Below are 56,876 nucleotides of genomic sequence, written 5' to 3'. Positions count from 1 at the left end.
GCGTTCTGTACTCAGTCACGGGCTCGATCACCCCAGCCGCTACCAAACTGCACGGGCCGGTCTGGCCGCCTCAACGGCGGCCACACTCTACCGCGCCAGTCAGATATGAAGATACAAGCCCGGCACCGCCACCGCGGTGGGTGCCGGCAAGGGGCTCCGGCATCCGCCCGCCCTTTGGCCCCAGGCGACGCACCACTTTCTGGCACACTGCGCCGCTTTCCAGGCCCACCATGACCACCGCTTCCCACGCCCAAGGCAATCTGCGCAGCATCGTCTCGATGCTGCTGGCGGTGATGTTCTTCGCCTTCATGGACGCGGTGCTCAAGACCCTGTCACCGCACTACCCGCCTTTGCAGATCGCCTGCCTGCGCGGGCTGACCGCACTGCCGCTGGTGCTCGCCTATGTGCACTGGCGCGGCGCCTGGCACAAGTTGCGCCGCCTGCGCTGGTCACTGCACATCCTGCGCGGCGTGCTGGGCATCACCATGCTGGCGCTGTTCACCCGCGGCGTGGGCGAACTGCCGCTGTCGGCCGCCTACACGCTGTTTTTCATCGCGCCCCTGCTGATCACGGCCCTGTCGGTGCCGGTACTCGGGGAACGCGTGCCGCGAGCGCACTGGTGGGCCATCGCGGCCGGCTTTGTCGGCGTGGTGGTGGCGCTGCGTCCCAGCGGTGCCGACCTGCAGGCCGGATTCGCCTCGCCAGGCGGCCTGGCCATCCTGGGCGCTGCGCTGTGTTACGCCGTGACCGCTGTCGCCGGTCGGCTGCTCAGCCGCAGCGACAGCCTGGAATCGCTGATCCTGACCATGATGGTGTTCATCGGTGTCGGCGCCGGCCTGCTGGCCGCCCCGCAGTGGGTGCCGGTATCGGCCAGCCACACCTGGCTGTTGCTGGCGCTGGCCGTGACCGGCTTTCTGGGCCAACTGGCCATCAACGACGCCTTCCGCCATGGTCAGGCCAGTGCCGTGGCGCCGTTCGAATACACCGCCCTGGCCTGGGGCGTGGGCCTGGACTGGCTGCTCTGGCAGACCCTGCCCGATGCCTCCACCTGGTACGGTGCCGCCATCATCGTCGGCAGTGGCCTCTACATCGTGCGGCGCGAAAAGCGCATCAGCGAAGCGCACGCCACCGCCGAACACCCCTGAGGCGGCAGCGGTCCCCCTGCTTCAGCGCACCATGCGCAGCGCCTCGTCGACGTAGCGGTAGACCTCGTCGCGAATCTGCGCATGGCGCGTGCGCTCCTGCGTGCGGTACTGGCCCAGGCGCACGATCACCAGCGCCTCGGAAGGCACCACGATCACGTACTGCCCCAGGTGGCCCTGCAGAAAATAGAACGGTGGCGCGTGGTCCGGGTCCATCCAGAGGCCGTGGCCGTAGAAGCGTGCCAGACCATTGGGCTGGGTGATGCGCTGGACAAACGCGGCCGGCAACAGCGCCTGGCCGTTCCATTGCCCATCTTGCAGCAGCAGTTGCCCGATGCGGGCCATGTCGCGGGCACGGCTGTGCACGCAGCAGTAGGCCATTTCCATGCCGCCCTGCTCGCGCGGACGGTCCAGGCTCCAGCTGGCGTCGGCCAAGCCCAGCGGCTGCCACAGGCGCTGGCTCAGGTAGAGGGACAGGCTCTGCCCCGGATCGCGCTCGCGCAGGGCGCGCTGCAGCGCCACGGCCAGCACCTGGGTGGAGGCGCTGCTGTACTCGAAAGCGGTGCCGGGCGCGCGCTCGAAACCCTGACGCAGCACCACGCCCGCAGCGTCACCACCAAAGTACAGCTCGGTGGTGGGGTTCAGCGGCAGGTAGTAGTTTTCCGTCCATTCGTGCCCGGAGGTCATGGCCGAAAACTGCGCCAGCGTGGCCTGCGCCCCGAGCGGGTGGCCGGCGTATTCGGGCAGCCAGCGCGCGGCAGGCGCGTCGAAGTCCGGCAGGATGCCGTCGGCCACCGCCGCGCCGGCCAGCAGCGTGGTCAGCGTCTTGACCATCGAAAACCCGTTGGTGCGGCTTTCGGCGCTGTAGGGCGCGAAATAGGTTTCGTGGATCAGTTCGCCCCGGTGCGCCACCAGGAAGGCGGCGCTGCGGTGTTCGCTCAGGTACGCGCGCAGGGATTCGGACAGCGGGCGCTGCACGGCCGCCACGGGCCAGGGCTGGGGCGTGCCGCCCGCGATCACGGCCTGCGGGAAATTGCGCGCGTCGTCGATGTGGGCGGTGTTGTGCCCGTCCAGATAGGTGTGGCGCAGCGCGGTCCAGAAATAGCCGTGCCCCATCAGCTGGATAGCCGCAGCCGCCAGCACCAGCAAGCCCAGAATCGCCAGAAAAGCCCGGCGCAGCCAGCGTGCCATGTATGTCTCCTCGTTGTAAGTATGTTGGTCGTCCTGCTCTTTATGCTGCTCGCTCGCCGTACGCAATCCGACGCGCGTTGCCTCCATCACCAGGGCACCGCGGAACCGGCTCTGCCGGGCCGCAGGTGCCGTCCCCCTCCCAGCGGCGAAGCCGCGCCAGAGAGGGGGAAGCCGCATCAGCGGCGCAGGGGGTGCACCCTCCACCTTCGCAGGGGGTGCCTACTTCATCACGCCGGTGTCGGCCAGGATCGCGTCCAGCGGCACGTCGTGCGGTTCGGGCACCAGATCGGGCACGTAGCCGAAGTCGTAGGCCAGACCCACCGTGAACGGCTTGGGCTGCAGGCTGGCCAGCGTGCGGTCGTAGAAGCCGCCGCCGTAGCCCAGCCGGTAGCCCCCCGGGCCGAAACCCACGCAGGGCACGAAGATCAGCGTGGGCACCACGATTTCGGTGTCCTTGGGCTTGGGAATGCCGTACGCGTCTTCTTCCATGGGACAGCCGGGGTACCAGCTGTAGAAGGTGAGGGTCTTGTCCACCTTGTTGACCACCGGCAGACCGATGCGCCGCTGCCGGGCGGCGCTCTGGGCGTCTTCCTCCAGCCCCGCCTCCTGCCAGCGGAACAGCGCCGGCAGCGGATCGAATTCGCCCTTGATCGGCCAGTAGGCGCCGATCACGGTGTCCGGCCGGTGGATCAGCCAGACGCGCATCACACGCTGCAGCAGGTCGTTGCGCCAGGCGCGGTCGGCCAGGCCCTGGCGCTTGGCGATCAGGGCCTTGCGCCAGGCGGCCTTGGGGTTGTCCCGGTCGTGGGCAGGGGAACCTTCTGCGTCTTTGTTGTCCATAATCCTGTGATGATTCTGGTGAGCTTGAAGCGGGGCCTTGTGCCCATTATGGCTGCGCTGCTGCTGCCCCTGGCACCGGCCAGCCATGCCCTGGCCCAGGCCCCCGGCGACGCGGCGCTGCTGCAAATGCGCGACGCCTTCCGGCGCGGCGACACCGGCACGCTGTCGGCCACCCTGCCCCGCCTGCGCGGCCACCTGCTGGAGCCGCTGGCCGTGTACTGGGAGATGCGCGCCCGGCTCGACAAGGCCAGCCCCGAAGACATCCGCGCGGCGCTGGCGCGGCAGGCCGGCAGCTACTGGGAAGACCGTCTGCGCAACGACTGGCTGCTGCAACTGGGCAAGAGCCGCGACTGGGCCCGTTTTGCCGCCGAGGCGCCGCAATTCCGCATGAACGACGACCGGCAGGTGCGTTGTTACACGCTGATGCTCGACGCCGCCGCGCAGCGCCTGCCCGCCGAAACCGCCGCCCGCGAGGTGGGCAAGCTCTGGCTGGCCCAGCCCGACGCCGACGACGGCTGCGCCACCGCCGCCGAAGCGCTGCTGCGCAGCGGCCACCTGGGCCAGGACACCGCCTGGCAACGGGCGCGTCTGGCACTGGAAGCCGGCAAACCCCGTGCCGCCGTGCAGGCCATCGCCCTGATCGACCCCGACCGCGCCCAGCAGCTCGACGCCATCGCCCAGAACCCAGCCCGCTACCTGGACGACAAATTCACCGCCCTCCGGCCGCGCACCAAGGAACTGGTCACGCTGGCCCTGGTGCGGCTGGCCAGCACCGATCTCGACGCCGCCATTGCCGAGATGAACCACACGCGCTGGCGCGCCCAGCTCACCCAGGAAGAGCGCAGCTGGGTCTGGGGCGTGATCGGCAAACGCGCAGCCCAGCGCCTGCAGGACAACGCGCTCGACCATTTCGCCAAAGGCCAGGCGGCCTACATGGCGCCCGACCACCTGGCCTGGCGCGCCCGCGCCGGCCTGCGCGCCGGCCAGTGGAGCGTGGTGCGCGAGGCCATCGCGGCCATGCCTGCCGAGCAGCAGCAGGAGCCGGCCTGGGTCTACTGGCGCGCGCGCAGCCTGCAAACCCTGCCTGAGCTGGACCCGATCGCCGCCAAGGCCCAGGCGCTCGCGCTGTACGAATCGCTGGCCTCGCCGCGCAGCTTCTACGGCCAACTCGCGCTGGAGGCCCTGGGCCGCCGCGTGACCGCACCCGCCCCACCACCGCCGCTGACCGCCACCGAAGCCGCCACCGCCGCGCGCGACCCCAGCCTGCAGCGCGCCCAGGCCGCGCTGGCTCTGGGTCTGCGCAGCGAAGGCGTGCGCGAATGGAACTACGCCGTGGCGCTGCACACCCCGGGTGGCCTCGAAGACCGCGAACTGCTGGCCGCCGCCGCCCTGGCCTGCAGCCAGGAAATCTGGGACCGCTGCATCAACACCAGCGAACGCACGCGCGACGTGTTCGACGTCTCGCAGCGTTTTCCCACCCCACACCGCGACCTGGTGGTGCGGCGCGCGCGCGAGATCGGGCTCGACCCGGCCTACGTGTACGGCCTGATCCGCCAGGAAAGCCGTTTCGTCACCGAAGCGCGCTCCGGCGTCGGCGCCTCCGGGCTGATGCAGGTGATGCCGGCCACCGCGCGCTGGACCGCACGCAAGATCGGCCTGACCGACTTCCAGCCCGGCCAGATCAGCGAGCGCGACACCAACATCCTCATTGGCACCGCCTATCTGAAGTTCGCGCTCGACGACTTCGAAGGCTCGCTGCCAATGGCTGCGGCGGCCTACAACGCCGGTCCGAACCGGCCACGTGCCTGGCGCAACGGGCCGACGCTGCCGGCCGAGATCTGGGTCGAAAACATCCCGTTCGCGGAAACCCGCGACTACGTGCAGAAAGTGCTGTCCAACACCACGCTCTACGCCGCCGCGCTCAGCGGGCAGCCGCAGTCGTTGCAGGCGCGGCTGGGCACGGTGGGCCCGCGCCAGGCCACGGCAGCGGCGATCAACGGCGACCTGCCCTGAGAGCGCCCGCCATGCCCGGCTCCACAGCGCCCATCCTGGTTTTAGGCGGCACCGGTTTCGTCGGCCGCCATGTGTGCGAGCGCCTGGTCCGCGCCGGCCACCGTGTCACCGTGCCCACCCGCCGGGCCGCCAACGCCCGGGCCATCCAGCACCTGCCCGGCCTGAGCGTTTGCGAAGCGAACGTGCACGACGCCGCCGCGCTGCGCCGCCTGCTGCCCGGGCATGGCGCCGTCGTCAACCTCGTGGCCATCCTGCAAGGCACGGAAGCTGCCTTTGAACGCGCCCATGTGGCGCTGCCGCACACCCTGGCCCAGGCCTGCATGGCCTGCGGCGTCGACCGCGTGGTGCATGTCAGCGCCCTCGGCGCCGACCCCGAAGGCCCTTCCCGCTACCAGCGCAGCAAAGGCCGGGGCGAAGCCGTGCTGCAGGCGGCCGGCCTGCGCCTGACCGTGCTGCGGCCGAGCGTGATCTTCGGCGACGGCGACCGCTTCCTCCACCTGTTTGCCCGGCTCCAGGCGGTGCTGCCCGTGCTGCCGCTGGCCGGCGCCGGCGCGCGCTTCCAGCCGGTCTGGGTCGAAGACGTGGCCGAGGCCATCGTGCGCTGCCTGCCACCCGATGCCCGCGCGCGCGCCAGCCAGGGCCAGATCCTCGAATGCGCCGGCCCCGAGGTGCTGACACTGGCCGATCTGGTGCGCCTGGCCGGTCGCCACGGCAGCCACCAGCGGCCGGTGTGGCCCCTGCCCGCCGCGCTGGGCCGCCTGCAGGCGCTGGCCATGGAATGCCTGCCCGGCGAGCCCTTGATGAGCCGCGACAACCTGGCGTCCATGCAGGTCGACAACGTGGCCTCCGGCCAGTGGCCCGGCCTCGACAGCCTGGGCATCCGGGCCGCATCGGTACACGCCATCGCACCCACCTACCTGAACCCCGCACGCGACCACGGACTGGCCCTGCGCGCCCGCGGGCCGCGTTGAGCGCATCATTGAAAGCCGCAACCGACTTGTTCGGCCTTCAAGAGGTATGCTTCCGCGTGACGGAGGCCCATTCTTTGAGATTGGCTACCACACCAGGAGCAAAAGACCAAACCATGAAATTAACCAACTCAGTTCGCAACAAAATTCATCCGTGGTTCATGGATTCTTCAGAGATCCAGAAGAATTCCAAAAATCTTCCATCAGAAATAAGGCACCACACGAACGAAATAATTGAAAATGGATTCACGGTCATCAAAAAATCCATTCCAAAAGAAAAATGCACTCAAGCCATTAACTCATTCAAAAGATTCTCACAGAGCCATAAACAGAAATTTGAAAAGCATATCGATGCAGATGGTCACTACCCACGCATTATAAATTTGCACACAATATTACCTGAGCTTTTTTCACTATTCTCCGATAACAGTATTGCGTATCAAACGCAGCTTGCGCTCTTTGGCGCGACGCCCTGTCTCTACACGTCCCTTTTTTACGAGAGAGGATCGGCGCAACCCGCACATAGAGACAGTCCTTATTTTTCAACACGTCCCGAGCATTTTTATCTGGGCGTCTGGGTTGCACTGGAGGATGCAACAAAAGCGAACGGCGCACTTCAAGTATTTGCAGGCGGTCACAAGCTACCTGAACTCAACAGAGAAGAGATCGCCAAAGAAATAGTGGGCTCACTGAACGAAATCCCACCCATATCCAACGAACTCTTCGAATCCTACCGCAGCAAAGTCGAGCAACAATGCTTGTCAGCAGGCTTGACCCTACAAACGCTAGATGTGGAAGCAGGAGATACAGTGATATGGCACCCGCAACTCCCTCATGGAGGAGGTGCGATTGAGGACATCACCAGAACACGCTTCAGTCTTGTAATGCACACCACGCCGGTAGGTGTTCCGGTCTACCACCAAGACAAGTTCTTCAACCCGAAGGCGCCCGCTCCGATGGATGCACCCTGGGAATATGAACAAATCGAGGGCTTCTACCGCGTGCAGCACACAACCTTCAACATTGGTCATCAAGAGGCATTTGAAGTCAGCGATTTTTCAGCGCGCCCTCAGGAAGACTATTCATCATAAAAACGTAATCAATGGGCAGAAAATCCCGCACCCGGCAGGCGTCAGAATCCGGCCCTGTCCTGACCCACGGAGCCCCCATGTCCCTGCAACTCTTCATCGGCAACAAGAACTACTCGTCCTGGTCCATGCGCCCCTGGGTCCTGCTGACCCAGGCCGGCATTCCGTTCGAGGAAGTGATGGTGCGCTTCGACGCGTTCGATGCCGACTCGACCTTCAAGCAGACCGTCGGCGCCATCAACCCGGTGGGCAAGGTGCCGGTGCTGATCGACGACGGCTTCGCCGTCTGGGACACGCTGGCGATCGCGGAATACCTGGCCGAGCGCTTCCCCGAGAAGCGGCTCTGGCCGGCCGATGCCCGCGCGCGGGCCCGCGCGCGCAGCGTCTGCGCCGAGATGCACAGCGGCTTCGGCGCGCTGCGCAACCACTGCGCCATGAACATCGAGGCTTCGTTGCCCGAGGTGGGCCGCATCGTCTGGCGCGACCAGGCTGGCGTGCGCGCCGACGTGGCCCGCCTCGAAGCCATGTGGACCGAACTGCTGGCCGAACACGGCGGCCCGCTGCTGTTCGGCGATTTCAGCATCGCCGACGCCTACTTTGCCCCGGTCTGCTCGCGACTGCGCACCTACGCCCTGCCCGTCAGCCCGACCGTGGCCGCCTACGTCGACCGCGTGCTGGCGCTGCCGGGCGTGCAAGCCTGGGTGCAACAGGCACTGACCGAGCACGACTTCGTGGCGATGGACGAGCCTTACCGCGCCAGCCGCTGACCGCACCACGCCGGCCGCCACCGCGGCTGGCCTACACTGCCCGCATGGACATCTATCTCGTGGGCGGCGCGGTGCGCGACGCCCTGCTTGCCCGCCAGGCCCAGCGGCCTGCAGGCAGCCATTTCGACCGCGACTGGGTGGTCGTCGGGGCCACGCCCGAGGCCATGACCGCACAGGGTTTCCTGCCCGTGGGCAAGGACTTCCCGGTCTTTCTGCACCCGCAGACGCGCGAGGAATACGCGCTGGCGCGCACCGAACGCAAGACCGCCCCGGGCTACCACGGCTTCCACTTTCACACCGACCCCGGCGTCACGCTGGAAGAGGACCTGGCCCGGCGCGACCTGACGATCAACGCCATGGCGGTGGCCCAGGCCGATGCCGACGACCCTGCTGGCGCGCCCCTGATCGACCCCCACGGTGGCCAGGCCGATCTGCGGGCGGGCGTGCTGCGCCACGTGACCGGCGCCTTCGCCGAAGACCCGGTGCGCATCCTGCGGCTGGCGCGGTTTGCCGCGCGTTTCCCGACCTTCACCGTGGCGCCGGAAACCCTGGCGCTGATGCAGGACATGGTGGCCGCGGGCGAGGTCGACCACCTGGTGCCCGAGCGGGTCTGGCAGGAACTCGCGCGCGGCCTGATGGAGCCGCGCCCTTCACGCATGTTCGAGGTGCTGCGCGACTGTGGCGCGCTGGCCCGGCTGCTGCCCGAGGTGCAGCGCCTGTGGGGCGTGCCGCAGCGTGCCGACTACCACCCGGAGGTGGACACCGGCGTGCACCTGATGATGGTGCTGGACATGGCGGCGCGCCTGGGCGCGAGCCTGCCGGTGCGTTTTGCCTGCCTGTGCCACGACCTGGGCAAGGGCACCACACCGGCCGACGTGCTGCCGCGCCACATCGGGCACGAGGTGCGCAGCGCCCGCCTGCTGCAGGCGGTGTGCGAGCGCTGGCGCGTACCGCGCGAGTGCCGCGAGCTGGCCGACGTGGTGGCGCGCGAACACGGCAACATCCACCGCAGCACCGACCTCAACGCGGCGGCCCTGCTGCGATTGCTGGAGCGCTGCGACGCGCTGCGCCGCCCCGAGCGGTTTGCCGACGTGCTGCTGGCCTGCGAATGCGATGCCCGTGGCCGCCTGGGTTTCGACGACAGCGCCTACCCGCAGCGCGACCGCCTGCAGGCGGTGCTGGCGGCCGCGCTGTCGGTGGAAACAGCCCCGATCGCACGCGCGGTGCAGCAGCAGTCCCCCGCGCCCCGCAACCCGGGCGAGACCATTGCGGCGGCGATTGCCACCGCGCGTACCCGGGCCATCGACACGATGCGGTCTGCCGCGGCCTAAGCCAGCGCGCGCGCGGCGCCCAGCAGCGCCGGCGACTGCGGTGACGTGATCACCCAGACCGGAATGTCCGCCAGGTAGGCGCGGTAGCGGCCCTTGCGCTCGAAACGCGCGCGGAACGGCGAGCGGTCGAACCAGTCGCCCAGGCGCGGCACGATGCCGCCCCCCACGTACACGCCGCCCCGGGCGCCCAGCGTCAACGCCAGGTTGCCGGCCACCGAGCCCAGCAGCGCGCAGAACAGGGTGAGCGCTTCCTGCGCCTGCGGCAGCCCGCTGGCCAGCGCCGCCGCCGTCACCTCCGCCGACGTGGCCGGGGCGGCGACGCCATCGGCCGCGCACAGGATCTGGCAGGCTTCGAGCAGACCCGGCCCGCTGAGCAGCCGCTCGGCCGAGGCGCGGCCATGGCGTTGGGCCAGGGCGTCCATGACCAGGCGCTCGCGCGGCGACGCCGCTGGCAGGGTGACGTGCCCGCCTTCGCCCTGGATCGGCACCCAGCCGCCCCGCCCGTCGGGCAGCAGCCCCGACACGCCCAGCCCGGTGCCCGCGCCGAGCAGGGCCACGGCAGCGGCCGGATCGCCCGGGCCACCGCCCACCTGGCGCAGTTCGCCGGCAGGAATTGCCGGCAGCGACAGCGCCAGGGCGGTGAAGTCGTTGAGCAGGCGCAGCACGTCCAGCCCCAGCCCGGCCTTCAGCTCGGCCTGCGAAAAGCCCCAGTGGTGGTTGGTCATGCGCACCTGGTCACCGGTGATCGGGCTGGCAATGGCCAGCGCCGCCGCCCGGGGCGCGGCCAGCCCGGCCTGGGCCAGGTAGGCCCGGATGGCGCCCATCAGCGACGGGTGCTCGGCGCAGGCCAGCACCCGCACCGCAGACACCGGCTCACCCGGCGCGGCCTGCCAGCCGAAACGGGCGTTGGTGCCGCCGATGTCGGCCAGCAGGCGGGGAAAGGGGGCGGAAGGGCTGGCAGCGGGCATGTGGCGTCCTGGGGGCGGCGCCACCGGTCCCCCCGGTGTCCACGCCGCCGTGAAAACCATTATGCGCAGCGCGGCCGGCCCCTCAGCCAAGATGCTGCCGCACCCAGCGCACGATGTCGGCGCTGCGCAGGGCGCCGGGCTGGCGCGCCACCTCGCGGCCGCCGGCAAACAGCGCCAGCGTGGGAATGCTGCGGATGCCGAAACGCGCGGCCAGTGCCGGCACCGCTTCGGTGTCGACCTTGGCCAGCCGCACCTGCGGTTCCAGTTCGCGCGCGGCGGCCTCGAAATGCGGCGCCATCATGCGGCAGGGCCCGCACCAGGGCGCCCAGAAGTCGACCAGCACCGGCACCTGCGAACGGGCGATGTGGCGGTCGAACGCGGTTTCGTCGAGCGCCACCGGGTGCCCGGTGAACAGGGGCTGGTGGCACTTGCCGCAATCAGGCTGGCCGCCCAGGTCGGCGGCACCGACGCGGTTGGTGGTGTGGCAGTGCGGGCAGACGATGTGCAGCGGCTCGGTGGTGGTGGCGGTCATGGTGGGCTCCGGGTGATGCCGACCAGATGGGGACGACCGCCCCGGCTTCAAGACACTGCCCCGGGTATCAGATCACCCGCCCGATCAGCGAAGCCACAAAACTCAGCAGGATGGTGGTGGTCAGCGGAATGAACCAGTCCCGGCCAAAGGCCCGGAAGCGCAGGTCGCCCGGCAGCTTGCCGAACCCCAGTTTGTGCAGCAGCGGTGTGAACCAGCTGATCAGCAGCAGCGCCAGGAAGATGACGATCATCCAGCGGATCATGGTGGGCGCCTACAGCCGGTGCGTGCGGTCGCCCGCGGTGAAGCCGAGGGGCACCCAGCCTTCGCTGCTGGCCACGGGAGCCAATGCCAGCACCTTGAACAACTCGCCCATTTCGTGCTCGTTCACCAGCTTGCCCAGCATCGCCTGGTCGCGCGGACCGGCATCGCGGGCCACGTCCAGCAGCCCGGCGTTGATCAGGAACCGGCCCTGGCTGGTGTAGCCCAGCACGGCCAGCCCGGCGTCCTGCGCGGCCAGCGCAACGCCGGTGAAGTTCACGTGCGCGGTGATGTCCTTGAGCCCCAGGTCCACCAGCGGGTTGTCGTCGCTGCGGTGGGCGCGGTGGCAGATCAGCGTGCCCATGTGGCGCTGAGGGTGGTAGTACTCGGCCTCGGGGAAACCGTAGTCGATGAAGAAGGCGGCGCCACGCGCCCAGCGCTCGGCCAGGGTGCGCACGAAGGCTTCGGCCTGGGGGTGGATTTCGGTCAGGTAGTCGTGCGGACCTTCGATCTCCAGCGGCGGGCGCAGCGCAGAGGGCCGGTCGGCCCAGGCCAGGGCGCCGTCGGCGGTCAGCGCCACGCCGCGTTCGTGCCAGACGCCGTCGGCCTGCCCACCGATCCGCTGCAGCAGTTGCACCGGCATGGCGTCGAGCACCTCGTTGCCCAGGATCACGCCCTCGAAGCGATCGGGCAACTGGTCGACCCACCGCACCCGTTCGGCGTGGCGGGCCAGCGTGCTGCGCTGGCGCTCGCGCAGGCTGCCCGAGAGGTCGACGATGGTGTAGCGGGCCGGGGGCCGGCCCGCCGCGGCCAGCGCGTCCAGCACCTGCAGGGCCAGGGCGCCGCTGCCGGCGCCGAATTCCCAGATCTCATGGGTCCCGGTCGCTTCCAGCGCCTGCGCCACCTGGCGCGCCAGGGTGTGGCCGAACAGCGGCGACAGCTCGGGCGCGGTCACAAAATCGCTGCCCTGGCCGTCCACCCCTTCGGGCAGGTGGCCGAATTTGGGGCTGCCGTGCGCGTAATAGCCCAGGCCGGGCGCATACAGCACCAGGGCCATGAAACGGTCGAACGGCAGCCAGCCGCCCGCAGCGGCAATGGCCTCATCCACCCGCTGGCGCAGGGCGGTCGGTAAACTGGCGGCCTCGCCGGCCGGGGCCGCTGGTGCCCGGCACGCGCCGGCAGCGGCTGCTTCGACGGTCGTTTTTTCCACCCGCCGATTGTCGTCCATGCCCCGTTCCGCCGCCGCTTCTGCCGAAAACCGCACCGTCCTCGTGACCGGGGCCGGCAAGCGCCTGGGCCGCGACATCGCCCTGACGCTGGCGCGCGCCGGCTGGCAGGTGGCCGTGCACTACCGCCTGTCGGGCGGCGAGGCACGCCAGACCGCCGCCGACTGCGAGGCCCTGACCGGCCGCACCGGCAGTGCCGCGGTGTTTGCCGCCGACCTGGCCGACGAAGCCCAGGCGCGCGCGCTGCTGCCGGCCGTGGCCGCGCACTTCGGCCGCGTGGACGCGGTGGTCAACAGCGCGTCGCTGTTCGAACACGACGAAGCTGCCAGCTTCGGCTATGCCGCGATGGAACAGCACCTGCGCAGCAACACCGGCGCCCCCGTGCTGCTGGCACAGGCGCTGGCCGAGCACCTGCGCAGCGCCGCCGATGGCCGCGACGGCGCGGTGGTCAACCTGCTGGACCAGAAGCTCTGGAACCTCAACCCCGATTTCTTCAGCTACACGCTGTCCAAGGCGGCCCTGGAGGCCGCCACCACCATGCTCGCCCTGGCCCTGGCGCCAGCGGTGCGCGTGGTGGGCGTGGCACCGGGCCTGACGCTGACCAGCCACCTGCTGAGCGACGAGCAGTTCCAGGCGCGGCACCAGCTGTCGCCGCTGGGGCGCTCGTCCTCCCCGGCCGACGTGGCCGCCACGGTGGCGTTCGCCCTGGACAACCGCTCGATCACCGGCACCACGCTGCTGGTTGACGGCGGCCAGCACCTGATGCGCTTTCCGCGCGACTTTTCCCTGATGTGAAGCGGATGCCCATGAACGCCCCGAATTACGCCGGCACCCAGATCCTCACCCTCACCGGGCTGCGCTTCGACGCCAACCTGGGCATCCTCGACCACGAACGGACCGCGCCCCAGCCGATCCAGGTCGACGCCGAACTCAACCAGGGCACCCAGCCGCTGCTGCCGCACGACGACGACATCGGGCACGTGCTCGACTACCGCAAGGTGCGCCAGATCATCATCGACGAGTGCACCGCCGAACACGTGAACCTGCTGGAAAGCCTGATCGGCAAGCTCACCCGGCGCCTGATGCAACTGCCCGGCGTGATCGGCGTGCGCGTGCGCATCGCCAAGCTGGAAATCTTTGCCGACTGCGAAGTGGCCATCCGCATGGAAAGCGGGCAGTGGTGACCGCGCGCCCCATGACCGAACGAGACCCGACATGACCCCCGAAAAACTTGCCTTCGAAAACAAGAAACTCGAAAAGCGCCTGTGCCGCGAGGTCGGCCGTGCCATCGTCGACTACCACATGATCGAGGAAGGCGACCGCGTGATGGTCTGCCTCTCGGGCGGCAAGGACAGCTACGGCCTGCTCGACATCCTGATGAAGCTGCAAAAGCGCGCACCGGTGAACTTCGAGCTGATCGCGGTCAACCTCGACCAGAAGCAGCCCGGCTTCCCGGATCACGTGCTGCCCGCGTACCTGTCGAAACTCGGCATCCCGTACCACATCGAGACGCAGGACACCTACTCCATCGTCAAGGAGAAGATCGAGCCCGGCAAGACCATGTGCAGCCTGTGCAGCCGGCTGCGCCGCGGCATCCTCTACCGGGTGGCCAAGGAACTGGGCGCGACCAAGATCGCGCTGGGCCACCACCGCGACGACATGCTGCAGACCCTGTTCCTGAACATGTTCTTCGGCGGCAAGCTCAAGGGCATGCCGGCCAAGCTGGTCAGCGACAACGGCGAGTTCATGGTGATCCGCCCGCTGGCCTATGTGCCCGAAAAAGACCTGATCCGCTGGGCCGAATACCGCGAATTCCCCATCATCCCGTGCACGCTCTGCGGCAGCCAGGAGAACCTGCAGCGCAAGCAGGTCGGCAACCTGCTGCGCGACTGGGACAAACAGTTCCCCGGCCGGCTGGAAAACATGCTGCACGCGCTGCAGAACGTGGTGCCCAGCCACCTGATGGACCGCTCGCTCTATCCCTTCCAGACCCTGCAGACCACCGGCATGGCCAACGAGGACGGCGACAAGGCCTTCGACGCCGACGACCCGGTGCCGCCACCGGTCCTGGCCGACGACGAGGCGCTGAACGACGAAGCCGCCCTGCGCGCCGGGAACGAAACACGGGCCCGGGCCGTCATACCCATTGCCGCACACTGACCGGCGCGGGCCGGTTCGGCCCGTTGATGCCCGGAGATGTTCATGATGTCGCCCTCCTCTTCTGCTCCCCGTCCCCGGCCACGTGGCTGGACCCGCCTGGCGGCGGTGGCCGGCCTGGTGCTCACCCTGGGACTGGGGGGCTGCGCATCGGTGTACCTGGTCGACAGCGAGGTCCGGAGCTTCGCCCGCTGGAGCCCGCCTCCGGCCGCCGCCGCGCCGCAGTGGTACCTGTTCGACCGCCTGCCGTCGCAGAACGAAGGGCCGGCCGCCCGGGCCCAGACCGAACTCGAACAGCTGGCGCTGCAGCAACTGGCCCCGCTGGGCTGGCGCGTGGCCGGCACCGACGACCCCGCGCCCACCTGGCGGGTCCAGGTTCAGGCCAGCACCTTGCGCCTGCCGCACGCGCCCTGGGAATCGCCCGCCGACGCCTTCGGCCCCGGCTACCGCATGGGCCGGCTGCCCTCCGGCCAGGCTTTCTGGATGCCTGGCGGCATGCGCATCGCCACCCCGTATTACGAACGCAGGCTGTCGCTGCTGGTCCGCGATGCGCGCACCGGGCAGGTGGTGTACGAAACGCAGGCCGCGCACGACGGGCGCTGGAACGACAGCCCCGAGATCTGGCGCGCCATGCTCTCGGCCGCGCTGCGCGATTTCCCGCAACCGCCCGCCGGTCAGCGGCACATCGCGATCGAAGTGCCTCGCTGAACGCGGGCCGGTCTTTTCAGTCGACCCGGGACAGCAGTTCCCGGATCGCTTCGCCCAGCGCGTCCATGCTGTCCTGCTTGCCCAGCACGTCGGCCACGCCGGCCGCGTTCGCGTCCGCCAGCAGCTGTTCGTTCACATGGCCGGAAACGATGGCCACGCGCTGCTGCGGACGCAGTGCCCGGGCCTCGCGCGCCAGCTCCACGCCGCTGATGCCGGGCATGTTCTGGTCGGTCACCAGCAGGTCCACCCTGTCGGGCGTACCACGCAGCCATTTCAGCGCCTCTTCGCCAGAACCGAAGGTCGTGACGCGGTAGCCGATCTTGCGCAGCATGCGCGCCACCAGAAACACCAGCGCCTCGTAGTCGTCCACGTACACCACGTGCCGCCCCTGGGGGGCCGGCGGAGGCGGTGGGCTGGGCACCGCGTCGTCCGCCACCGCAGCGGCTGCGTCGGCAGGCACCAGCGGCAGGTAGATGTCGAACCGCGCGCCCTCGCCGGGCGCGCTGTGCACCGCGATCGCTCCCTGGTGCGCCTTGACGATGCCGTGCACCACCGACAGCCCCAGGCCGGTGCCGGCCCCCGACGCCTTGGTGGTGAAAAACGGCTCGAAGATGCGGCGGCGCGTGTCGGCCGCCATGCCCGGGCCGTTGTCCGCCACGCTCAGGCAGGCGTAGGCGCCGGCCACGATGCCGTCCAGCGCCTGGGCCAGCGCGGCGTCGACCGCCACTTCCTGAAGGCTCACCGTGATGTCCCCGGCGCGGCCCTCCAGGGCCTGCCAGGCGTTGGTGCACAGGTTCATCAGCACCTGCTGCATCTGGGTCGCGTCGGCCATCACCGGCAGCGGCTGGTGCGCCAGCCGGGTGTGCAGGCGCACGCCGGCCGGCAGCAAGGAGCGCATCAGGCGCAAGGCCTCTTCCACCAGCGGCACCAGCGCCTGGCGCTGCAGCTCCTGCGCCTGGCGCCGGCTGAAAGCCAGGATCTGCTGCACCAGTTGCCGTGCCCGGATGGCAGCGCGGTGGATTTCGGCCAGGCTCTCCTGGGCCAGGTGGTCCTGGCCCACGTCTTCGCGCGCCAGCGCCAGGTTGCCCAGGATGGCCGCCAGCAGGTTGTTGAAATCGTGCGCCACACCGCCGGCCAGGGTGCCGATGGCTTCCATCTTCTGCGATTCGCGCAACTGGGCCTCCAGCGCGCGGCGTTCGATTTCGGCCTGCTTGAGGTCGGAAATGTCGGTGTGCGTGCCGACCATGCGCAGCGGGCGCCCGTCTTCGTCGCGGCTGATCACCATGCCGCGGGTGAGCACCCAGCGCCAGCTCCCATCCTTGCAGCGCACGCGGTGTTCGTTGCGGTAGATCGGGTTGCGGCCTTCGAAGTGGGCCAGCCGGTCGGCCAGCATCTGGGCCACATCGTCGGGGTGGGTGCGGGCGTCGAGCTCGCTGGCCATCGGCTGCAGCTCGTTTTCTTCGTAGCCGTACATCGCCAGGATGCGCGGCGACACGTATTCCTCGCCGGTGGCCAGGTTCCAGTCCCAGACGCCGTCACCGGCAATGTCCAGCGCCAGTTTCCACAGTGCTTCGTTCGAGCGCAGGGCCTCTTCGGCCTGGCGGCGCGCCGTGATGTCGATCAGCACGCCCACACGCAGGCTGCCATGCTGGTCAACGGAGACGGCGCTGGAACGGCGGTAGACCCACTTCACGGTGCCGTCCGGGTGGACGATACGGAATTCTCCGCCCAGATCCACCGGCCCCTGGCGGATGGCGTCCAGGTCTCGCGCCAATTGCTGCACGTCTTCGGGGTGGCGGTAGCGCGCCGCGAGCTGCGGGTCGCGCATCAGGGCCTCGGGGCCGAAACCGTAGATGTCGCGCACGCCCTCACTGACGAACCGGTAGCTGCGGTGCCCGTCGGCCCCCAGGTGCACCACGAACACCATGCCGGGCACCTGCGCCGTGATCAGTTGCAGCAGTTCCTGGTTGCGGCGCAGCGCGTCCTGCGCGCGCATGCGCTCGCTGACGTCTTCGACCGTGCCTTCGTAGAACAGCAAGCGCCCCTCGGCGTCGCGCACGCCGTGGGCGTTTTCGCTGATCCAGATGCGCTCGCCCGTGCCGTGGCGCCAGATTTCGGACACGAAACCGCGCACGAAACCGTCGCGCTCGAGCATCTGCGCAAACACCGCGCGGCGGCCGGGATCGACGTACCACTCGCTGGCAATGTCCTGCACCCCTTCGAGCAGTTGGGCCTCGGTCTGGTAGCCGTTGAGCCGCACCAGCACCTGGTTGGCGCGCAGCATCCGCCCTGCCGGCGAGCTGCGGTACGCGCCGATCGGCAGGAAATTGAACAGCGAAGAGAAGTCCCCCAGCTCGGGACGGTCGACGGGCATCGAACCATTGTGCGGCCAATTCCCGCGGGCAAAACCCCGAATAGCGGGTAGGCAAGGCGCCAGTCATTGGCTAAAGTGCGCCACTTCATCACCGACCGGACCCCACCCCGTGCAAGTCACCCGCATCCTGGCCGTGCGCCATGGCGAAACCGCCTGGAACCGCGATACCCGCATCCAGGGCCACACCGACATCGCGCTGAGCGACCACGGCCAATGGCAGGCCGAACGCCTGGCCGAGGCCCTGAGCGAAGAGCCGATCGCGGCCGTGTACGCCAGCGACCTGAGCCGCGCCCTGGAAACGGCCAAGGCGGTGGCGCGAAGGCACGACCGCCCGGTCCACACCCAGCCGGGCCTGCGCGAACGGGGGTTTGGCCGCTTCGAGGGCCACACCTGGGCCGAACTCGAGGCCCGCTACCCGGAAGAAGCCCTGGCCTGGCGCAAGCGGGTGCCCGATTTCGCCCCCCCCGGGGGCGAAACCCTGCTGCAACTGCGCGAGCGGGTGACCCACACCGTGGCCACGCTGGCCAGCCGCCACCCGGGCGAGCAGATCCTGGTGGTCGCCCATGGCGGCGTGCTCGACGTGCTCTACCGCGCCGCCACACGCCTGGAACTGCAGGCGCCGCGCAGCTGGGAACTGCCGAACACGGCCATCAACCGCCTGCTGTGGAGCCCCGAGGGTCTGAGCCTGGTCGGCTGGGCCGACGTGCGGCACCTGCAGACCGACGGCGGCGAGGACGTGCTGGACGAGCGCAGTGCCTGACGCCGCCTGCCCCGACCGGTGGAGCGGCCTGGTCGGTCAGCCGGTCGCGGCGATCGACACCCCCGCGCTGGTGGTCGACCTGGACGCCATGGAACGCAACCTGCAGCGCATGGCCGCGTTCTGCCAGGCCCGCGGCCTGCGGCTGCGGCCCCACGCCAAGATGCACAAGTGCGCCGAACTGGCCCGGCTGCAGATGGCGCATGGCGCCGTGGGCGTGTGCGTGCAGAAAACCGGCGAAGCCCTGGCGCTGGCGGCGCAGGGCGTGAGCGACATCTACATCAGCAACGAAGTGGTCGACCCGGCGAAGCTGACCCGGCTGGCCATGGCGGTGCGCGCCGGCCGGACCCGCTTTGCCATCGCGGTGGACAGCACGCTGGGCATTCAGCGGCTGGCCGAGGCTTTGGCCCGCGCCGGGGTCGACACGCCCATGGACGTGTTCGTCGAGATCGACGTCGGCCAGGGCCGCTGCGGGGTTCCGCCAGGCCCGGCCGCGGTGGCACTCGCCCAGGCCATCCAGGCCGAGCCGCTGCTGCGCTTTGCCGGCCTGCAGGCCTACCACGGCCGGGCCCAGCACGAGCGGAGTGCGGCGGCACGGCAGACCAGCATCACCGTCGCCGCGCAAGCGGTCGCGACGACCCGCGACAGCCTGCAGGCGGCGGGCATCACCGTGCCGCTGGTCACCGGCGCCGGCAGCGGCACCTTCGTGCACGAAGCGACCAGCGGCCTGTGGGGCGAGCTGCAGCCGGGCTCCTACCTGTTCATGGACGCCGACTACGCGGCCAACACGCCCGACACCGATGCCCCGCGTTTCGAACACGCCCTGTTCGTCAAGACCCAGGTAGTCAGCCGGCAGGCCGAGCGCGCAGTGGTCGACGCCGGCCACAAAAGCCATGCCATCGACAGCGGCCTGCCGCAGGTCTGGCACCCGGCCGGGCTGGGCTTCGGCAACGGGGGCGACGAACACGGCGTGCTGCACGGCTCCCCGTTGCCGGCCCTGGGCGAAACCGTCTGGCTGATCCCGGGGCACTGCGACCCCACCGTCAACCTGCACGACGTGCTGGTGGGCGTGCGCGGCGGCCTGCAGACCGGCACGGTCGAGTGCCTGCTGCGCGTGGATGCGCGCGGCGCCACCGGCTGAGCGGCACCGCCCGCCAGCCTCAGCGCGGACCGTAGACGCGCGCGTCCAGCCCCAGCTGGCGGATGCGCTCGGCCGCGGCCTGCGCTTGCGCGGCCGACTCGAACGGCCCGACCCGGACCCGGATCAGTGGCCCCCGCGCCGACTCCAGCGGATCGCTGACCACCGTCAGCCCGGCTTCGCGCAGGCGGCGCTCTGCCCGCTCGGCGTTGGCCGCCACCGAAAAAATGCCCACCGCCACGCCATGCCCGTGCAGGCGCCGGGGCCCCGCGGGCACGCCCGACGCCGGCGGCGCTGTCGCGGCCGGTGGCGCCAAGGGAGCGGGCTCCGACGGAGGCGGCGAGGCCAACGCGGAAACGGCCACCGGGGACTCGGCCACCGGGCCCGCCACCGGCATGGCCTCCAGCCGGTCGGTCAGCGCGGCCGGTGCCACGGCTTCTTCGGGCACGGTCACGGGTGAAGGCGGCGACGGTGCCACCCCAGCCACGGGCGGCGCCATCGCCGTCGGCGTGGCAACACGGGGCACCCCGGACCCGGGTGCCGCACCCACCAACACCCCGAAGGCGATGAGTGCCTCGACCAGCGCCACGGGCACCCAGACATGCCGCCGCCGGGCGGCCCGGTCCAGCCGAAGGCAGGCCTCCTGCACGGTGCGGGCCTGTTGCACCGCGGCCATCATGCGCCGGCGCACGGCGGCGTGCAGCCAGGCGTCGCCCCACCAGCCGGGCACGGCCACCGCCGCGCCGCCGATCAGGGCCAGCAGCCCCCAGCGCACACCGGGCGCCCACGGGCCGGTCTGGCGCTGCACCCACCACCAGGCCAGCAACGCCAGGCCCAGCAGCAGTGCGTGCCCCAGTGCGGGCCGCCACAAGCGCCGGTACCACAGCCAGAAGGGCCCCAACCAGCCGGCGGCAGGGTTCCAGTGTGGCCAGGCCGCACCGCGCTCGTCAAAACGCGCGAACACCGCCAGATACCGGGTCACCGCGCCGGGCCCCAGGGCCGCGCGGTACAGCGCCTCGGTGCCACGGCTGCCCTCCGCGCCCGCCGCCGGCGACGACAGGGCCGACGGCTCGGCCGGCAAGGACGAAAGCGGGGCTGCGCGGTTCATGGCCAGGGATGCCCGGGCCGGCAACGCCATGCCGGGGAAAACCAGGGGCGGCGGTCGGGCTGCATGCGGGTTCCGCCTGCGCGTGTCTGCCTCAGGCGCCTTCCGGGAACAGCGCGCCACCCTGCGGCGGCGCCACCCCGAGGTGGCGGTAAGCCGCCAGCGTGGCGATGCGCCCGCGCGGCGTGCGCTGCAGGTAGCCCTGCTGAATGAGGTAGGGCTCGATCACGTCCTCGATGGTGTCGCGCTCCTCACCGATGCTGGCGGCGATGTTGTCCAGCCCCACCGGGCCGCCGTCGAAGCGGTGGATCACCGCTTCGAGCAGCTTGCGGTCCATCAGGTCGAACCCTTCGGGGTCGACGTCGAGCATCGTCAGGGCCTTGCCGGCGATGGGTGCGGTGATGCGGCCATCGCCCTTGACGTCGGCATAGTCGCGCACGCGGCGCAGCAGGCGGTTGGCGATGCGCGGCGTGCCCCGACTGCGGCGGGCGATCTCGAACGCGCCTTCGGGGTCGATGGGCGCGTTCAGCAGCCCGGCACTGCGCGTGACGATGCGCTGCAGCTCGGCCGGCGTGTAGAACTCCAGCCGCGCCACGATGCCGAAGCGGTCGCGCAGCGGGTTGGTCAGCATGCCGGCGCGCGTGGTCGCGCCCACCAGGGTGAAGGGCTGCAGATCGAGCTTGATGGAGCGCGCCGCCGGCCCCTCGCCGATCATGATGTCGATCTGGTAGTCCTCCAGCGCGGGGTAAAGGATTTCTTCCACCACCGGCGAGAGCCGGTGGATCTCGTCGATGAACAGCACATCGTTGGGTTCGAGGTTGGTCAGCAGCGCCGCCAGATCCTTGGGCTTTTCCAGCACCGGGCCGCTGGTCTGGCGCAGGTTGACGCCGAGTTCCTGCGCGACGATGTGGCTCAGCGTGGTCTTGCCCAAGCCCGGCGGGCCGAACAGCAGCACATGGTCCAGCGCTTCGCTGCGCTTCTTGGCCGCGCCGATGAAGATTTCGAGCTGCTCGCGCACCTTCTGCTGGCCCACGTATTCGTCCAGCAGTTTGGGCCGCAAGGCGCGCTCGATCGCCTCCTCCTTGGGGGAGACGGCGGCGGCAGACACCACGCGCGGCGTGGGGGCGAAATCGTCGGTCTGGATGGTCACGGCAGCGGGTTCTGTGCGCACGGAGGCAGCACCGGACTATACAGGCGAGGCCCCGCCCCGCCAGCCCCCCGCGGCCCGTCTCACTCGGGCCGGATCCGTGCCGTCCTGGCCAGCTCGATGTAGCGGGCCGAATCCTCCCGGATGAGCTGGGCCAGCGCGGCGGCGTCGCGCACCAGGGGCTCGACCCCGGCGTTGGACAGGTTGCTCTTCGCCGCCGGGTCTGCCATCACCTTGCGCACGTCGGCCGCCACTTTGTCCACCACCGCCGGCGGCAGGTTGGCGGGGCCCATCAGGGCGTACCAGATCGAAAAGTCGAACGGCTTGAGCCCCTGTTCCTCGAAAGTGGGCACCTGCGGCATGGCCTCGTAGCGCTGCGCCGACGACACCCCCACCACTTTCAGGCGACCGCTCTGGGCGTGCGGGGTGAGCAGATTGGCGCTGACGATGGCCAGCGGAATCTGGCCCCCCAGCACGTCGGCCACGGCCGGCGCGCAGCCTTTGTAGCCGATGTGCAGCGCCTGGACCCCGGCCTTCAGCTTGAGCAGTTCCATCGCGAAGTGCTGCGGCGTGCCGATGCCGCAGGAGCCGTAGCTCAGGCTGCTGCCCGGCTGTGCCGCGGCGGCCACCAGCGACTTCACGTCGCTGATGTTGAACGACGGGTGGGCGGCCAGCCCGATGGGCGTCACGCCCAGCAGGAGGATGGGCGTCAGGTCCTTCTCCGCGTCGTACGGCAGCTTGCCGTTGACCCCCAGGTTCGTCACCATGGTGCTGTTCTGCAGCAGCAGCGTGTAGCCATCGGCGGGCGAGCGCACCACCTCGCGGCTGCCGATGTTGCCCGCCGCACCGGCCTTGTTCTCGACCACCACCGGCTGCTTCCACATCTGCTGCAGGCTCGCCCCCAACTGGCGCGCCAGGATGTCCGAGCCGCCTCCGGTCGCATAGGGGACGACGATCCGGACGGCCCGGTTCGGGTAGCCGCCGGTCTGGGCCTGTGCGCCGGCACAGGCGGCCACGGTGGCCAGGGTCAAAGCAAATCGCTGGAAGGACATGAGGTCTCCTGTCGTTGGTATGTCGGAAAAGAAAACTGCCGGGGGGCTCAGGCGTCGACGTCGACCGCGCCCAGGCGCTGCACCCACAGCGCCCAGGACCGGGGGATCTGGCCGTCGTTCATGTCCGAAGACAGCTGCGCCTCCTCCGCGTTCAGAAACATCGGCTCGCCCAGGTTCTGCGCCGCCAGTTGCAGCTTGGCGTTGGCCTCGGCGTAGATCGCGCGGTAGACCGCCTGCTGCAGCGACGCGCCCACCACGGTGGAGCCGTGGCCCCGCATCAGCACACAGCTGTTGGCCCCCAGCGAGCGGGCCAGGGCCTGGCCCAGGTACGGGCTGCTGATGAGCATGTCGGTGTTGCCGCCGGCCTCGCGGATCTCGAACTGCGCCACGCCCGCCCCCAGAAAGCCGGCCATGTGGAAGATCGGGCGCAGCGGGGTGGCGGTGCAGGCGAACGGGATCACGCTCATCGAGTGCGAATGCACCACGGACATCACATCGGGCCGGGCCCGGTACAGCTCGGCGTGGATGAAGCGCTCCAGGTATGGGCGCGGGGCGGTCGGGTCCACCGCCGAGCCATCGAGCCGGTAGGTGGTGATGTCCTGGCGCCGGACCAGCCCGGGCGCGCGGTTGACCGACAGCAGGAACAGAGCGGGATCGTCCGGGTGGCGCACGCTGACGTGCCCCAGGCCGTCGACGATCTGCTGGTCATACAGGATCCGGTTGGCCAGCGCGAGGTCGCGGCACAGGTCGTCCAGGGGGGGCGGCATGTCTTGTCTCCTGAGAAAAACTCCGGCGATTGGACCGGGTGCCGCCCGCCCCCGTCCAATACTTTGTTTTGCGGACAGCCCAAAGAAAAGCTTTGGGCCGCGCGCGCCGCCTCAGTTGCCGGTCTGGCGCCGCAGCGCCTGGCGAATGCGTTCCCGCAGCGCCAGCTCGCTGGGCGACGGATGCCGCTTGTGCGGCCAGGCCAGGTACAGCGTCCGGCGCAGCACCGGGTCCACCACGGGCCGCGCATCGAGGCGGCCGGCCAGCACATCGTCGGCCACGGAGGCGCGGGGCAGGATGCTGGCCGCCGCGCCGCGCAGCACCAGCGCGCGGATGGCCGGTATCGACCGGACCTCGTAGGCGATCTGGACCTCGATGCCCAGGTCCTGGGCCGCCCGCATCACCGTTTCGCGGACCACATCGCGGCGCTCCGGAATGGCCAGGCGGTATTCCAGCGCCTCTGCCAGCGAGACGGGTGCCCCCGCCTGGCCTTCGGGCAAGGTCACCAGCACGAGGTCCTCGTCGCGCAAGGCCTCGCGCCCGATGGCGGCGTGCTCCGGCACGCCATAGGCGAGCACCACGTCCAGTTCTTCGCGCAGCAGGCGCTCGGCCAGCACGTGGCTCATTTCTTCGGTCAGGGTCAGCAGCACCCGGGGTAGCGTCTCGCGCACCTCGACCGCCAGTTCCGCGCCCACCGCCAGAATCAGGCTCGGCGACATGCCCAGCCGGATGGGTTCACCCGCGTCCGGGGCGATGGCTGCGACCTCGCGCCGCGTCGACTCCACCTGGGCCAGGATGTCCTGCGCACGCAGATACAGCACCCGCCCGGCCTCCGTCGGCTCCACGCCGCGCGAATGCCGGTGCAGCAACGCGACCCCCAGGTCCTCCTCCAGCTGGCGCACCTGCATGCCCAGCGCGGGCTGCGCCAGGCACAGTTCGGCCGCGGCACGGGTCATGTTTCCGGTCTCGACGACCTTGACGAAAGAACGCAGTTGGCGAAAGTTCATGCACAGAGCTTGCCAGAAGCGGGGGCCGGCCGTCCCGCACGGGCGACCGGTTCGCACCGCCGCGGCAGGAACCCGGCCACGGCTCAGTTCGGCCGCAGAGTGGCCGCCGCCGCCAGTTCGCGGTAGCGCGTGGCGTCGGCTTCGATGACCCGGGCCAGCGCCGCGGCGTCACCGGTCTGGATATCCACCCCGGCCTGTTCCAGCGTGGCGATGACGCTGGGCGTCTTCAGCAGATGGCCCACGTCCTGGCCAATCTTCTGCACCACGGCGTCGGGCAGGCGGGCCGGCCCCATCAGGGCCTTCCAGGTCGACAGGTCGAAGGGCTGCAAGCCCTGCTCGGCGAGCGTCGGCACGTCCGGCAAGGCGGCGTAGCGCTGGGCCGACGACACGCCCACAGCCCGCAGGCGCCCGGACTTCACATGGGCCAGCACCAGGTTGGCACTGACCGCCGCCACCGGAATCTGCCCGCTCACCACATCGACCACCGCCGGCGCACACCCCCGATAGCCGATCTGCTGCAGCTCGATCCGGGTCTTCTGGCGAAACAGCTCCATCACGAAATGGGCCGGCGAGCCGACGCCGCAGGAGCCATAGCTCAGGCCGCCGGCCCGCTGGCGCGAAGCGGCCACCAGCGACGCCACGTCGTTGATGCCGCTGGCCGGATGCGCCACGATCATCAAGGGTGTGACGCCCACCAGCAGGATGGGGGTGAGGTCGCTCTGGTGGTCGTAGGGCAGCTTGCCCTGGAGGGCCAGGTTGGTGAGCATGGTGTCGTTCTGCACCAGCAGGGTGTAGCCGTCGGGCGCAGCCCGCACCACCTCCATCGAGCCGATATTGCCCGAGGCCCCCGCCTTGTTTTCCACCACCACGGGCTTGTTCCAGAGCCGTTGCAGCTCCCCGCCGATCACCCGCGCCACCACATCGGAGCTGCCGCCGGCGCTGTAGGGCACCACCAGGCGCACCTCCCGCGCCGGATAGGTCTGCGCCAGGGCGAGGCCCGTCCCCAGCCCCAGGGCGATGGTGACCATGCGCCGCCACCAGGCGCTGCGCAGCGGGCTCATGACAGCGCTCCCTGCAGGCGCGCGTACCAGGGGAAACCGGGCCGCGGATCACCGTGCCCGAAGTCGAGCGGCAACCACTGCATGTAGGCCTTGCGGCCCTGCATGGCGTGCTGGTTGGCGTGGCGGAAGTAGTTCATGGCCACGTCGTCGTACTCGCCGGCCGCGTCCCACGCGTCCACCCGGTCGCCGAACTGTTCGACCAGGTCGCGCTCGAACGGATACAGGCAGCAGGCCAGCACCTGCTCGCGCGTGCGCTGGTAATGCGCCGCGCGGCCGGGAAACGCCGCGTTGATGTACAGCGACGTGGCCCGCTCCAGCAGGTGCGGCAGCGCACCCGCCCGGTGCTCGGAAACGCCCCAGTACGGCGTGGGCTGGTAGAGGAAGTCGTGCAGCTCGCTGCCCAGCTCCTGGCGGGAGAGTCGTGTCACCGGCAGCACGAGCTCGTTCATGAAGCGCTCCCAGAACACCGGCGTGCCGAACCAGTAGCTGCACATGCCGTAGTTGCCGTGGTGCTGGCGGCCCACGCTCTGCATGTCCAGCGCCACCCCGGCCAGGTCCAGCACCTGCTGGTAGTGCTGCTCCAGGGCGTTGTCCTCGTGCGTGATGCGGCCGCGGTCGAAGTTGTTGAAGCACAGGTACACGTTCTGCGGCCGCGGGTTGGTGACGTACACCTCGTACCCGGGGTTGGCGGTGATCCAGCGGCGCACCTCGTGTCCGTCGATCAGGCCCTTGGCGTAGAAACGGCTGGACACCGCCCCCACCACGTCCGCCGACCGGTGCAGCCCCTGCGCATAGACCTCGTCGAAGATCTGGAACTCGCGCCACTCGGGGCGGGGGTTGTGGCGGAAATCGAGCGCTTCGAAGCCCGGGATCAGGGCGTCGAAGTGGCGGTCTTCGATGCAGTTCTGGAACAGTCGTACGTTCATGTCATGGTTCGGGATGCAGCCTGGCCCCCGCTCATCAGGTTGGCAGGGCCGGCCGCTCGAAGCAGGAGCCGGACCACGATCACCGAGCCAGCGCCTTGAGCGCCTGCTTGATGCCCTCGCTCACCCCGACCTCGGCCGGCAAGGCCTTGAGCGCGGCGGCCGCGTCCTTTTCGCTGTAGCCCAGCGCCATCAGCGCCTGCTGGATGTCCCCGGCGGCGTCGCCCACCTGCGCCGCGGCGCCTGGCACGGGCAGATCGGCCCCGAGCTTGCCCTTGAGTTCGAGCAGCAGGCGCTCGGCCGTCTTCTTGCCGATGCCCGGCACCTTGACGATGCGGCCGGCCTCCTGGGCCGTGACCGCCTGCGCCAGCTCGGCCACGCTCAGGCCCGACAGCACCGACAACGCGGTGCGCGGCCCGACACCGCTGATCTTGACCAGTTGCCGGAACGCCTCGCGCTCGCCCGCCGAGCCGAAGCCGTAGAGGATCTGCGCGTCCTCGCGCACCACGAAGTGCGTCAGCAGCGCCACCTGCTCGCCCACGGCCGGCAGGTTGTAGAACGTGCTCATGGGCACGTCGACCTCGTAGCCCACGCCGTGGCAGTCGATCAGGATCTGGGGCGGGTTCTTCTCGAGCAGGGTGCCGGTCAGTTTGCCTATCATTGCAAGCTCTGTTGTTCTGTTCTCCGGATTATCCGTTTTGATCCTCCGCCACACTTTTTCCCCGCCCGACAACGAACGCATGGCCCACCTGTGCGGCCCGATGGACCGCCACATCCGCAGCATCGAAGCGGCGCTGCAGGTCAAGGTGGCGCACCGCTTCGAGCAGTTCCGCGTCGAAGGCCCGAAGGCCAAGGCCCAGCAGGCCATGGAGGTGCTCCAGGCGCTGTACGAAATGGCCAAGCGCCCGATTCCCGAGGAACAGGTGCAGCTCATGCTCGCGGGCGACACCGCCCTGCCCGCCAGCAGCAGCGACGACGCGCCCGCCATGCAGACCCGGCGTGGCGAGGTGCGCGGGCGCACGGCCAACCAGGCGCGCTACCTGGAGAACATGGCGGTCCACGACATCACCTTCGGCATCGGCCCGGCCGGCACCGGCAAGACCTACCTCGCCGTGGCCTGCGCGGTGGACGCGCTGGAGCGCAGCGCGGTGCAGAAGATCGTGCTCACGCGCCCGGCCGTCGAAGCGGGTGAAAAGCTCGGCTTCCTGCCCGGCGACCTGGGCCAGAAGGTCGACCCCTACCTGCGCCCGCTGTACGACGCGCTGTACGACCTGATGGGCTTCGACAAGGTGCAGAAGGCCTTCGAGCGCCAGCAGATCGAGATCGCGCCGCTGGCCTTCATGCGCGGGCGCACGCTCAACCACGCCTTCGTGATCCTCGACGAGGCGCAGAACACCACGCCCGAGCAGATGAAGATGTTCCTCACCCGCATCGGCTTCGGCTCCAAGGCCGTGGTCACCGGCGACGTGAGCCAGATCGACCTGCCGCGCACCCAGCTGTCCGGACTGGTCGACGCCGAACGCGTGCTCAAGCGCGTGCAGGGCCTGGCCTTCACACGCCTGACCAGCGCCGACGTGGTCCGCCACCCGCTGGTGGCGCGCATCGTCGACGCCTACGACGCGCGCGGCCAGGGCCCCGAGCCCGGCCCCGCCGCCCCGCGCCGCGCCCGGCGCAGCCCCCCCGAGGACGCCGCATGAACACCCCCGACCAGGGCCGCACGCCCCTGCCCGGCCGCCCACACCGCAGGGCCACCGCCGCCCCCACGCTGGCCCTGCTGGCCCTGCTGGCCGGTTGCGGCACCGCCCCGCCCCAGCCCGCAGGCACCGCACAGCAGCAGGACGTGAGCTACCTGTGCGAAGGCGGCGCACGGCTGGACGTGTCCTACCTCAACCCGCCCGCGGGCGAGTCGTTCGCATCGATGCGCTACCAGGGACACATTGCCGTGCTGCAAAGCCGGCCGGCCGCATCGGGCGTGCGGTACGTCGACCAGGACGAACAGCAGGGCCTGCGCTGGTACACAAAGGGCGATGAGGGTTTCCTGGCCATCCAGCCGGCCGACCACACCGCCGCCGAAAGAACCCTGCTGAGCGGCTGCCGCGCGCAGCGCCAGCCCTGACCCGCCCCGACGCCCCCACGCCATGCCGCTGCCCGCCCTCAGCCTCTCCCTGCAATTCAGCCAGTTGGCCGATCCGGCCCCGCACCGCGCCGCGCTGGCCCGCCACAAAGTCGTGCGCTGCATCCGGCACGCGCTGGAAGCCGACGCCGAAATCACGGTGCGCATCGTCGACGCCGAAGAAGGCCAGGCCCTGAACCGCGATTACCGTGGCAAGGACTACGCCACCAACGTGCTGACCTTCGACTACGCCACCGAACCCCTGGTGATGGCCGACCTGGTGCTGTGCGCCCCGGTGGTGGCGCGCGAAGCGAAGGAACAGAAACGCTCCCTGGCCGACCACTACGCGCACCTGCTGGTGCATGGCACGCTGCACGCGCAGGGCTGGGACCACGAAACCGGCGAAGCCGATGCCGAAGCCATGGAAGCGCGCGAAATCCAGATCCTGGCCGGCCTCGGGGTAAAGAACCCCTACCGCTGAAGCACGCGGTCGCCGGCCACCGGCCTCAGCCGCGCCAGGTGGCCAGCAACTCGGCCGAGTCCATCACCAGCCCAAGGTGCAGCGACACCATGGACAACGCCGCCGATTCGAGGTGGTCGTCGGTGCCGCGCACCAGATCGCGCAGCACGATCACGCGGTAGTTGTGGTTGTTGGCGTCGAAGGCCGAGTTGAGCACGCAGCAGTCGGTGAAGCCGCCATCGAACACCACGGTGCGGATGCCCTGGTTGCGCAGCAGGAAGTCCAGATCGGTCGGGTAGAAGGCCGAGAGCCGGCGCTTGTTCTCCACCCGCCAGTCCTGCGGCAGCACCTCCGTCACCCACTCGGTCCAGCGGCTGCCTTCGAGCGCGTGGGCGTCGGCGTTGGGGATCGGCCCCACGTGTTGTGGAAAGGTGCGGCGCCAGGCAGCGGGAATGCCCTGGAGATCGTCTTCGCCCCCCGGCCGCAGCACCGACTTCACGTGCACCACCGGCATGCCCCGCGCCCGCACCCGGCGGTGAAAGGCGTCGATGGGAGCGACCACGTCGCGCGCGCGCGGCGCCGGGCAGGGACAGTCGGGGCTGTCCTCCAGGTGGCCGCGGTGCATGTCGATCGAGATCACGGCCGTGGTGGCCGGATCGAGGTAGTCGGCAAACGTTTCGCGCGCCACCTCGCGGGGCTGGTCGTAGACCCAGATCTTCATCGTCTTTCCTCACGGACATAGGGTTCACCCAGCGCGCCGGGTTGCGCGTCGGCGCCACGCTGGCGGCCCATGGCCACCCACACCATGACGCCCAGCGTCACCACATAGGGCGTCATCAGCACGAAGTACTGCGGCAGCTTCACGCCGGCCGCCGCCAGTTGCGGGATCAGCGCCTCGATGCAGCCGAACAGCAGTGCGCCGGCCAGCGCCTTCCAGGGCGACCAGCGCGCGAAGATCACCAGCGCCACCGCGATCCAGCCGCGCCCGCCCGTCATGCCGGCGATCCACAGCTTGGTGGACAGCAGCGAGATGTAGGCCCCCGCCAACCCCACCAGCGCGGCACCCGCCACCACGGCCAGAAAGCGGTAGGTCTCGACCGGGATGCCGGCCGCATCGGCCGCCTGCGGGTTTTCGCCCACGGCGCGCAGCTTGAGCCCGGCCCCGCTGCGCTGCAGAAACACCACCACCGCGAGGAAGATGAACGGCGTGAGGAACACCACCGGGTTCTGCACGAACAGCCGGCCTACCACCGGCAGCTCGGACAGCGGCCACAGGGCGACCGCGCCCTGCGAGGTGACGGGCATGTTGGTCCACCCCAGCACCGAGCCCAGCAGGCTCGACAGCCCCTGGCAGAAAAACACCATCACCAGCCCGGCGATCACCTGGTGCATGCGCAGCCACACCACCATGATGGCGAACAGCACCGACGCGGCACTGGCCGCCAGCATGGCCAGCACCAGCGACACCGCCGTGGCCCCGAAGGCCAGTTGCGCGCCGATGGCGGCGAGCGCACCGATCAGCATGAAGCCTTCGGCCCCGAGCGAGAGCACGCCCGCACGCTCGGTGAGGATCAGGCCCAGCGCAGCCAGAGCGTAGGGAATGGCGAAATCGGGGATGCTGCCGATCCAGTGACCGATCAATTCCATGCGGACCTCACGAAGGCAAGACGCGGCGCAGCCGGTGGCGGATGAAGAAGTCCGACGACGCGACGCCGATGACGACGATGGCCTGGATCAGCTGCACCATCGAAAAGGGGATCTGGTAGAACACCTGCAGGCTGCGACCGGCCACGAACAGCGTGGCGATCAGCAGCGCCACCACGGTGGCGGCAATGGGGTGGTTGCGCGCCAGGAAGGCGATCAGGATGCCCGAGAAGCCGTAGCCGTGATAGAAGGCCTGGGTCAGCCGCCCCTCCTGTCCGGAGGTGACAAGAAAGCCGGCCACCCCCGCCAGCGCGCCCGACAGCAGCACGGCCACCAGCACCATGCGGGTCACCGGCACACCGACCGCGTGCGCCACCGGCGGGCTGGCCTGGACGAAGCGCAGGTACAGCCCCGCCCGGCTCAGGTTCACCAGCCACCACACGCCCAGCATGGCGACCAGCGCGATCCCGAGCGCCGCGCCCGACGGACCGAGCAGTTCCGGCAGGCGCTCGAACGGCTGGAAAGCCGGCGAGTGCGGGAAGGCGCTGGCCGGATCTTTCCAGGCCCCGTACAGCAGGTGCAGCAGGAAGTTACCGGCCACGTAGTTGAGCATCAGGGTGGCGATGATTTCGTTCACCCCCCAGCGCAGGCGCAAGAGCGCCGGCAGCAGCGACCAGAGCAGGCCACACACCAGCGCCACGCCAAACATCAGCAGCAGGCGCAGGCCGGGCGGCCCGACATCGTAGACCGAGAGCGCGGTGGCGCCGATCGCGCCCCAGATCATCTGGCCCTCCAGCCCCAGGTTCCAGTAGCGCGCACGGAACGCGATGGCCGCCGCCAGGCCGACCATGATCATCGGTGCGCCCTGGAACAGCACGGCCTGCAGGCTCTGGGCATCGAAGACGGTGGCGACCACGAACTCCTGGAAGAGTTCGCCCGCCGGCACGCCCGCGCCCACCAGGATGGCCCCCGAGATCAGCAGGCCCGCGACCACGGCCAGCGCCAGCACCGCAGCCTGCTGCGGCCAGGCCATCTGCTGGCGGATTTCCAGTGTGTAGCGGCGGCTGAACAAGGGTTCGAAACGGCGGGGTGCGGGCACCCCGGAAACGGCGTCAGTCATGGTGCGTCATGGCTTGGCCGATGGCTTGGCGATCGGCCGGTTGTTCGAACTCGGCGACGATGCGCCCCCGGGCCATCACGCCCACGCGGTCGGCCAGCCGGAGCACCTCGTCGAGGTCTTCGCTGATGAGCAGCACCGCAGCACCGGCGTCGCGCGCCGCGCGCAGGCGCGCGTGCACCTCGGCACCGGCCCGCACGTCCAGGCCCCGGCTCGGGCTGTGGGCGAGCACCAGCCGCGGCTGCTTGCTGAATTCGCGCGCCAGCACCAGCTTCTGCGCGTTGCCGCCCGACAGCAGCGCCGCCTTCTGGGCCACCGAGCGCACGCCCTGCACGTCGAAGGCGGCCACGGCGTCGCGGGTCTCGGCGTCCATGCGGCGTTTGCGCAGCCAGAGGCTGGAGCCGTAACGGCCCGCGTGCACCAGGCCGATGCCAAAGTTCTCGGCGATCGACAGCGCCCCGGCCAGCGCGTGGCTGTAGCGGTCGGCCGGAATGGCCGCCATGCCCAGGTGGCGCCGCTGCGCGGGCGGCACCGAGAGCAGGTTCACCGCCTGCAGCCGCAGTTCCCCCTCAAAACCGCGCGACAGGGCCATGATGGCGGCGGCCAGTTCGCCCTGGCCGTTGCCCCCCACGCCGGCAATGCCGTAGATCTCGCCAGCGTGCACGGTCAGGTTCACGCCGTCCAGCGGCCGGTGGCCGCCGCGCGCGCCCAGCGCGAGTTCGCGCACCGTCAACATCGGCGCCGCGCGCTCTCCGGCACGCCGGGGGGCAGCCACCGCGCCGTCGTCCACACCTTCGCCCACCGTCAGGCGCACCAGCTCGGCCACCGGCGTCTCGGCCGGATCGACCGAGGCCACCGTGCGCCCGCCGCGCATCACGGTCACGCGGTCGGCATAGGCCTTGACGTCGGCCATCTTGTGGGTGACCAGCACCACGGCGGCGCCTTCACGCGCCAGCGCACGCACCGTGGTCAGCAGGCTGGCCGCTTCCTGGTCGGTGAGCACGGCGGTCGGCTCGTCCAGGATGAGGATGCGGGCACCCGCCAGCAGCACCTTGAGGATTTCCACCCGCTGCTGTTCGGCGATGGACAACTGGTCGATGCGCGCCTGCGGGTCGATGGCAAAGCCCAGCGCCGCGGCCTGGGCCTGCACGCGACGGGCCACTTCGGCCAGCCGTTGCCGGTGCGACAGCGACTCGGCCGGCTCGGGCAGGCTCAGCAGGATGTTCTGCGCCACCGTGAAGGGCCGCACCAGCTTGAAGTGCTGGTGCACCATGCCGATGTGCTCGCGGGCCGCGTCGCGCGGGCCGTTGAAGCGCACCGGGTTGTGATTGACCAGCAGTTCGCCAGCCTCGGGCTTGTAGAGCCCGGCGGCGATGTTCATGAGCGAGGACTTGCCGGCACCGTTCTCCCCCAGCAGCGCATGGACTTCGCCCCAGCGCACCGCGATGTGGGCGTTGTCCAGCGCGAGAAAACCGTCGAAGCTCTTGCGGATGTCCCGCAGGGTGAGGGCCGGGGTCATGGGGCCTCCGCGCTCCACCCGGTGTCTGGCCGCCGCGCCCCGGAAGGAGTGCTGGCGGGCCGGGCCTGCGTCGGCAAGGCGCTCATCCGGGTCGTCATTTCTGCGTCACCACACCCTTGACGAACCAGTCCATCTTCCAGAGGTCGGCATCGGACAGCACCTGGCCAGCGGCCACACGCTCCTTGCCGTCGCGGTCGGCCAGCGGGCCGGCGTAGATCTGCTTGCCCTTGAGCAGCGCCTCGCGCTCGGCCTGGATCAGCTTGACCTTGTCGGCCGGCACGGCAGCGCCGAAGCCGGCGATGTCGGTGCCGCCTTCGCTCATCGGAATGAAGGCGCCATAGGGAGCCGGCTTCCAGCCGCCGGCGATGATCTTCTTGAGTTCGGTCACGAGGAACTTGTCCCAGACCCAGACCGAGGAGCACAGCGTGGCCTTGGGCGCGAATTGGCGCAGATCGCGGTGGTGGCCGGTGCCGTAGACACCACGTTCCTGCGCCACGATCTGCGGCGTGGGCGAATCCACGTGCTGGCCGATCACGTCGGCGCCCTGGTCGATCAGGGCCGAGGCAGCAGCGCGCTCCTTGACCGGGTCGTTCCAGGTGCCGGTGTAGATCACGTTGACCGTGGCGTTGGGGTTGATCTTCTGCGCGCCCAGCGCAAAGGCGTTGACGGTCCAGTTCACCACACCGAAGGGGTTGGCGGCCACGAAGCCGAGCTTGCCGTTCTTGCTGGCCGCGCCGGCGGCCATGCCGCACAGGTACTGGCTTTCGTAGGTGCGGCCGTAGAAGGACTCGAGGTTCGGGCCGTTGGTGGTGCCCGAAGCGTTCAGGAAGGCCACCTTGGGATGCTTGGCGGCCAAATCCTTGAAGGCGTCGGAATGGCCGAAGGCGGTGCCGATGACGATGTTGGCACCGCGCGAGATGAAGCGCTCGGCCGCCGGCTTGATCACCGAGGCGTCTTCCGTGATGTTCTCGACGAAGTTGATCTTTACGCCGAGTTCCTTCTCGATCTTGACGCGGGCTTCGTCAAAAGCCTGGGTCCAGCCACCGTCGTTCTTGGGGCCGTAATAGAGCATCGCGATGGACGGCTTGCCCGGCAGGGTGAAGCCATCGGCCAGGGCGGGCGTGGCGGTGGCCGCCATGCCGGCGGCGGCCGTGGCGGCAGAAATCGAAAGCAGTTTGCGCAGCATGGTCAAGACCTTTCAAACACGAACAGAAGAAAAGAAGACAGCGGAAAGAGAAACCCACCGGGGGAGAAGGCATCGGGGGAACTCCGATGCCAGGGGCACACGCTCAGTCCATCATGAAATTGATGCGGAAGACGTTGCCCTCGGGGTCCAGCAAGACGGACTGGTACCAGTTGTAGTAGGTGACGTAGGGCGGCTTGATCAGCGTCGCGCCCGCCTCGACAGCCACCGGCACCATGCGGTCGACGTCGGCCTGGCTGTCGACATCGATGTTCAGCAGGAACTTCACGCCGCGCGTGTCGGAGAACTCGGACAGGTGCAGCAGTTCGTAGGCGTCGAGCGCGTTGAAGCCCAGGCTGGACTTGCCGGTATCGAGCCCGCGAAAGATGGGCGAGCGGATGGCCTCGATCTCGGGAAAACCGAACACGCGCTGGTAGAAGCCGGACAGCGCCACGACGTCCTTGGCGAAGACGTTGACATAGGAAAGGTGAGCCACGCGCACGTCTCCTTCAGACCGCGGCCTTGGTCCCACCGAAGGTCGTCTGCTTGACGAACTTGGCGGTGAGGTGGTCGCCCGAGCTGATGGGCGCGTACTGGGGCTGCTCGCCTTCGGCCAGGCAGACCGGCAGGCATTCGATCATCGCGTCGTAGTTGGGCTGGTGGAAGAACACCAGCGACTGGCGGCGCTTGTTCAGCACGGCGCTTTCGAGCGGCGGGTTGACCACGCGGTGCAGGGTCGAGACCCACTGGTCGTTGGTCCACTGCATCATCAGGTCGCCGATGTTCACCGCGTAGGTGCCGGGCATGTAGGGCACGTCCACCCACTGGCCGGCCTTGTTGAAGACCTGCAGGCCCGGGCCGTCGGGCATGACGATGGTGAGGCTGCCGTAGTCGCTGTGGGCGCCGGCCCGCATCTGGCCGGGCTGCGGCGCTTCCGTCTGCGCCGGATAGCTCAGCACGCGGAACATGCTGATGTGTTCGTCGAGCTTGTCGTCGAAGAACCGCTCGGGCAGACCCAGCCCCACAGCGAACATGCGCATGAGCTCGCGCGCCAGGTCGCTCATGGCGGCAAAGTAGCTTTCGTAAGCGGCCTTGAAGTCCGGAATCTCTTCAGGCCACAGGTTGGGCTCGAAATGCGCGCCCGCCGCCGGCCCCCGGTGGTAGTCGTCGTCGGGCACGTTGCTCGGGCCGATGGAGTAGGACTCTTTCAGATCGCCTGGCGCCGCTTCTTCGAGGCTGTAGGAAAGCCCCTCTTCCCCCACCGCGCTGTAGCCGCGCACGGCATCGTCACGCGGGCGGTCGACCTTGCGCTTGGCCGCCAGCGGCAGCGAGAAGAAGGCGTTCGAAGCCTCGGTCACGCGCTGGATCAGCACCGGGTCGATCTGGTGGTTCTTGATGACCAGGAAACCGATGCCGCGGCAGGCATCGTCCACGGCGCGGGCAACCTCTGCCTTGCCTTCCGGCGTGCCGGAAAACCAGGGCTGCAGGTCGATGACGGGAACATTGAGGGCGGGCATGGCAAGCGACTCCAGAATGGGGCAACAGGTCGAAGATGACCGGTACGTTGCAACGTCCATGCCAACTGGACCAGTTGGACAAATTTCTGATTTCGATGATTTCGACCTGCCTGCGCGCAGCGCTGGTGCAAGCGTGCGCAGCCATGGTGCGACGGCCGTGCACACTTCCTGCATCATGTCGGGTCAACATGCCACGGCACGCACCGACAGCACCACACCCGGGAGGAATTTTTGCCATGCCTGCACCGTCGTCGCCCACCCGCACCGCGCCCACCGCATCCCGCAAAAGCGCCCGCGCCCCGCTGCCCGCCAGCGGCCAGAAAGCGGCGGGCGGCCGGACCGAACGCACGCGCAGCCCGCGCCCCGCCACGGCCAACCCGACAGGCCGGCGCCAGCGCCAGCTCGAAGACAAGCGCAGCACGATCCTGGGGGCGGCACTCGGCCTGTTCTCGCGCTACGGGCTGCACGGCACGACGGTCGATCAGGTCGCGGCGCGCGCCAAGGTGTCCAAGAGCAACCTGCTCTATTACTACGCCAGCAAGGAAGAGCTGTACGTGTCGGTGCTGCGCGATCTGCTGGACCTGTGGCTGACCCCGCTGCGCGGGTTCAGCGCCGAGCAGGATCCGCGCGAAGCCATTGCCGGCTACATCCGCAACAAGCTGATGCTCTCGCGCGACCGGCCCGATGCCTCGCGGCTGTTCTGTCTGGAAATGGTGCAAGGGGCGCCGCTGCTGCAAGACGAGCTGGCGCACGAACTGCGCGAGCTGGTGGAGCGCAAGTCGGGCGTGATCCGGGCGTGGATCGAGGCCGGCGCGCTGTCACCCGTCGAGCCCCACCATCTGGTGTTCGCGCTGTGGGCCATCACGCAGCACTACGCGGATTTTGCGGTCCAGGTGCAGGCCGTTTCCGGCCGCACGCTGGACGACCCCGAGTTCTTCGAAGAAACGGTGCGCAACGTGCAGGCCATCGTGCTCGATGGCATCGCCCGCGCACCGGGGCAGGATCAGGCCGCCAGCAGGTCGTGATAGCGGCGGTCGAAGTAGACCAGGCCCTGCGCCTTGTCGCTGCCACGGATGGCGACGGCCTCGCAGAACAGCACGTCGTGCGAACCCACCTCGGTGCGCCGGGTCACCCGGCAGTCGAACGACACCGTGGCACCTTCGAGCACCGGCGCCCCGGTGACGAGCAGGCTCCAGCGGGCCGCAGCGAACCGCTCGGGCATCGGGGTCTTGCCACCGAACAGGTTCGACAGGGCCTGCTGCCCGGCGGCGAGCACGTTGACGCAGAGCACCCCGTTGGCCTCGAACACCGGGTACACCGAGGCCGAGCGGTTCAGGCAGACCAGCAACGTGGGCGGGTCGTCGGTCACGCTGCACACGGCCGACGCGGTGAAGCCGGCCTGCCCGCCCGGGCCGTCGGTGGCGACGACGCTCACAGCCGCCCCTAGGCGTGCCATCGCGTCGCGGTAGTCGCTGCGCTGTACGTTCATGATCGGTGCCATACGAATCTCTGTGTCCTGGAGGGAATGCGCGCCTTCAGTCGAAGCGGCAGGCTTCGTCGACCGAGAGCCGCGGCAGGCGCCCGAACAGCTTGCTCGCGTCGCCATGCCCGAGGTTGATGAGGAAGTTGCTGGTCCACGAGGTGCCCGCGAAAAACGCCTCGTCCACCAGCGCCTTGTCGAAGCCCGACAGGGGCCCGGCGTCGAGCCCGAGCGCGCGCGCCGCCAGGATCAGGTAGCCCGCCTGCAGCGTGGCGTTGCGAAACGCGGTTTCGTGCGCCACGGCCGGGCTGCCGGTGAACCAGCCGCGCGCATCCACGTGCGGAAAGAGCTGGGGCAGCTTGTCGTGGAACTGCGTGTCCCAGGCCGCGATCACCGTCACCGGGGCAGCCAGGGTCTTGTCGAGATTGCCTTTGGACAGGGCCGGCGCCAGCTTGCGTTTGGCCTCGGCACTGCGCACGAACACGAAGCGGCCGGGCGAGCAGTTGGCCGAGGTCGGCCCCATGCGCGTCAGTTCGTAGACCTGCCGCAGCAGATCGTCGGACACGGGCTCGTCGGTCCAGCCATTGTGGGAACGGGCTTCGGTGAACAGGGCCGCCAGCGCGGCCGGATCGAGCAGATGGCTCATTGAAAAATCTCCGTGTTTCTCACTGCGGTGCGAGCCCCCTTTGGAACGATCGGTCGGGGGGTTATTGGCGTACCTTCGCGCTGATGCGCTGCGGTGCGAGCCCCCTTCGGAGCGGCCGGGCGGGGGCTCATGCGCAAACGCCTGGCGCCTGCTGCGCCAGAAAGGCCAGCAGGGCGGTGTTGAAAGCGTCGGCCTGCGTCACGCTGTGTGCATGCCCCCCGTGCGCGAGGGTGTGCAGCGTGGCCCGGGGCAGGCAATCGGCCAGGTGCTGCGAGCAGGTCCAGGGCACGAGCGCATCGTCCTGCGCCGCACTGACCCAGACCGGCACGCCGATCTCGCCCAGGCGGGCATCGACGTCGAAGGCGCGCAACGCAGCGATGCGCTGGCGCATGATCGCCTCGCCCGGAAAATGCGCGACCGCGTGATCGACCTCGTCCTGCACACGCTGCGGATTCGCCGCGCACCAGGTGGCGGGGTAGAGAAAGATCGGCTGGGCCTCGCAGTAGGCGCGCGCGCCGCCCGCCGCCAGCAGGGCCAGCCGGGCATCGAAGCAGCGCGCCGAATGCGGGTTGGGCTGCGACCAGGCGTTGACCAGCCCCAGGCTGGCCACGCGCCCGGGGGCATCCAGCGCGAGCTGCAGCCCCACCAGCCCCCCGAGGGCGTGGCCAATGAGATGGCAGGCGGCGGTGCCGGTGGCGTCCAGCAGTTCCCGCACGTCGTTCGCCATGTCGGCGATGCGGTAGGGCGTGGGCAGCACGCCCCCGCTGCGCCCGGTGCCGCGCTGGTCGTAGGTGATCACGCGCCAGCCCGCTGCGAGCAGCGCGTCGAGCTGGGGGCGCCAGAACGCGGCCGCCCCGCCCAACCCCGAAGACAGCAGCACGGTCGGCCCGTCGGCCGGGCCGGCCACGTCGTGGACGAGCAGCGCCATCGCCCTCAGCCCTTGGCGCCGACGTGCGCGATGGTCGCGATCTCGACCAGCGCGTCGGGCTTGACCAGGCCGCACTGGATGCAGAAACGCGCCGGCTTGCTGCCGGGGAAGAACTCGGCATACACGGCGTTGATGGCCGCGTAGTTCGCCCAGTCGGTGATGAAGATGTGGTTCATCGTCACGTCGGCCATGGTGCCGCCCGCGGCGGCGATCACGCCCTGGATCGTGGTCAGCACGTGGCGCGTCTGCGCCGCCGCGTCACCGACGTGGACGACGTTGTTGTCCTTGTCGAAGGGCAGCGTGCCCGACACATAGACCACACCGTCGGCCAGGGTGCCCGGCACGAAGGGGGCGATGGGCACACCGGTGCCCGGCGGAATGATGGCGGTCTGAGGCATGAAAAACTCCTGAAGGCAGAAAAGGGAAACGGGTGGGTAGCGCGGCTCAGCCGGCAGCCAGCGTGGTGCAGAACGCGTCGATGCTGGAGACCCAGCCGAAGAAGGTTTCGACGTTGTAGACCGTGCTGGCCTGGATCTCGGCCGATCCCAGCTGGTGCGTGGCGTCGGCCAGCATCACGGCGAAATACTCCAGGTGGAAAGCGTCGCGCAGGGTCGATTCGACGCACACATTGGTGGCGATGCCGGTGAACACCAGGTTGCGGATGCCGCGCGCGCGCAGCGTGCTGTCCAGCGCGCTGTTGAAGAAGCCGCTGTAGCGCGGCTTGGGCACCACGATGTCCTGCGGGCCGGGCTGCAGCGCGTCGACCAGTTCGTAGTCCCAGCCGCCCTTGGCCAGAAAGCGGCCGGCCAGTTCGGGCTGGGCGCGCATGGTCTTGAGCGCGTTGGACTTGTACCAGTTGGGCGAGCCGGGGCCGCCGGCCTCGACGTACTGCGCATCCCAGCCGTTCTGCAGGAACACCACCAGCACCCCGGCACGGCGCGCCGCCTCGACGCAGCGCGCGATGCCGGCGATGGTGCCCTGGGCGCCCGAGATGTCGAAGCCGGCCGTGTCCACATAGCCGCCCAGCGTGGCGTAGGCGTTCTGCATGTCGACCACGACCAGCGCGGTGTTGGTGGGCTGCAGCAGCAGCGGCTCCGGCCGTGAGGGCAGCACCCAGGCGGGCGCGCCCGGCGCCGGTGCGATGCCCACCGGCGTGCTGGAAGTCAGGGTCTGGTTGGTCTTGGCGGTGCTCATCGGGGCACTCCTCAGGCGGCCATGGCCTCGGCCGCCACGCGCGATGGCACCGGGCTGTCGACATGCGCGCGGCTCTTCATCAGCGGCTGGATCTGTTCGCCGAAGGCGCGCACACCGGCCACGAAGTCGTCGAACGTGAGCAGCACACCTTCGGTGCCCGGCACGTCGGCCATCTCGTCGAGCATGCGCGCCACGCTGGCGTAGGAGCCCACCAGCGTGCCCATGTTGATGTTGACCGCCGACGGCGAGGTCGGGTCGGTCATCTGGCGCACGTTGGTGTCGCCGCCCGACTTGGTGTCGGCCGCGCCCTGCTGCGCCATCCAGGCGATGGCCTCGGTATCGGCACCGGCCTTGTAGTGTTCCCACTTGGCGAAGGCGGCTTCGTCCGTCTCGTCGGCGATCACCATCATCAGCACGTAGGACGTGACCTCGCGGCCGGTCTTGGCCACCGCCTCGATCAGCTTGTCGGCCGCAGGCTTGAAGGCGGTGGGCGTGTTCACGCCCTTGCCGAAGCAGAAGTTGTAGTCGGCGTACCGGGCCGAGAACGCCATGCCGGCGTCGCTCTGGCCGGCGCAGATCACCTTCATCGGTGCCTGCGGCTGCGGCGCCAGACGGCAGTCGTCCATCTGGAAGTGATCGCCCTTGAAGTCGGAGTGGCCCGTCTCCCAGAGGTCGCGCAGCACCTGGATGTATTCGGACAGGTAGGCGTAGCGGGTGGAGAAGAATTCGTCGCCGGGCCACATGCCCATCTGCGAATACTCCGGGCGCTGCCAGCCCGTCACCAGGTTGACGCCGAAGCGGCCCCCCGAAATGGAGTCGATGGTGGCAGCCATGCGCGCCACCATGGCCGGCGGCAACAGCAGCGAGGGGGCGGTGGCGAACAGCTTGATCTTCGACGTCGCGGCGGCCAGGCCGGCCATCAGCGTGAAAGATTCCAGGTTGTAGTCCCAGAACTCGGTTTTGCCGCCGAACCCGCGCAGCTTGATCATGGACAGCGCGAAGTCCATGCCATAGCGCTCGGCCTCCAGCGTGATCTGCTTGTTCAGCTCGAACGAGGGCTTGTACTGCGGGGCGTTTTCCGAGATCAGCCAGCCGTTGTTGCCAATGGGAATGAAGACGCCGACGTTCATAAGGACCTTTCGGGGATGAAACACAAGAACCCGGCTGGTGCCCATGACAAAACACAAGAACGGCCGGTCTGCGCTTCTTTAGCAGGCACCGTGCCAATCCAATAAATCTTTTTAAATCAACAAGCTACAAACCATATTCAGAAGTTTTTTGACCAAATGGTCCAAAATGATGCAAAAAACGGCCGACCGAACCCAACATGGGTGCGCGACCGTTCGCACACGGTGCAGACCGGCGTGCGCCGGTTGCACGAGGCTCATGAAGGGGGTTGAAGCCAGATGTTCCGTCCCCCCATGCCCCCCCCGATCACGGCAACGTCAAGGGTCCACCCAGTCTGCACCGGGCTCCTCCAAAGCGGTGACGGCGGCGTTCAGGCCCGCGCCATTGCGCCGAGGGCCGGGGCTTGGTGGCTGGGTGCGGTATCCAGCTGCTGCTCGGGCGACTGGGCCAGGCGCTGCAGGGATTGCGCCACCGGCGTGTTCGCGGCCACGCGCGCGTCGGCCTGCGCTTCTTTGAGGGTCAGGCCGTCGTATTCGGCCATGCGGATATGGCCATCGCCGGCGTGCAGATGGGTGACCCGGGAGAGCCCCGCGTCCTGCGCCCGGCTGGCCAGCGCGAACACGGTGTTCTCCATGCCCTGGTCCCAGGGCAGACCATGCTGTTGCGCCAGGCGCTGCACCTGCATCCGGGTGTCGCCCACCAGGCGTTGGGCCGGCTCGGGCAAATGCGCAGGCATGTGCGCAGGCATGTGCGCGGGCGTGGAGGTCGCCGGCTCCAGCGCCGCCTGCGGGCGCTCCTGCTGCGCGGGGGCGCCGGGTGGCAGCGGGCCGCGGATGGTGTCGATCGCATCGCGGACGTTGCCGTCCAGCCCGCGCGAGACGGCGGTCAGCACGCCGCGCATGCGCCGCACGTCCTGGCGGTATTCGCCGATCTGCACCGCTTGCTGCTGCGCCAGCGTCTGGGCTTGCGCATCGCCCAGCACCGAGCGGTCGGGCCGTCCCTGGGCGTCCAGGTCGGTGAAGTGGTGCATGCTGTGGCTGCCGCCCAGGGCGATGGCTGCGCCGATCGTGCGGGGCGGCGTGGTGCCGGTGACGATGTTGAGCGGGGTGTAGCCCCGCAGCGGATCGCTCCAGTGTGTGCGGTTGTCGTAGCCGTTGCTGCCCAGGGTTTCGATCTCCTGGGGCCGCGCATGGACGCGCACCTGGCCGAAGTGGGGGCTGGCGGCGCTGACGACATCACCGGCCATGACGTGGTTGACCAGCGAGTCACCGCCTTCGGGAATGCGGCGGTTGAGGCTGGCCGCGCCGTAGGCGTTGAAGGTTTCGCCGTGGAGGCCGAAGTGGTGCGCACTGACCTGGGCCAGCGTGCCCCCGAGGGAGTGGCCGGTGACCGTGACCGGGCCGGACTGGAAGCCGTTGGCCTCATCGTCTTTCATCTGTTCCAGGGCCTTTCGGGCCAGCCCCACGGCGTCATTGGCTTGCAGGTTCGCTCGGCCCAACACCATACCGGCATCGGCGAGAACGCCGTCTTTGAACGCCTCGCGGTCAAACTCGGTGCCCCGGTGGGCGACGACCATCTCGCCGGTGTCCACCCGCTGGTAGACCGTGCCTTGGTAGCCGGTCTTGGGGTTGTCGACATGGGCGCGGATGTGGTACTGGATGCCGCCAACGGTTACTGGAGGGGCGTTATTCGGGGTGAATACGCCAATGGGATGATTTTTGTACGCGTCGTCAGCCAGATTGGCATACTCTTGACTGGTAATGCTCATGGTTTAGCTGTCACATCTGCGGTGATGGAGAACACGTTTTCTCGAAAGCCAGGGCGTAGCTGATCAAGCTTGCGCACACCGTATGCGCCCGCAGGAATGTCCGGCGCAACGCGCTTCACTCTGGGATAGCGACCTTTCCAGTAATACTGCTTGTCCTTCCCGCCGTCCTGCCAGGCACCTTTGGCCAGTTCGAAGGCGTAGGCAGTGTCCTCCTCAGATCCAGTAGCCTTGAACCCCGCCGTCACACCGATCAGGTCCCAGTGGCAAACCCCTTTGCCGTAGTAGTCCTCGTCGATCAGGCCGTCGCGGTAGAACGTGGCACGGTAGTGGGTGTCATCGATCTGCTCCGCTGTGAGGGGGATCGATTTGGTGGGCTGGCTGCGCGTGCCGGCCCATTCGCTGGTCACGAAGTTGCAGTTGAAGGACTGGTAGTGCGCATATCCGCCGAAGTCGGCGAATGGCCCGGGCGCATCGTGCAGCTCGAACACCACCTCGAAGCCCTCCTGGGGCGACGGGTTGACCCGCCAGAGGTGTTCCTGTGCCGACTTGTCGTTCTTGGCCGCGCCGGAGGCGCTGGCGGTGCCGGGCGCGGGGCCGGCGGAATGGGTGGGTTGGCAGGCCATCAGCGCCCCCCACAGACACAGGGTGCCCAGCAGCCGCCACGCGCGGCTCCGGACCATGACCGGGACTTCATGCACACACACCTCCTTGAATCTTGTTGCGCCGCAGTTTAGCCGCTGGCCAGATGCCAGCTACACCCAGATTGCGAAGGATGGGAGCGCTCGACCATAGGGCGGCAGCCTTTGACACCGCACGCGCCACAGTCACGCATGCCGGCCAGCGCCGCAGGAGGCCTCTTTGTTCATGCGGAGACGTGTGTCTAAGAAAGCCGCGACGGCTCAGGCCGTCATCCGCAGCGGAATGGTGACCGGCCCGTCGTTGACCAGGTGCACCTGCATGTCGGCACCGAAACGGCCCGTGGCGACGACAGGGTGCGCGGCGCGTGCCTCGGCCACGAAGCGGTCATAGAGCGCCTCGCCCAGCGCGGGCGCTGCCGCGCCGCTGAAGCCCGGTCGCGTGCCGCTGCGGGTGTCCGCCGCCAGCGTGAACTGGCTGACGATCAGCAGCCCGCCGCCCACGTCCTGCACGCTGCGGTTCATCTTGCCCTGCTCGTCGGCGAAGACACGCAGCTTCAGCACCTTGGCCAGCAGGCGGCTGCCCACCGCCTCGGTATCGGTCGGCTCCGCACACAGCAGCACCAGCAGGCCCGGCCCGATGCGCCCCACGGTCTCGCCGGCGATGTCCACACGGGCCTCGCCCACACGCTGCAACAAGGCGATCATGGCGTTGTCATTTCAGGTCGTTTTCGTCAAAAAAGCGGGCCTCCACGTCGGAGGGCAGCAACTGGATGCTCGCCCGCAGGCCCGGCACCGCGCTCATCAGTGCCTGCTCCACGTCGGCCCGCACGGCCGCTGCGCGGCCGAGGGACCAACTGGCGGGCATGTGCATGTGCAGGTCGACAAAACGCCGCTGGCCGGCGCGGCGTGTGACCACGTGGTCGAAGCGCACGATGTCGACCCCCTGGCGCTGCACGGCAAAGCCGGCCAGGGTCTGTTCGATCGTGGCCTGCACCTCGGGCTCGACCGCTTCGTCCATCAGCCCCTGCGACGAGCGCCAGATGAGGTGAAAGCCTTCCTTGAGGATGTTGGCCGCCACCCCCATGGCCACCACCGGGTCGAGCCAGAGCCAGCCGGTCAGGTGCACCAGGGCAATGCCGACCACCACGCCGGCCGAAGTCCAGACATCGGTGGTCAGGTGGCGGGCATCGGCCTCCAACGCGATGGAACGGTGCACCCGCGCCGCGCGGAACATGGTCCACGCCAGCAGGCCGTTGAGCGCCGACGACGCCACCGACAGAGCCAGCCCCCAGCCAACCTGTTCCAGCGGCTGCGGGTTCCACAGCCGGAGCGCCGCGGCCCAGAAGATGCCGAGCGCCGCGGCGATGATGAGCACCCCCTCGAAGCCAGACGAAAAGTACTCGGCCTTGTGGTGACCATAGGGGTGGTCGGCGTCGGCGGGGCGGGCGGCGATGGTCACCATCACCAGGCCGAACACCGCGCTGGCGAGGTTCACCAGCGACTCCATCGCGTCGGACAGCAGGCCGACCGAACCGGTCACGAGCCAGGCGGCCGTTTTCAGCGCGATGGTGATCAGGGCCACCGCCACCGATGCCTGCAACAGGCGCCGCGGGGTCATGAAGGCTTGCAGGGGCAGGGATGCGGAAGCAGACATGGCCGCATTGTCGGCCACCGCCCCTGAAGCGCACCTGAACGGTGACAGAATGATGTTGCACAGCACCATGGTTATTCACCCCAACGCCCCGCCGCCATGACCCCACCTCTCTCCGTGCGCTGGATCGGCGACACCGACGCCTGGCTGCTGGCCGAAGGCAAGCACCTGCGGCCCTGGCAGAAACTCGGTGCGCACCCGGTCACGCTCGACGGTTGCGACGGCGTGGCCTTCGCCGTCTGGGCCCCGAACGCGCGGCAGGTGCTGCTGCTGGGCGATTTCAACGGCTGGCAGGCGCAGCCCCTGGCCCTGCTCCCCGGGTGCGGCGTGTGGGAGGTCTTCGTGCCCGGCGCCGCGGTGGGCCACTGGTACAAGTTCGCGGTCGAAGGTGCCGACGGCGTCTGGCGCCACAAGACCGACCCCTGCGCGCGCGAAACCGAACTGCCACCCGGCAACGCCGCCCGCGTGTGCGAGCCGCTGCGCCCGACGCCGGCCACGGGGGTGCCAGCGCCGACCGACCGGGCACCCATGGCCATCTACGAAGTGCACGTGGGTTCCTGGCGCCGGCCCGGCGGACCGCACACCCTGCCCACCTGGGACGATCTGGCGCGCGAACTCGTGCCCTACGCCGCCGGACTGGGCTTCACCCACCTCGAACTGCTGCCGGTCAGCGAACACCCGTTCTATGGCTCCTGGGGCTACCAGCCGACCGGCCTGTACGCGCCCACGGCCCGCTACGGCCGCCCGGACGGCTTCCGGCGCTTTGTCGACGCGGCGCACGCCGCCGGCCTGAAAATCATCCTCGACTGGGTGCCCGCGCACTTCCCCGCCGACGAACACGCGCTGGCGCGCTTCGACGGCACCGCCCTGTACGAACACGCCGACCCGCGCGAGGGTTTCCACCGCGACTGGAACACCCTCATCTACAACTGGGGCCGGCACGAGGTGCGCAACTACCTGGTGGGCAATGCGCTGTTCTGGATCGAGCAGTACGGCATCGACGGCCTGCGTGTGGACGCGGTGGCCTCCATGCTCTACCGCGACTACAGCCGCCCCGCCGGCGAATGGGTGCCCAACAAGGACGGCGGGCGCGAGAACTACGAAGCCATCGCCTTCCTGCGCGAGGTGCACGAAGTGCTGCAGCGCGAGGCGCCACAGGCGGTCACCATCGCCGAAGAATCCACCGCCTTCCCGCGCGTGACCGGCGCCGTGGCCGACGGCGGGCTGGGCTTCGACCACAAGTGGAACATGGGCTGGATGCACGACACCCTGGCCTACTTCGCCGAAGACCCAGTGCACCGCCGCTGGCACCACCAGCGCATGACCTTTTCCATGATGTACGCTTGGAGCGAAGACTACGTGCTGCCGCTCTCGCACGACGAGGTGGTGCACGGCAAGGGTTCGCTGCTGGGCAAGATGGCCGGCGACCCCTGGCAGCAGCGCGCCAACCTGCGAGCGCTCTACGCCTGGATGTACGCCCACCCGGGCAAGAAACTGCTGTTCATGGGCGCCGAACTGGCCCAGCCCACCGAATGGAACCACGACACCGAACTGCCCTGGCACCTGCTGGGCGACCCGGCCCACGCGGGCGTGCAGGCCCTGGTGCGCGACCTCAACCGGCTCTACCGCGAACGCCCCGCCCTGCACGCGCGCGACACCGACCCGCACAGCTTCCAGTGGCTGGTGGTGGACGATGCCGACCAGGCCGTACTGGCCTTCGTGCGCTGGGGTCACCGGCTGGAGGACAGCACCGTGGTGATCGCCAACCTCACCCCCGTGGTGCGCGAAGGCTACCGGATCGGTCTGCCGCACGAGGGCCACTGGCTGGAGTGCCTGAACACCGATTCGGCCCACTACGGGGGCGGCAACGTCGGCAACGGCGGCAGCCTGCAGGCCGAACCCCAGGCCCTGCACGGGCAAGCCTGGTCCGCCCCGCTGACCCTGCCCCCGCTCGGGGTGATCTGGCTGCGGCCGCAATGAAACCCGGCCCCTGCGCCATGGATCGCTGACATGACCCACCACACCGTGTTGCCCGACCCGATGCCCCCGCACGCAGGCCCCGCCTTCGGTGCCCACCCCGGCCGGCTGGCGGGGCAGGACGGCACGGTGTTTTCGGTCTGGGCCCCCCACGCCAGCGGGCTGGCGGTGTGCCTGTTCGGCACCGACGCCCACCCCACGGGAGAACGCCGCGTGGCGCTTGCGCCCGATGGCGACGGCGCCTGGCGCGCCTTCGTGCCCGGCGTCGGCCCGGGCGAACGCTACGGCCTGCGCGCCGACGGCCCCTGGCAGCCCGAGGCGGGCCACCGCTTCAACCCGGCCCGGCTCCTGCTCGATCCCTGGGCGCTGGCACTGACGGGCGACACCACCCGCCTGGCCCTGGAAACCGGCCACCGCTGCGCCGACCCGCTGACCCCGTCGTGTGCCTGGCAGGCGCACCAGCCCGACCCCAACGACAACGCCGCCCGCATGCCGCGCTGCGTGGTGATCAACGTGGCCGCCGAACTGGCCGCAGGCCGCGCCATCGCCCCCGCGCCGCCGGTGCCCGCCGGGCGCGTGCTGGTCTACGAAGCGCATGTGAAGGCCCTCACCCGCCAGCACCCCGGCGTGCCCGAACACCAGCGAGGCACCTACGCCGCCCTCGCGCATCCCGCCGTCATCGACCACCTGCAGCGCCTGGGCGTCACCACCGTGTGCCTGCTGCCGGTGCACCAGCACATCAGCGAACGGCATCTGCTGGCGCGCGGTCTGGTCAACCACTGGGGCTACAACACGCTCAATGCCTTCGCGCCCGAGCCGTCTTACGCGGCGGCCACCGGCGGCCACGACCCGGCCACCGCCGCCCAGGCGGCGGCGGTGCGCGCCGAATACCGCCAGGCCGTGGACGCCCTGCACCGTGCCGGCATCGAGGTGGTGCTCGATGTGGTGTTCAACCACACCTGCGAGAGCGATCTCGACGGCCCCACGCTGAGCTGGCGCGGCCTGGGCCAGACCGACTGGTACGCCATGGCGCCCGGCGGCGTGCCGCACAACTTCACCGGCACCGGCAACAGCCTGGCGAGCAGCCGGCCGCGCGTGCTGCAATGGGTGCTGGACAGCCTGCGCTGGTGGGTGCAAGCCTACGGGGTGGACGGTTTCCGCTTCGACCTCGCCACCACGCTGGCGCGCGATGGCGTGCTCGACCACGGCTTCAACCCCCACCATCCGCTGCTTTCGGCGATGGCGCAGGACCCTTCGCTGCGCCACGTGCGGCTCATCGCCGAACCCTGGGACATCGGCCCGGGCGGGCACCGCACCGGCGGCTTCCCCCCCGGCTGGCTGGAGTGGAACGACGCGTTCCGCGATCAGGTGCGCGCCTTCTGGCTCGGCCATCCGGGCAGCCGCAGCGAACTGGCCACGCGCCAGTGCGCCAGCGCCGACCGTTTCGCCGCCGGCCCCCGCTCGCCGTTGGCCAGCGTCAACTTTCTGACCGCCCACGACGGCTTCACCCTGGCCGACCTGACCGCCTACGCCCACAAGCACAACCACGCCAACGGCGAAGACAACCGCGACGGCCACAGCCACAACCTGAGCGCCAACGCCGGTGTCGAAGGCCCCAGCGACGACCCGCACGTGCAGGCCCGCCGGGGCCAGTGGCGGCGGGCGCTGCTGGCCACCCTGCTGTGCGCGCAGGGCACCCCGCAACTGCTGGCCGGCGACGAGATCGGCCACAGCCAGCAGGGCAACAACAACGCCTATTGCCAGGACAACCCCCTCACCTGGCTGGACTGGACACGGGCCGACACCGAACTGGCCGTGTTCACGGGCGGGCTGGCCGCCCTGCGCCGGCGACACCCGGGCCTGCGCCACACGCAGCGCTTCACCGGACGCCCGCCCGCCCCCGGCCAGCCGCCCGACATCGCCTGGCACGACGTGGACGGTCAGCCGCCCTCCAGCGCGGCCTGGAACAGCACGGAACACCGCACCCTCACCGCCGTGATCTGCGTCGGCGAACACGGCGAAGCGCCCACCGAGCGCCTGCTGCTGGTCTGGCACCCCGGCGACGGCCCGGTCTCGCTGACCCTGCCCAGCGGCCCCTGGCAGCACGTTCTCGACAGCGCGGCCGCCCGGGTCAGCTTGGACGAAGCCCCGCTGGCCGAGGGCCAACTGATCCTGCACGCCCCCGGCCTGCACCTGCTGGTCCAAGGCTTGCATGGGTCCGGGCCTGCCCCCACACCGCCAGCCCCATGAGCATTCCAGCCGACAGCCTCCTCGCCCGCCGCAGCAGCGGCGTGCTGCTGCACATCACCAGCCTGCCCGGTCCGAACGGCTGCGGCGACCTGGGCCCTGCAGCCCGCCATTTCGTCGACTGGCTGGTCGCCGCCGGGCAATCGGCCTGGCAGGTGCTGCCGCTGTCGCCCGCCGGCCCTGGCAACTCGCCCTACCAGAGCGTGTCCGCGTTCGCCGGCAGCCCGCTGATGGTCGACCTGGACGACCTGGTGCACAAAGGCTGGCTGCCCTGGATGCCGCACCAGGGCTTTGACCACCAGCGCTGCGACTTCGGCCGCGTGCGGCCCTGGCGCATGGCCAGCCTGCGCCAGGCCTGGAAAGGCTTCGGCCAGCGCGCGAGCGCGGCCGATCGCGAGGATTTCGCCACCTTTGCCGCGGCGCACGCCCACTGGCTGGACGACTACGCCCTGTTCATGGTGCTGGACGCGCGCCACGGCGGTCCCTGGACCACCTGGCCCCAGCCGCTGGCCCGGCGCGAGGCCGACGCCCTGCAGGCTGTGCGCGACCAGGCCGACGCCGACCTCGGCTTCTGGCGCTTCGTGCAGTGGCGCTTCTGGGTGCAGTGGCAGGCGCTGCGCCGCTACGCCAGCGAACGCGGCGTGCAGATCATCGGCGACGCGCCCATCTTCGTGGCCCACCACAGCGCCGACGTCTGGGCACATGCCAACCAGTTCCTGCTCGACGAACGCGGTGACCCCTTTGTCGTCGCGGGCGTGCCGCCCGACTACTTCAGCCCCACCGGCCAGCGCTGGGGCAACCCGCTGTACGACTGGGATGCCATGGCCCACGACGGCTATCGCTGGTGGAAGGACCGCCTGGCGCACACCTTCCGGCAGGTCGACGTGGTGCGCCTCGACCACTTCCGCGGCTTCGAAGCGCACTGGGAAATCCCCGCCACCGAGCCGACCGCCATCGCCGGCCGCTGGCAGCGCGGCCCCGGCCAGGCCTTCTTCGACGCCGTGCAGGACGAACTGGGCAGCCTGTCCGTGATTGCCGAAGACCTCGGGCTGATCACCCCCGAAGTGGACGCGCTGCGCGCGGGCTGCGGCTTCCCGGGCATGCGCATCCTGCACTTCGCCTTCGGCGGCGACCCGGCCAACCCCTACCTGCCGCACAACTACGAACGCGGCACCGTGGCCTACACCGGCACGCACGACAACGACACCAGCGTGGGCTGGTGGCGCAGCGCCGCCATGGGCGAAAAGGCTGCCGCGCGCGCCTACGCCGGCCGCTGCATGGACCAGGAACCGCACTGGACGCTGATCCACAGCGTTTCGCAATCGGTGGCCAACACCGCCATCGTGCCGTTCCAGGACGTGCTCGGCCTGGACAGCCGCCACCGCATGAACACCCCCGGGCTGGCCAGTGGCTGCTGGGAGTGGCGCTTCGACTGGAGCCAGGTCGACCACATCCCCGCCGAGCGCCTGCTGGCCATGACCCGCGCCCACGGCCGATTGCCGCCGGGGCGCTGACCCCGGCTGACACACAGAAGACCCGAAGACACCCGACCATCCCGGAGACAAGCATGGACAAGACCACTTCCCCCCAGTACCTGGCCCGCCGCACCATCGCGCTGGTGCTGGCCGGCGGGCGCGGATCGCGCCTGCACGCCCTGACCGACCGCCGCACCAAACCGGCGGTGTATTTCGGGGGCAAGTTCCGCATCATCGACTTCGCCCTCTCCAACTGCCTGAACTCCGGCGTGCGCCGCATCGGGGTGCTCACGCAGTACAAGTCGCACAGCCTGCTGCGCCACCTGCAGCGCGGCTGGAGCTTTCTGCGCAACGAGTTCAACGAGTTCATCGACCTGCTGCCCGCGCAGCAACGCATCGACGAACAGAGCTGGTACGCCGGCACGGCCGACGCCATCTTCCAGAACCTGGACATCCTGCGCGCCCACAACCCCGAATACATCCTCATCCTGGCCGGTGACCACATCTACAAGATGGACTACGCCAGCCTGATCGCCGACCACGTGGCCCAGGGCAAACAGTGCACGGTGGCCTGCATCGAAGTGCCGATCGCCGAGGCCAGTGCCTTCGGCGTCATGGCCATCGACGAACAGCGCCGCATCGTCAGCTTCACCGAAAAGCCGGCCCAGCCCGCCCCCATGCCCGGCAAGCCCGAGGTAGCGCTGGCCAGCATGGGCATCTACGTCTTCGACGCGCAGCACCTGTTTGCCGCGCTCGAAACGGACGCCGCCCGGCCGGGATCGAGCCGCGACTTCGGCAAGGACGTGATTCCGGCCATGGTCGCCGAAGGGCAGGCCGTGGCCCACCCGTTCGGCCTGTCCTGCGTCAAGAGTGCCCCCGAAGCGCCCGCCTACTGGCGCGACGTGGGCACGGTCGACGCCTACTGGGCCGCCAACATCGACCTCACCGACCCGCTGCCCGAACTCGACATGTACGACCGCGAGTGGCCGATCTGGACCTACCAGGAACAGCTGCCGCCGGCCAAGTTCGTTTTTGACGACGACGGCCGCCGCGGCATGGCGGTGGATTCGCTGGTCTCGGGCGGCTGCATCATCTCGGGCGGATCGGTGCGCCGTTCGGTGCTGTTCTCCAAGGTGCGCATCCACTCCTACGCCGAGGTCGATGAAGCCGTGCTGCTGCCCGAGGTCGACGTCGGCCGAGGCAGCAAGCTGCGCAAGGTGGTGGTCGACAACGGCTGCGCCATCCCGCCAGGCATGGCCATCGGCTTCGACGCCGAGGCCGATGCCCGGCGCTTCTTCCGCACCCCCGGCGGCGTGGTGCTGGTCACGCGCGAAATGCTGGAAAAATTGGCATGACCCCCCGCGCCGCCTCCGGTGTCACCCCCCTGCCAGGGGGGCTTCGCCTGCAGCCCGGCGAAGCCGGTTCTGTGGCGCGAGCTGGCTATTGGCTTCTCCGTTTTACCGCTGCCCCATGCCCCTGAAAGTCCTTTACGTCTGCGCCGAGATCTTTCCGCTGCTCAAAACCGGCGGGCTGGCCGACGTCAGCGCGGCGCTGCCGCCGGCGCTGCGCGCCCAGAAGCAGGACGTGCGCCTGCTGCTGCCCGCCTGTCCCGCCATCGCCGCCGGCGTCAAGCCCGAAGGCCCGGTGATCCCGCTGCCCACGGCCGGTATGGCCGGCCTGCCCGCCGGTGTGGGCCCGGACCCGCTCACGGCCGGCGGTCCGCCGCCCACGCTGCGCGCCGGCCGCATCACGGGCAGCCGCCTGCCGGTGTGGCTGCTGCACGCTCCCGGCCTGTACGAACAGCCTGGCAATCCCTACCTGGACCCGGAAGGGCGCCCTTGGGCCAACAGCGCCGAGCGCTTTGCCTGGCTGGGCTGGGCCGCGGCGCTGCTGGGCATCGGTGCCCTGCCGACCCCGGCCGCCAACGGCCAGCCAGCCTGGCAACCCGATGTGGTGCACGGACACGACTGGCACACCGGCCTGGCCTTCGCCTACCTGCAGGCGCTGCGCGCACCGGGCCTGCCGCGCCCGGCCACCGTCTTCACGATCCACAACCTCGCCTACCAGGGGGTGTTCGCGGGCGAGGCCCGGCACCGCCTCGGCCTGCCCGATCACCTGTTCCGCATGCAGGGCCTGGAGTTCCATGGCCACCTGTCCTTCATGAAAGCGGGTCTGCAATTCAGCGACGCCATCACCACCGTGAGCCCGACCTACGCGCGCGAGATCACCGGTGAAGAACAGGGCTGCGGGCTCGACGGTGTGCTGCGCGAACGGCGCCACCGGCTGCACGGCATCCTCAACGGCGTCGACGACGCGGTCTGGAACCCCGCCGCCGATCCGCTGGTGCAACCGGGCTTCGACGCCGAACACCTGGACGGCAAGGCCCAGGCCAAGACCCTGCTGCAAAAGCAGATGAAGCTGCGCCCCAAGCCGGACGCCCTGCTGTTTGCCGTGGTCAGCCGGCTGACCGAGCAGAAGGGCCTGCACCTGCTGCCCGGCGTGGTCGACGATCTGGTCGCCCGGGGCGGCCAACTGGTGGTGCTGGGCACCGGGGACGCGCAGATCGAGCAGGCGCTGCGTCACGCCAGCCAGCGCCACCCCGGCCGGGTCGCGGTGCATGTCGGCTACGACGAGGCGCTGTCGCACCGCGTGATCGCGGGCGCCGATGTGATCCTGCTGCCCTCGCGCTTCGAGCCCTGCGGCCTGACCCAGCTCTACGGCCTGCGCTACGGCACCCTGCCGCTGGTGCGGGCGGTCGGCGGCCTGGCCGACACCGTGACCGACTGCGCCCTGGAAAACCTGCACGACGGCAGCGCCAGCGGCTTCGTCTTCCAGGGCCTGAACGAACACGACCTGCGCCAGGCCATCCGCCGCGCCTTCGCTCTGCACCACCGCCCCGCCGACTGGCGGGCCGTGCAGCGCCACGCCATGTCTCTGCGTTTCGACTGGGCCCGCGCCGCGACCGCCTATCGCCAGGTCTATGCCCAGGCGATGGCCGAAGCGGGCCATGGCACGGCTTCTGCTTAAACAGCAGGCATCCGCCCCGAGCCGTTCTTTTGTACATCCCACCATGTCCCCAACGAACACCGCCCCCGAGACCATCGCCGCTGCGCCCACCGCCCCTTTTGAATACGACCACCTGGAAAACAGCGTCGAGGCGCTGCGCAAATCCATCGCCAACCGGCTGGTCTACGCCGTCGGCAAGGACCTGCGGTCGGCCACCAAACGGGACTGGATGTTCGCGCTGTTCCACGCCGTGCGCGACCGCTGCATGGACCGCTGGCGCCAGAGCCTGGCCGCCGCGCAGGACGCGGACGCCAAACGCGTGTACTACCTCTCGATGGAATTCCTCACCGGCCGGGCGCTGACCAACGCCCTGCTGGCCGCCGGCATCTACGACGCCGCGCGCACCGCCTGCACCCAGCTCGGTGCCGACTTCGACGCCCTGATCGACATGGAATCCGATGCCGGCCTGGGCAATGGCGGCCTCGGTCGCCTGGCCGCGTGTTTCCTCGATTCGCTGGCCACGCTGGGCCTGCCCGGCATGGGCTACGGCATCCGCTACGACTACGGCATGTTCGCCCAGCGCATCCAGGACGGCCGCCAGGTCGAAGAGCCCGACTACTGGCTCGTCAGCGGCAACCCGGGCGAATTCATGCGGCCCGAATTCAGCTACACCGTGCGCTTCGGCGGCCGCCTCGCGCAGGACGGCGACCAGGTGCGCTGGGCCGACACCGACGACGTGATCGCCACCGCGTACGACACCGGCATTCCCGGCCACGAACTCACCAGCGTGACCACGCTGCGCCTGTGGACCGCGCGCGCCTCCGGCGGCATCAACCTCGACGCCTTCAACAAAGGCGACTACATGCGCGCCGTCGAGGCCAAGAACCAGTCGGAAAACGTCTCGCGCGTGCTCTACCCCGACGACAGCACCGAACACGGCAAGGAACTGCGCCTGCGCCAGGAATATTTCTTCGTCAGCGCCTCGCTGCAGGACATCCTGCGCCGCTACCTCAAGCGCCACGGCAGTTTCGAGAACCTGGCCGACAAGGTCGCCATCCACCTCAACGACACCCACCCCGCGCTGGCCGTGCCCGAACTCATGCGCCTGCTGGTGGACGAACACCACGTCGACTGGGACACCGCCTGGGGCCTGTGCCAGAAGATCTTCAGCTACACCAACCACACGCTGATGAGCGAGGCGCTGGAAACCTGGCCGGTGGACCTGATGGGCCGGCTGCTGCCGCGCCACCTGCGCATCATCTACGACCTCAACGCGGCCTTCCTGGCCGAGGTGCACGACCGCTTCCCGGGTGAAAACGACCTGCTGCGCCGCGTCTCCCTGATCGACGAGCGTGGCCAGCGCCGCGTGCGCATGGCCTATCTGTCGGTGCTGGCCAGCCACCAGGTCAACGGCGTGTCGGCACTGCACAGCAACCTGATGGTGGAAACCATCTTTGCCGACTTCGCGCGCATCTGGCCCGAGCGCTTTTGCAACAAGACCAACGGCATCACCCCGCGCCGCTGGCTCTCGCAGGCCAACCCCTCGCTGTCGGCGCTGATCGACAGCCGCATCGGCACCGGCTGGCGCCGCCATCTCGACCAGTTGGCGCAACTCGGTGACCTGGCCGCCGACCCCGAATTCAACAACGCCTTCCGCCTGGCCAAGCTGCAGAACAAGAAGCGTCTGGCCGAACGCATCGCGCGCGAAACCGGCGTGGTGGTAAGCCCCGACAGCCTGTTCGACGTGCAGGTCAAGCGCATGCACGAATACAAGCGCCAGTTGCTCAACGTGCTGCACGTGGTCACGCGCTACCAGCAGATCCTGGCCCACCCCAACGCCAACTGGGTGCCACGCACCGTGATTTTCGGTGGCAAGGCGGCATCGGCCTACTACATGGCCAAGCTGGTCATCAAGCTCATCAACGACGTGGCGCGCACCGTCAACAACGACAAGCGCATCGGCGACAAGCTCAAGGTGGTGTTCATCCCCAACTACCGCGTGTCGCTGGCCGAAGTCATCATGCCGGCGGCCGACCTGTCGGAGCAGATTTCCACCGCCGGCACCGAGGCCTCGGGCACCGGCAACATGAAGTTCGCGCTCAACGGGGCGCTGACCATCGGCACCTGGGACGGCGCCAACATCGAGATAGCCGAAAACGTGGGGCTGGACAACATCTTCATCTTCGGCAACCGCACCGAGCAGGTGGCGGCCCTGCGCGCCAGCGGCTACAACCCGCGCCGCTACTACGAACACAACTACGACCTGAAAACCGCGATCGACCGCATCGCCGAAGGCGCTTTCAGCCCCGAGGAGCCAGGCCGTTTCCACGACATCACGCGCACGCTGCTGGAGTCCGACTACTACCTGCTGCTGGCCGACTACACCGACTATGTGGCGACCCAGCTCAAGGTCGACGAGTTGTACCGCCAGCCGGCCGAATGGACGCGCAAGGCCATCCTGAATGTGGCCGGCATGGGGACGTTCTCATCGGACCGCACGATCGGTGAATACGCCGAGCAGATCTGGAACATCCAGCCGCTGTTCACCACCGACTGAGTAACCGTCTTGGAAGTCAAGCGCTGTGAAGCGATTTGTCCCAAGGTTTGCCAGTTCGGACCATGGCATTGAGCGTGGTCAGCAGCTTGCGCATGCAAGCGACCAAGGCG

Annotated in this window: 54 protein-coding genes; 22 read left to right on the top strand and 32 right to left on the bottom strand. The window is 69.3% G+C overall.

Going from position 1 to position 56,876, the window contains the following annotated elements; translation table 11 throughout:
• Positions 1-230 precede the first annotated feature (230 nt).
• A complete protein-coding gene (locus L0977_RS22145; protein WP_234267084.1) occupies positions 231-1,145 on the top strand; it encodes a DMT family transporter in 915 nt (304 codons plus the stop codon).
• A 21-nt stretch (positions 1,146-1,166) separates the two neighbouring features.
• Here the strand turns inward: L0977_RS22145 and L0977_RS22140 are convergent, their stop codons facing one another.
• Together L0977_RS22140 and L0977_RS22135 are read right to left on the bottom strand one after the other, a co-directional pair.
• Positions 1,167-2,333, bottom strand: a complete 1,167-nt coding sequence (locus L0977_RS22140; RefSeq protein ID WP_234267083.1) for a serine hydrolase domain-containing protein — start codon at positions 2,331-2,333, stop codon at positions 1,167-1,169.
• 219 nt (positions 2,334-2,552) lie between these two features.
• Complete coding sequence (locus tag L0977_RS22135) at positions 2,553-3,173, bottom strand: 5-formyltetrahydrofolate cyclo-ligase (RefSeq protein ID WP_234267081.1); 621 nt, start codon at positions 3,171-3,173, stop codon at positions 2,553-2,555.
• Positions 3,174-3,221: 48 nt separating this feature from the next.
• On the opposite strand from L0977_RS22135, the gene L0977_RS22130 reads away from it, so the two are divergent.
• From L0977_RS22130 to L0977_RS22110, 5 genes are all read left to right on the top strand, one after another.
• On the top strand, positions 3,222-5,186 hold the full coding sequence (locus tag L0977_RS22130) for a lytic transglycosylase domain-containing protein (protein WP_234267079.1): 1,965 nt from the start codon (positions 3,222-3,224) through the stop codon (positions 5,184-5,186).
• An 11-nt stretch (positions 5,187-5,197) separates the two neighbouring features.
• A complete protein-coding gene (locus tag L0977_RS22125) occupies positions 5,198-6,157 on the top strand; it encodes a complex I NDUFA9 subunit family protein (protein WP_234267078.1) in 960 nt (319 codons plus the stop codon).
• 8 nt (positions 6,158-6,165) lie between these two features.
• Complete coding sequence (locus tag L0977_RS22120) at positions 6,166-7,245, top strand: phytanoyl-CoA dioxygenase family protein (RefSeq protein ID WP_234267077.1); 1,080 nt, start codon at positions 6,166-6,168, stop codon at positions 7,243-7,245.
• Positions 7,246-7,322: 77 nt separating this feature from the next.
• Positions 7,323-8,009 carry a glutathione S-transferase family protein gene (locus tag L0977_RS22115; protein ID WP_234267076.1) on the top strand — a complete coding sequence of 229 codons (687 nt, stop codon included), beginning with the start codon at positions 7,323-7,325 and terminating at the stop codon, positions 8,007-8,009.
• A gap of 44 nt (positions 8,010-8,053) precedes the next feature.
• Entirely contained in the window at positions 8,054-9,340 is a 1,287-nt protein-coding gene (locus L0977_RS22110; RefSeq protein ID WP_234267075.1) for a multifunctional CCA addition/repair protein, read from the top strand.
• Here the strand turns inward: L0977_RS22110 and L0977_RS22105 are convergent.
• The 4 genes from L0977_RS22105 to L0977_RS22090 form a co-directional block, all read right to left on the bottom strand.
• Positions 9,337-10,308, bottom strand: coding sequence for a glucokinase (locus L0977_RS22105; RefSeq protein WP_234267074.1), 972 nt, complete (start codon positions 10,306-10,308; stop codon positions 9,337-9,339). The two genes, L0977_RS22110 and L0977_RS22105, sit on opposite strands and share 4 nt — an antisense overlap.
• Before the next feature lie 82 nt (positions 10,309-10,390).
• On the bottom strand, positions 10,391-10,840 hold the full coding sequence (gene trxC, locus L0977_RS22100) for a thioredoxin TrxC (RefSeq protein ID WP_234267073.1): 450 nt from the start codon (positions 10,838-10,840) through the stop codon (positions 10,391-10,393).
• Positions 10,841-10,907: 67 nt separating this feature from the next.
• On the bottom strand, positions 10,908-11,102 hold the full coding sequence (locus L0977_RS22095) for a DUF2905 domain-containing protein (protein ID WP_234267072.1): 195 nt from the start codon (positions 11,100-11,102) through the stop codon (positions 10,908-10,910).
• Between the two features lie 9 nt (positions 11,103-11,111).
• On the bottom strand, positions 11,112-12,326 hold the full coding sequence (locus tag L0977_RS22090; RefSeq protein WP_234267071.1) for a class I SAM-dependent methyltransferase: 1,215 nt from the start codon (positions 12,324-12,326) through the stop codon (positions 11,112-11,114).
• Here L0977_RS22090 and L0977_RS22085 point away from each other — a divergent pair.
• The 4 genes from L0977_RS22085 to L0977_RS22070 are packed head-to-tail and all read left to right on the top strand — an operon-like array spanning position 12,325 to position 15,189.
• Entirely contained in the window at positions 12,325-13,119 is a 795-nt protein-coding gene (locus tag L0977_RS22085) for an SDR family oxidoreductase (RefSeq protein WP_234267069.1), read from the top strand. The two genes, L0977_RS22090 and L0977_RS22085, sit on opposite strands and share 2 nt — an antisense overlap.
• Before the next feature lie 11 nt (positions 13,120-13,130).
• Positions 13,131-13,508, top strand: coding sequence for a dihydroneopterin aldolase (locus tag L0977_RS22080; protein ID WP_370465336.1), 378 nt, complete (start codon positions 13,131-13,133; stop codon positions 13,506-13,508).
• 31 nt (positions 13,509-13,539) lie between these two features.
• The gene (gene ttcA / locus L0977_RS22075) at positions 13,540-14,484 is read left to right on the top strand and encodes a tRNA 2-thiocytidine(32) synthetase TtcA (RefSeq protein WP_234267067.1); all 945 of its coding nucleotides are present in this window, start codon (positions 13,540-13,542) and stop codon (positions 14,482-14,484) included.
• A gap of 42 nt (positions 14,485-14,526) precedes the next feature.
• Entirely contained in the window at positions 14,527-15,189 is a 663-nt protein-coding gene (locus L0977_RS22070) for a DUF4136 domain-containing protein (RefSeq protein WP_234267066.1), read from the top strand.
• A gap of 16 nt (positions 15,190-15,205) precedes the next feature.
• On the opposite strand, the gene L0977_RS22065 is transcribed toward L0977_RS22070, so the two are convergent.
• Positions 15,206-17,563, bottom strand: coding sequence for a hybrid sensor histidine kinase/response regulator (locus tag L0977_RS22065; protein WP_234267065.1), 2,358 nt, complete (start codon positions 17,561-17,563; stop codon positions 15,206-15,208).
• 109 nt (positions 17,564-17,672) lie between these two features.
• Between L0977_RS22065 and L0977_RS22060 the strand changes: the two genes are divergently transcribed.
• Entirely contained in the window at positions 17,673-18,323 is a 651-nt protein-coding gene (locus L0977_RS22060) for a histidine phosphatase family protein (protein ID WP_234267063.1), read from the top strand.
• A complete protein-coding gene (locus L0977_RS22055) occupies positions 18,316-19,461 on the top strand; it encodes a DSD1 family PLP-dependent enzyme (RefSeq protein WP_234267062.1) in 1,146 nt (381 codons plus the stop codon). The genes L0977_RS22060 and L0977_RS22055 overlap by 8 nt, the downstream gene beginning before the upstream one ends.
• Positions 19,462-19,480: 19 nt before the next feature.
• Here the strand turns inward: L0977_RS22055 and L0977_RS22050 are convergent, their stop codons facing one another.
• The 8 genes from L0977_RS22050 to ruvA all read right to left on the bottom strand — a co-directional run bounded on the left by L0977_RS22050 (position 19,481) and on the right by ruvA (position 27,179).
• A complete protein-coding gene (locus L0977_RS22050) occupies positions 19,481-20,566 on the bottom strand; it encodes an SPOR domain-containing protein (protein WP_234267060.1) in 1,086 nt (361 codons plus the stop codon).
• Positions 20,567-20,657: 91 nt separating this feature from the next.
• Entirely contained in the window at positions 20,658-21,713 is a 1,056-nt protein-coding gene (ruvB, locus tag L0977_RS22045; protein WP_234267086.1) for a Holliday junction branch migration DNA helicase RuvB, read from the bottom strand.
• An 80-nt stretch (positions 21,714-21,793) separates the two neighbouring features.
• Positions 21,794-22,762: a Bug family tripartite tricarboxylate transporter substrate binding protein gene (locus L0977_RS22040; protein ID WP_234267058.1), complete on the bottom strand. Its 969-nt coding sequence runs from the start codon at positions 22,760-22,762 to the stop codon at positions 21,794-21,796.
• Between the two features lie 47 nt (positions 22,763-22,809).
• Entirely contained in the window at positions 22,810-23,529 is a 720-nt protein-coding gene (locus L0977_RS22035; protein ID WP_234267057.1) for a class II aldolase/adducin family protein, read from the bottom strand.
• Positions 23,530-23,640: 111 nt separating this feature from the next.
• Entirely contained in the window at positions 23,641-24,534 is an 894-nt protein-coding gene (locus L0977_RS22030) for a LysR family transcriptional regulator (protein WP_234267056.1), read from the bottom strand.
• 83 nt (positions 24,535-24,617) lie between these two features.
• Positions 24,618-25,595: a Bug family tripartite tricarboxylate transporter substrate binding protein gene (locus L0977_RS22025; RefSeq protein ID WP_234267055.1), complete on the bottom strand. Its 978-nt coding sequence runs from the start codon at positions 25,593-25,595 to the stop codon at positions 24,618-24,620.
• Complete coding sequence (locus tag L0977_RS22020) at positions 25,592-26,521, bottom strand: hypothetical protein (protein WP_234267054.1); 930 nt, start codon at positions 26,519-26,521, stop codon at positions 25,592-25,594. Before L0977_RS22020 ends, L0977_RS22025 begins: the two co-directional genes overlap by 4 nt.
• A gap of 79 nt (positions 26,522-26,600) precedes the next feature.
• Positions 26,601-27,179, bottom strand: coding sequence for a Holliday junction branch migration protein RuvA (gene ruvA, locus L0977_RS22015; protein ID WP_234267053.1), 579 nt, complete (start codon positions 27,177-27,179; stop codon positions 26,601-26,603).
• 37 nt (positions 27,180-27,216) lie between these two features.
• Here ruvA and L0977_RS22010 point away from each other — a divergent pair, with 37 nt between their 5' ends.
• From L0977_RS22010 to ybeY, 3 genes are read left to right on the top strand one after another with little or no spacing between them, the layout of a single operon-like run.
• Entirely contained in the window at positions 27,217-28,215 is a 999-nt protein-coding gene (locus L0977_RS22010) for a PhoH family protein (protein ID WP_234267052.1), read from the top strand.
• The gene (locus tag L0977_RS22005; protein ID WP_234267051.1) at positions 28,212-28,634 is read left to right on the top strand and encodes an MliC family protein; all 423 of its coding nucleotides are present in this window, start codon (positions 28,212-28,214) and stop codon (positions 28,632-28,634) included. The genes L0977_RS22010 and L0977_RS22005 overlap by 4 nt, the downstream gene beginning before the upstream one ends.
• Positions 28,635-28,656: 22 nt before the next feature.
• A complete protein-coding gene (ybeY, locus tag L0977_RS22000; protein ID WP_234267050.1) occupies positions 28,657-29,112 on the top strand; it encodes an rRNA maturation RNase YbeY in 456 nt (151 codons plus the stop codon).
• Positions 29,113-29,137: 25 nt separating this feature from the next.
• Here ybeY and L0977_RS21995 read toward each other — a convergent pair whose 3' ends face one another.
• The 7 genes from L0977_RS21995 to L0977_RS21965 form a co-directional block, all read right to left on the bottom strand.
• Positions 29,138-29,812, bottom strand: a complete 675-nt coding sequence (locus L0977_RS21995; RefSeq protein WP_234267049.1) for a cysteine hydrolase family protein — start codon at positions 29,810-29,812, stop codon at positions 29,138-29,140.
• Positions 29,809-30,738 carry an ABC transporter permease gene (locus tag L0977_RS21990; protein ID WP_234267048.1) on the bottom strand — a complete coding sequence of 310 codons (930 nt, stop codon included), beginning with the start codon at positions 30,736-30,738 and terminating at the stop codon, positions 29,809-29,811. Before L0977_RS21990 ends, L0977_RS21995 begins: the two co-directional genes overlap by 4 nt.
• A 7-nt stretch (positions 30,739-30,745) precedes the next feature.
• Positions 30,746-31,855, bottom strand: a complete 1,110-nt coding sequence (locus L0977_RS21985) for an ABC transporter permease (protein ID WP_234267046.1) — start codon at positions 31,853-31,855, stop codon at positions 30,746-30,748.
• Positions 31,848-33,371 (bottom strand): ABC transporter ATP-binding protein, encoded by a 1,524-nt coding sequence (locus tag L0977_RS21980; RefSeq protein ID WP_234267045.1) that lies wholly within the window; start codon positions 33,369-33,371, stop codon positions 31,848-31,850. Before L0977_RS21980 ends, L0977_RS21985 begins: the two co-directional genes overlap by 8 nt.
• Before the next feature lie 94 nt (positions 33,372-33,465).
• Positions 33,466-34,557 (bottom strand): BMP family ABC transporter substrate-binding protein, encoded by a 1,092-nt coding sequence (locus L0977_RS21975; protein ID WP_442786662.1) that lies wholly within the window; start codon positions 34,555-34,557, stop codon positions 33,466-33,468.
• A gap of 103 nt (positions 34,558-34,660) precedes the next feature.
• The gene (locus L0977_RS21970; protein ID WP_234267044.1) at positions 34,661-35,050 is read right to left on the bottom strand and encodes a VOC family protein; all 390 of its coding nucleotides are present in this window, start codon (positions 35,048-35,050) and stop codon (positions 34,661-34,663) included.
• A 13-nt stretch (positions 35,051-35,063) separates the two neighbouring features.
• On the bottom strand, positions 35,064-36,071 hold the full coding sequence (locus L0977_RS21965; protein WP_234267043.1) for an isopenicillin N synthase family dioxygenase: 1,008 nt from the start codon (positions 36,069-36,071) through the stop codon (positions 35,064-35,066).
• 236 nt (positions 36,072-36,307) lie between these two features.
• Between L0977_RS21965 and rutR the strand changes: the two genes are divergently transcribed.
• A complete protein-coding gene (rutR, locus tag L0977_RS21960) occupies positions 36,308-37,096 on the top strand; it encodes an HTH-type transcriptional regulator RutR (protein WP_234267042.1) in 789 nt (262 codons plus the stop codon).
• Here the strand turns inward: rutR and rutF are convergent.
• The 10 genes from rutF to L0977_RS21910 all read right to left on the bottom strand — a co-directional run bounded on the left by rutF (position 37,075) and on the right by L0977_RS21910 (position 45,507).
• Positions 37,075-37,572, bottom strand: a complete 498-nt coding sequence (gene rutF, locus L0977_RS21955) for an NADH-dependent FMN reductase RutF (RefSeq protein WP_234267041.1) — start codon at positions 37,570-37,572, stop codon at positions 37,075-37,077. The two genes, rutR and rutF, sit on opposite strands and share 22 nt — an antisense overlap.
• Positions 37,573-37,606: 34 nt before the next feature.
• A complete protein-coding gene (locus L0977_RS21950) occupies positions 37,607-38,197 on the bottom strand; it encodes a malonic semialdehyde reductase (RefSeq protein WP_234267039.1) in 591 nt (196 codons plus the stop codon).
• Between the two features lie 127 nt (positions 38,198-38,324).
• Positions 38,325-39,125, bottom strand: a complete 801-nt coding sequence (gene rutD / locus L0977_RS21945; protein WP_234267038.1) for a pyrimidine utilization protein D — start codon at positions 39,123-39,125, stop codon at positions 38,325-38,327.
• Between the two features lie 5 nt (positions 39,126-39,130).
• Positions 39,131-39,523 (bottom strand): pyrimidine utilization protein C, encoded by a 393-nt coding sequence (gene rutC / locus L0977_RS21940; RefSeq protein WP_234267037.1) that lies wholly within the window; start codon positions 39,521-39,523, stop codon positions 39,131-39,133.
• Between the two features lie 46 nt (positions 39,524-39,569).
• Entirely contained in the window at positions 39,570-40,319 is a 750-nt protein-coding gene (gene rutB, locus L0977_RS21935; protein WP_234267036.1) for a pyrimidine utilization protein B, read from the bottom strand.
• 11 nt (positions 40,320-40,330) lie between these two features.
• Positions 40,331-41,449, bottom strand: a complete 1,119-nt coding sequence (rutA, locus tag L0977_RS21930) for a pyrimidine utilization protein A (protein ID WP_234267035.1) — start codon at positions 41,447-41,449, stop codon at positions 40,331-40,333.
• A gap of 368 nt (positions 41,450-41,817) precedes the next feature.
• Positions 41,818-43,215 (bottom strand): XVIPCD domain-containing protein, encoded by a 1,398-nt coding sequence (locus L0977_RS21925; RefSeq protein ID WP_234267034.1) that lies wholly within the window; start codon positions 43,213-43,215, stop codon positions 41,818-41,820.
• On the bottom strand, positions 43,212-43,913 hold the full coding sequence (locus L0977_RS21920) for a hypothetical protein (RefSeq protein ID WP_234267033.1): 702 nt from the start codon (positions 43,911-43,913) through the stop codon (positions 43,212-43,214). The genes L0977_RS21925 and L0977_RS21920 overlap by 4 nt, the downstream gene beginning before the upstream one ends.
• Before the next feature lie 201 nt (positions 43,914-44,114).
• On the bottom strand, positions 44,115-44,558 hold the full coding sequence (gene dtd, locus L0977_RS21915) for a D-aminoacyl-tRNA deacylase (protein WP_234267032.1): 444 nt from the start codon (positions 44,556-44,558) through the stop codon (positions 44,115-44,117).
• Positions 44,559-44,565: 7 nt separating this feature from the next.
• Positions 44,566-45,507 carry a cation diffusion facilitator family transporter gene (locus tag L0977_RS21910; protein ID WP_234267031.1) on the bottom strand — a complete coding sequence of 314 codons (942 nt, stop codon included), beginning with the start codon at positions 45,505-45,507 and terminating at the stop codon, positions 44,566-44,568.
• Positions 45,508-45,603: 96 nt separating this feature from the next.
• Here L0977_RS21910 and glgB point away from each other — a divergent pair, with 96 nt between their 5' ends.
• From glgB to L0977_RS21880, 6 genes are all read left to right on the top strand, one after another.
• Positions 45,604-47,484: a 1,4-alpha-glucan branching protein GlgB gene (gene glgB / locus L0977_RS21905; protein WP_234267030.1), complete on the top strand. Its 1,881-nt coding sequence runs from the start codon at positions 45,604-45,606 to the stop codon at positions 47,482-47,484.
• Between the two features lie 30 nt (positions 47,485-47,514).
• Positions 47,515-49,731 carry a glycogen debranching protein GlgX gene (gene glgX / locus L0977_RS21900; RefSeq protein WP_234267028.1) on the top strand — a complete coding sequence of 739 codons (2,217 nt, stop codon included), beginning with the start codon at positions 47,515-47,517 and terminating at the stop codon, positions 49,729-49,731.
• Entirely contained in the window at positions 49,728-51,242 is a 1,515-nt protein-coding gene (gene malQ / locus L0977_RS21895) for a 4-alpha-glucanotransferase (RefSeq protein ID WP_234267026.1), read from the top strand. The genes glgX and malQ overlap by 4 nt, the downstream gene beginning before the upstream one ends.
• A gap of 53 nt (positions 51,243-51,295) precedes the next feature.
• Positions 51,296-52,558 (top strand): glucose-1-phosphate adenylyltransferase, encoded by a 1,263-nt coding sequence (gene glgC, locus L0977_RS21890; RefSeq protein WP_234267024.1) that lies wholly within the window; start codon positions 51,296-51,298, stop codon positions 52,556-52,558.
• Positions 52,559-52,679: 121 nt separating this feature from the next.
• On the top strand, positions 52,680-54,230 hold the full coding sequence (gene glgA / locus L0977_RS21885; RefSeq protein WP_326491100.1) for a glycogen synthase GlgA: 1,551 nt from the start codon (positions 52,680-52,682) through the stop codon (positions 54,228-54,230).
• A gap of 43 nt (positions 54,231-54,273) precedes the next feature.
• On the top strand, positions 54,274-56,766 hold the full coding sequence (locus L0977_RS21880) for a glycogen/starch/alpha-glucan phosphorylase (RefSeq protein ID WP_234267021.1): 2,493 nt from the start codon (positions 54,274-54,276) through the stop codon (positions 56,764-56,766).
• Positions 56,767-56,876: the final 110 nt, after the last annotated feature.

It is taken from the genome of Hydrogenophaga sp. NFH-34 (assembly GCF_021401345.1).
Classification (GTDB): Bacteria; Pseudomonadota; Gammaproteobacteria; order Burkholderiales; family Burkholderiaceae_C; genus Hydrogenophaga; species Hydrogenophaga electricum.
This window is presented reverse-complemented; position numbering and strand designations above follow the sequence as displayed.

Coding starts and splice junctions, on each gene's coding strand:
- L0977_RS22145 (WP_234267084.1), top strand. CDS start 231: ATGACCACCGCTTCCCACGCCCAAGGCAATCTGCGCAGCATCGTCTCG.
- L0977_RS21985 (WP_234267046.1), bottom strand. CDS start 31,855: ATGACTGACGCCGTTTCCGGGGTGCCCGCACCCCGCCGTTTCGAACCC.
- L0977_RS21965 (WP_234267043.1), bottom strand. CDS start 36,071: ATGCCCGCCCTCAATGTTCCCGTCATCGACCTGCAGCCCTGGTTTTCC.
- L0977_RS22030 (WP_234267056.1), bottom strand. CDS start 24,534: ATGAACTTTCGCCAACTGCGTTCTTTCGTCAAGGTCGTCGAGACCGGA.
- L0977_RS22070 (WP_234267066.1), top strand. CDS start 14,527: ATGATGTCGCCCTCCTCTTCTGCTCCCCGTCCCCGGCCACGTGGCTGG.
- L0977_RS22105 (WP_234267074.1), bottom strand. CDS start 10,308: ATGCCCGCTGCCAGCCCTTCCGCCCCCTTTCCCCGCCTGCTGGCCGAC.
- L0977_RS22035 (WP_234267057.1), bottom strand. CDS start 23,529: ATGCCGCCCCCCCTGGACGACCTGTGCCGCGACCTCGCGCTGGCCAAC.
- L0977_RS22135 (WP_234267081.1), bottom strand. CDS start 3,173: ATGGACAACAAAGACGCAGAAGGTTCCCCTGCCCACGACCGGGACAAC.
- L0977_RS22020 (WP_234267054.1), bottom strand. CDS start 26,521: ATGAACGTACGACTGTTCCAGAACTGCATCGAAGACCGCCACTTCGAC.
- L0977_RS21995 (WP_234267049.1), bottom strand. CDS start 29,812: ATGAAGATCTGGGTCTACGACCAGCCCCGCGAGGTGGCGCGCGAAACG.
- L0977_RS22085 (WP_234267069.1), top strand. CDS start 12,325: ATGCCCCGTTCCGCCGCCGCTTCTGCCGAAAACCGCACCGTCCTCGTG.
- ruvA (WP_234267053.1), bottom strand. CDS start 27,179: ATGATAGGCAAACTGACCGGCACCCTGCTCGAGAAGAACCCGCCCCAG.
- L0977_RS21880 (WP_234267021.1), top strand. CDS start 54,274: ATGTCCCCAACGAACACCGCCCCCGAGACCATCGCCGCTGCGCCCACC.
- ybeY (WP_234267050.1), top strand. CDS start 28,657: ATGCCGCTGCCCGCCCTCAGCCTCTCCCTGCAATTCAGCCAGTTGGCC.
- L0977_RS21975 (WP_442786662.1), bottom strand. CDS start 34,557: ATGCTGCGCAAACTGCTTTCGATTTCTGCCGCCACGGCCGCCGCCGGC.
- L0977_RS21910 (WP_234267031.1), bottom strand. CDS start 45,507: ATGTCTGCTTCCGCATCCCTGCCCCTGCAAGCCTTCATGACCCCGCGG.
- L0977_RS22080 (WP_370465336.1), top strand. CDS start 13,131: ATGAACGCCCCGAATTACGCCGGCACCCAGATCCTCACCCTCACCGGG.
- glgX (WP_234267028.1), top strand. CDS start 47,515: ATGACCCACCACACCGTGTTGCCCGACCCGATGCCCCCGCACGCAGGC.
- rutC (WP_234267037.1), bottom strand. CDS start 39,523: ATGCCTCAGACCGCCATCATTCCGCCGGGCACCGGTGTGCCCATCGCC.
- L0977_RS22095 (WP_234267072.1), bottom strand. CDS start 11,102: ATGATCCGCTGGATGATCGTCATCTTCCTGGCGCTGCTGCTGATCAGC.
- rutF (WP_234267041.1), bottom strand. CDS start 37,572: ATGGCACCGATCATGAACGTACAGCGCAGCGACTACCGCGACGCGATG.
- L0977_RS21950 (WP_234267039.1), bottom strand. CDS start 38,197: ATGAGCCATCTGCTCGATCCGGCCGCGCTGGCGGCCCTGTTCACCGAA.
- ttcA (WP_234267067.1), top strand. CDS start 13,540: ATGACCCCCGAAAAACTTGCCTTCGAAAACAAGAAACTCGAAAAGCGC.
- L0977_RS21925 (WP_234267034.1), bottom strand. CDS start 43,215: ATGAGCATTACCAGTCAAGAGTATGCCAATCTGGCTGACGACGCGTAC.
- dtd (WP_234267032.1), bottom strand. CDS start 44,558: ATGATCGCCTTGTTGCAGCGTGTGGGCGAGGCCCGTGTGGACATCGCC.
- malQ (WP_234267026.1), top strand. CDS start 49,728: ATGAGCATTCCAGCCGACAGCCTCCTCGCCCGCCGCAGCAGCGGCGTG.
- trxC (WP_234267073.1), bottom strand. CDS start 10,840: ATGACCGCCACCACCACCGAGCCGCTGCACATCGTCTGCCCGCACTGC.
- L0977_RS22005 (WP_234267051.1), top strand. CDS start 28,212: ATGAACACCCCCGACCAGGGCCGCACGCCCCTGCCCGGCCGCCCACAC.
- L0977_RS22090 (WP_234267071.1), bottom strand. CDS start 12,326: ATGGACGACAATCGGCGGGTGGAAAAAACGACCGTCGAAGCAGCCGCT.
- rutD (WP_234267038.1), bottom strand. CDS start 39,125: ATGGCGCTGCTCGTCCACGACGTGGCCGGCCCGGCCGACGGGCCGACC.
- L0977_RS22040 (WP_234267058.1), bottom strand. CDS start 22,762: ATGTCCTTCCAGCGATTTGCTTTGACCCTGGCCACCGTGGCCGCCTGT.
- L0977_RS22125 (WP_234267078.1), top strand. CDS start 5,198: ATGCCCGGCTCCACAGCGCCCATCCTGGTTTTAGGCGGCACCGGTTTC.
- rutA (WP_234267035.1), bottom strand. CDS start 41,449: ATGAACGTCGGCGTCTTCATTCCCATTGGCAACAACGGCTGGCTGATC.
- L0977_RS22025 (WP_234267055.1), bottom strand. CDS start 25,595: ATGAGCCCGCTGCGCAGCGCCTGGTGGCGGCGCATGGTCACCATCGCC.
- glgB (WP_234267030.1), top strand. CDS start 45,604: ATGACCCCACCTCTCTCCGTGCGCTGGATCGGCGACACCGACGCCTGG.
- L0977_RS21990 (WP_234267048.1), bottom strand. CDS start 30,738: ATGGAATTGATCGGTCACTGGATCGGCAGCATCCCCGATTTCGCCATT.
- rutR (WP_234267042.1), top strand. CDS start 36,308: ATGCCTGCACCGTCGTCGCCCACCCGCACCGCGCCCACCGCATCCCGC.
- glgC (WP_234267024.1), top strand. CDS start 51,296: ATGGACAAGACCACTTCCCCCCAGTACCTGGCCCGCCGCACCATCGCG.
- L0977_RS22050 (WP_234267060.1), bottom strand. CDS start 20,566: ATGAACCGCGCAGCCCCGCTTTCGTCCTTGCCGGCCGAGCCGTCGGCC.
- rutB (WP_234267036.1), bottom strand. CDS start 40,319: ATGAGCACCGCCAAGACCAACCAGACCCTGACTTCCAGCACGCCGGTG.
- L0977_RS22130 (WP_234267079.1), top strand. CDS start 3,222: ATGGCTGCGCTGCTGCTGCCCCTGGCACCGGCCAGCCATGCCCTGGCC.
- L0977_RS22065 (WP_234267065.1), bottom strand. CDS start 17,563: ATGCCCGTCGACCGTCCCGAGCTGGGGGACTTCTCTTCGCTGTTCAAT.
- L0977_RS22110 (WP_234267075.1), top strand. CDS start 8,054: ATGGACATCTATCTCGTGGGCGGCGCGGTGCGCGACGCCCTGCTTGCC.
- L0977_RS21980 (WP_234267045.1), bottom strand. CDS start 33,371: ATGACCCCGGCCCTCACCCTGCGGGACATCCGCAAGAGCTTCGACGGT.
- L0977_RS22140 (WP_234267083.1), bottom strand. CDS start 2,333: ATGGCACGCTGGCTGCGCCGGGCTTTTCTGGCGATTCTGGGCTTGCTG.
- L0977_RS22115 (WP_234267076.1), top strand. CDS start 7,323: ATGTCCCTGCAACTCTTCATCGGCAACAAGAACTACTCGTCCTGGTCC.